The following is a 57,671-nucleotide window of genomic DNA, read 5'->3' on the forward strand; positions in this document are numbered from 1 at the left end:
GCGCCGCTGGTGGACGCCGACGCCGCGGAACTGGCCGAGCTGACCGGCGCCGCGCACCGGCTCGCCACCGAAGGGCTGCGCGTGCTGGCGGTGGCCTCCGCGGTGGTCGACACCCTGCCCGACCCGGCCCGGCCGACCGGCCTGCGCCCCCTGGGCCTGGTCGCGGTCGGCGACCCGCTGCGCGCCGCGGCCCCCGGCATCGCCGCGGGCTTCGAGGAGGCCGGCATCCGGCTTGTCCTCATCACCGGCGACCACCCCGCGACCGCCGCCGCCATCGGCGGACGGCTCGGGCTCTGGCGCGACGGCGACCCGCTCGCCAACGGCGACGACGGCGACCCGGGCCGCGCCCACCCCGAGACCCGGGTGTACGCGCGGACCCAGCCGGAACAGAAGCTCGACATCATCGCCGGCCTCCAGAACCGGGGGCACGTGGTGGCGATGACCGGCGACGGCGTCAACGACGCCCCGGCGCTGCGCCGCGCGGACATCGGCGTGGCCATGGGCGGCGGCACCGAGGTGGCCCGGCAGGCCTCCGACCTGGTGCTCGTCGACGACGACCTGACCACCGTGGCGACCGCCATCGGCGAGGGCCGCCGGATCTACGACAACATCCGCCGGTTCCTGCGCTACGCGCTCGCCGGTGGCGTCGCCGAGATCGCGGTGATGCTGCTCGGCCCGCTGTTCGGCCTGCCGGTGCCGCTGCTGCCGGCGCAGATCCTCTGGATCAACCTGCTCACCCACGGCGTACCCGGGGTGGCGCTCGGCGCGGAACCGGCCGAGCCGGGCACGCTGCGCCGGCCGCCCCGCTCGCCGCAGGAGTCGGTGCTCGGCGCCGGCCTGGGCCGGGACGTGCTGGTCACCGGCGGGCTGATCGCCGCGGCGACGCTCGGCGCCGGGGTGTGGGCCGCGGCGGCCGACCGGCCGTGGCAGTCGGTGGTGTTCGTGGTCCTCGGCCTCGCCCAGCTCGGCGTGGCGCTGGCGGTCCGCGCGATCCGTACCCCGGGTTCGCGCGAGCGCAACCTCGCGCTGCCGGTGGCGGTAGCGATCTCCGCTGTGCTCCAGGTGGCGGGCGTGCTGCTGCCGCCCCTGCGCGAGCTGCTCGGCACCTCGCCGCTCAGCGCGCTCGACCTGCTCGCCTGCGCCGCGATCGGCGTGCTGCCCGGGCTGGTGCTGCGGCTGACCCGCCGCTTCCGCGGGACCAACGGCCCCCACGCCGGGCCCGCCGGCCCTGCCGGGCCGGCCGCCTGACCGGCAGGCTGAGGACGAGTGAAGGAGGACGACATGACGATCCACTCGCAGGCCCCCGTCGTGGTGGGCGTGGACGGCTCCGCCGCCTCGCTGGACGCGGTCCGGGTGGCCGCCCGCGAGGCCGCCGACCGGAACCGGCCGCTGCAGGTGGTGCACGCCTTCATCTGGCCGCTGACCCGCGCGCCGCTCACCCCGGCCCCGGGCGCGCCCGCCGGCGCCGGCCTGCGCAACCAGGCCGAACGGGTCGTCGCCGAGGCGGTCGCCGAGGCCGGCAAGGTCGCCCCGGACGTGCCTGTCACCGGCGTGGTGGTCGACGGCGCGCCGGCGGCGGTGCTGGTCGCCGAGTCCCGCGAGGCGGCGCTGATCGTGCTCGGCCACCGCGGTCTGGGCGGGTTCGCCGGCCTGCTGATCGGCTCGGTCACGCTCCAGGTGTCGGCCCGCGCGCACTGCCCGGTGCTGGTGACGCGCGGCGAGGCGCGCGCCGACGGCCCGGTCGTGGTCGGCGTGGACGGCTCCGAGCTGTCCACCGCGGCGGTCGGGTACGCGTACGAGGAGGCCGACCGCCGGGGCGCGTCGCTGATCGTGGTGCACGCCTGGCTGTACCCCACCCCGATCGGCCCCGGCGACATCCTGCCCCTGGTGTACGACCCGGAGGCGCTCGCCGAGGAGTCCCGGCGCGTCCTCGCCGAGTCGATCGCGGGCTGGGCCGAGCGTTACCCCGACGTGCCGGTACGGCAGCGGTCGCTGCGCGGCGCCCCGGCCCGGGTGCTTGTGGAGGAGTCGAAGGACGCCCAGCTCGTGGTGGTCGGCGCGCACGGACGTGGCGCGCTGGGCGGGCTGCTGCTCGGCTCGGTCAGCCACGCGGTGCTGCACCACGCCCACTCGCCGCTGGTGATCGTGCGCAACGGAACCTGACCCCGCGACCGCGCCCGACCCGCGACAGCGCCTGACGCCCCGACGGCGTCAGGCGCTGCGGACCGTGGTGAGGTCGGCCAGCCCGGAGATGGTCAGCAACGGCTCCAGCAGCGGGCCGGCGATCAGCGCGATCCGGTCGGCGTGCGGGAACAGCGCGGCCAGCCCGGCGCTGTCCAGGTACTCCACCTTGGTGAGGTCCACGACCAGGGGTTCGCCGTCGGGGCGTACGGCCTCGGCCAGCGCGTCGGCGAAGGCGGACGCGTTGCTCATGTCGATCTCACCGACGGCGGCCAGCACGCGGACGCCGTCGGGGCTGTCGCTCGTGGTCAGGGTCAGGGACGTGCTCATGGCGTGATCCTCGCCTGCATGTCGACGGTGGTGCCGGTGGCCCCCGGAGTGACGCTGATGTTGTCCATCAGCGCGCGCATGAGCACGAGTCCCCGGCCGCGGTGCGGGTCGGGAGGCTGGTCCCGGTCGCGCCAGTGTCCGCTGTCGGTGACGCTCAGGCGCAGGGCGCCGGCGGTGGCGGCGGCGCGCAGCCGGATCCGGCCGCCCGGGTTGTCGCGGTGCCCGTGCTCGATCGCGTTGGCGCACGCCTCCCCGGCCGCCACCAGGATGTTGTACGCGTGGGCCGGGGCCAGCCCGCAGCGGTCCAGCCATCCCCGCAGCGCGGTGCGGACCTCGGCCAGGCGCGTCGACTCGGCCGGGAACTCCAGTTCCAGCGGCCCGGGGTGACGGTAGAGCAGCAGGGCCACGTCGTCGTGGTAGCCGCCGTCCGGGGTGAGCCGGTCCATGATCTCGGTCGCCAGCACCTCGACCGGCGCGTGGTGGCCCTGCTGGATGGCGTCGGTGGCGCGGGCGATGCCGGCGGTGATCGGCTGGCGGCGGCGTTCCACCAGGCCGTCGGTGTAGAGCATCAGGGTGGCGCGCGGCGGGACCGTCGCCTCCGCCTCGGGACGTTCCTGCCCGGGGCGTACGGCCAGCGGCCGGGACCGGCCGTGCTGCAGCAGTTCGGGAGTGCCGTCGGCGCGGACCACGATGGCCGGTGGGTGACCGGCGCTGGAGTAGCGCATCAGGCCGGTGGCCGGGTCGAGGACGCCACAGAAGACGGTGGCGCAGGACGCCCCCGGCAGCAGCGCGGCGAACCGGTCCAGCGCCACGAGCGTCCGGGCCGGGCTCGGGTCCTGCAACAGCAGGGCACGGCAGGCGCTGCGCAGCTGCCCCATCACCGTCGCGGCCTGAAGGCCGTGTCCCACGCAGTCGCCGACCACGATGCCGATGCGCCCGTCCGGCAGCTCGACGGTGTCGTACCAGTCGCCGCCGACCTTGAGCGGCATCGCGGCGGGGGAGTACCGCACCGCGAAGCCGGCGGGGAGCTGCGCCGGGCCGAGGATCGCCCGTTGCAGGGCCAGCGCGGTCTCCCGCTGCTGGTCGATCTGGTGCACCCGGTGCAGCCCCTGCCCGATGTGGCCGGCCAGCAGCGCCAGCAGCGTCTGGTCCTGCTCGGTGAAGGGCCGCTTCTCGCCCAGGTCGATCCAGAGCGCCATGGTGCCGTGCGGATGTTCGACGGCGATGCCGGCGCCGTGCGTACGCGTCGCCACCGGGGTCAGCAGCGGGGTGTCCCGCAGCGCGAGCAACGCCTGCCGGCGCTGCGGCGGCAACGTCTCCCACCGGGCCGCCGGGTCGGTGGCGGTCACCTCGGGGGCGGGCAGGTCGCCGAAGACGGCGGTGAGCACGCCGGCGGCCCGCCACAGCTTGCGCAGCTCGTCCAGCACCCCGTGCAGCGCGTCGGTGAGGTCGTCGGCCTGCGACAGCCGCATGCTGAGCCCGGCCAGGGCGGTCTCCCGCTGCACCGCGTAGTGCTCGGCGGTGACGTCGCGGAACGTGCCGACGATCATCCGGCGGCCGCTGTCCGGGTCGTCGACCTGGTTGAACGCGGCCGAGATCCAGATCCGGTGCCCGTCGCGGTGGGTCACCGGCACGGTGTACGTGCCACGGGTCTGGCCCACGAGTCTCGAGAACGCCTCCGCCACCTGGCGGTGCGCCTCGGGCTCGGCCTCCCGGTCCGGCCACCACGGGTGCACCGCGGGGTAGGGCAGGTCCTCGGTTCCGTACCCGAGGATGCCGGTGAACGCCGCGTTGATCTCGACCACCGCGCCGTCCTCGTCGCAGACGAAGAACGCCTCCTGCAACGAGTCGACGAGCGCGGTACGCCAGCGGGCGTGGTGGTTGCGCAGCCGGGCCAGCTCCACGTTCGCGCGTACCCGGGCCAGCAGCTCGGCGGCCGGGAACGGCTTGACCAGGTAGTCGTCGGCGCCGGCCTCCAACCCCTCGATCGAGGCCTCCTGACCGGCGCGGGCGGACAGCAGCAGCACCGGAGTGCCGGCCGTACGCTGGTCGGCGCGCAGCGCGGCCACCAGTTGCAGGCCGTCGAGCCGGGGCATCATCACGTCGCTGACCACCAGGTCGGGGGTGTGCGCGCGGGCGGCGTCCAGCGCGGCCCGCCCGTCGGCGAAGGCCTGCACCTCGTGCCCGGCCGAGCGCAGCAGCCGGGTCAGGTACTCCCGCATGTCGGCGTTGTCGTCGGCCACCAGGACCCGGGCCGGCGCCCCACCGGGCAGCGGCTGGACCGGCCCCTCGGCCGGGTCGCCCTCGCCGACGGCGGCGCCCGGGTCGGCGGGCAGCCAGCGCAGCGCCTCCTGCACGAACGGCTCGGCCGACACCGGCGCCCGGCCGGTGCCCGCCGGGGCGAGCGCGTCGGCGGGCAGGTGGGCGGTGCCGAACGGCAGCCGGATCGTGAAGATGGTGCCCCGGCCCACCGCGCTGGACGCGTCGATGTCGCCGCCGTGCAGCGTGACCAGCTCCTGGACCAGGGCCAGGCCGATGCCGCTGCCCTCGTCGGAACGGGAGCGGGCGTTCTCGATGCGGTGGAACCGCTCGAACAGGCGCGGCATCTCGTCGGCGGGTACGCCGATGCCGGTGTCGGAGATCCGCAGCACCGCCGCGTCGCCCTCGGCGCGCAGCTCCACCCGGATCGTGCCGTCGAAGGTGAACTTCAGCGCGTTGCTGAGCAGGTTCAGCACCACCTTCTCCCACATGCCGCGGTCCAGGTGCACCGGCTCGGGCAGGGGCGGGCAGTCGACCTCGAAGGACAGACCGGCCCGTTCGATAGCCGACCGGAAGACGCTCGCCAGGTCGGCGGTCACCGCGGCCAGGTCCACCGGCTCGTAGCGGGCCTGCATCCGCCCGGCCTCGATGCGGGAGAAGTCGAGCAGGCTGTTGACCAGCTTGCCCAGGCGCAGCCCGTTGCGGCGGATGACGTCCAGCTCGGCGCGGACCTGCTCGTCGGCGCCCTGCAACCGGCCGCGCAACTCGTCCAGCGGTCCCATGATCAAGGTGAGCGGGGTGCGGAACTCGTGACTGATGTTGGAGAAGAACGCGGTCTTCGCGCGGTCCAGCTCGGCGAGTTCCTCGGCCCGCCGCTGCTGCGCCTGGTAGCTGCGGGCGCTGGCGATCCCGGTGGCCAGATGCCCGGCGGTCAGCTCGACGAAGCCGCGGTACCCGTCGTCCAGCGCCCGGTAGCGGTTCAGCCCGGCGACCAGGAACCCGTACGGCGCTCCGCCCTGCTGGCGCAGCGGCACCAGGAGCGCCTCGGCCGGCGCGGCGGGCCAGACACCGGCGGGCAGGTCCGTGAAGGCGGGGCCGTCGAGCGCGACCCGCACCGACTCGCCCTCGGTGAGGGCGCCGGCCGGCCACGGCGCGGCCGGGTCGCCGGGGGACAGCGTGGCGGGGGCCGCCGGATGGCCCGCCGCCAGCCCGGTCGCCTCCACCAGCCGGGCGCCGCCGTCGTCGTCGTACAGGTAGGTGAGCGTGAACGGCAGGTCCTGCGGGTTGCGGGCCAGCTGGCGGCTGACGAACGCGAGCGTCTCCTGTTCGGTGCGGATGACGCTCGGGTCCGAGCCGAGGTCGCGCAGCGTGGCCATCCGCCGCTCACCGATGACCCGCTCGGTGTCCTCGCTGACCACACAGAGCATCCCGACCAGGCTGCCGTCGTCGGCGCGCAGCGGGCTGTAGGAGAACGTGTGGTACGTCTCCTCCCGGTAGCCGGCGCGCTCCAGGAACAGCAGCAGGCCCTCGTCCCAGGTCGCCTCGCCGGTGCGCAGCACGGTGTCGACACGAGGGCCGATGTCGTCCCAGATCTCCGCCCATACCTCGTTCGCCGGCAGCCCCAGCGCCCACGGGTACTTGCGGCCGAGCGTGTCCCGCCGGTAGGCGGCGTTGCAGAAGAAACTGAGCTGCGGCCCCCAGGCCATCCACATCGGGAACCGGGAGGACAGCAGGATCCGCACCGCGGTCCGCAGGCTCTGCGGCCAGGTGTCCGGCGGGCCCAGGGGGTGCGCCGACCAGTCGATCCGCGCCAGGTCCGGCCCGATCTCCGCGTCCACGGCGAAGACGTCGGCACGCGTACGCGGGTCGGTGTCAGCGCCGCTCATCGCCCGAGTCTCCCCCACCCCGTCCGGTCCCGCTCGTCCGGGCCGCGTCGCGGCCTCGTGGTCGCTTCTTGCCCCGTCGCGCCCCCGGCACTCCACCCGGGGCGGGGAGATCTGACTCACGTGACGGCAGCGGGTCAGGGAAGGGGTTCGTGGTGCGGCAAAACGAAAGGCAAGGAGACAACTCTCCTCGCCACTATCAACGTATATCGCACCCCGGGTCTTGCCGCAAGGCCCCGGTGATGCCGCAGAATCAGCGGCCGATGCGGGTCGAGCTGCGAAAACGGGGGCACGGCATGACCGGACGGTACGTGTGGCAACTGCACGAGGTCGACGAGACGCGGATCGCCGCGGTCGGCGGCAAGGGCGCGCACCTGGGGGCGTTGACGCGGATCGACGGGGTGCGCGTACCCCCGGGTTTCTGCGTCACCACCGACGCCTTCCGGCTGGCCGTGGCGCGGACGCCGGCGCTGGCCGGCCCGCTGGACCGGCTCGCCCGCGCGGACGCGGACGACCCGGCGGCGCTCCGGACGGCCGCCGCCGAGGTGCGTCGCGTCGTCGAGCGGACCGCGCTACCGGGCGACGTCGCGGCGGCGGTCACCGCCGCGCTGGCCGGGCTCGGCGCGGACGCCGCGTACGCCGTGCGGTCGAGCGCGACCGCCGAGGACCTGCCGACCGCCTCGTTCGCGGGCCAGCAGGACACCTACCTGAACGTGGTCGGCACGGCCGAGGTGCTGCGGCACGTGAGCCGCTGCTGGGCCTCGCTGTTCACCGACCGGGCGGTGACCTACCGGCGGCGCCACGGCATCGACGACCGTGCCGTGGACATGGCCGTGGTGGTGCAGCTGATGGTCGTCCCGGACGCGGCCGGGATCATGTTCACCGCCGACCCGGTGACCGGGAACCGGACGGTGGTGTCCGTGGAGGCCGGCTTCGGTCTCGGCGAGGCCCTGGTCTCCGGCCTGGTGAACCCGGACGTCTTCACGGTGCGCGACGGCGCGGTGGCCGGCCGGACGATCGGCGCGAAGGCGCGGGCGGTGCACGCGGTGCCCGGCGGCGGCACCCGGGAGACGCCAGTCGACCCGGCGCGGCAGGCCCAGCCCGCGCTGACCGACGCGCAGGCGGTACGCCTCGCCGCGCTGGGACGGCGGATCGAGGCGCGCTTCGGGTGCCCGCAGGACATCGAGTGGGCCCTGACCGGCGACGACATCCACATCCTCCAGAGCCGGCCGATCACCACGCTGTTCCCGGTGCCGGCGGCCGCCGACGGGCGGTTCCACGTCTACCTGTCGGTCGGCCACCAACAGATGATGACCGACGCGATGAAGCCGCTGGGCCTGTCGATGTGGCGGCTGACCGCCATGGCGCCGATGCACGAGGCGGGTGGGCGGCTGTTCGTCGACGCCACGCCGCACCTGTCCACGGCGGCGGGTCGTACCGCGTTCCTGGGCATGATCGGCCGGGCCGACCCGCTCACCCGGGACGCGCTGGACACGGTCCTCGCCCGGGACGTCGTACCGGCCGCGCCGGACCCGGCCCCGGCCGGCCCGCCCGTGGGCGGCCCGCCGCCCTCGATCGACACCGACCCGGCGATCGTCACCACGCTCGTCGAACGCAGCCGGGAGTCTCTCGCCGCCCTGCGCCGCGACGTCCGCGGCCGCTCCGGACCCGAGCTGTTCGACTTCCTGGTCGAGGCGTTCGCCGAGCACAAGCGGGTGCTCACCGATCCGGTGAGCGCCCAGGTGATCATGGCGGGAATGCAGGCCACCTGGTGGCTCAACGACAAGCTGGGGGAGTGGCTCGGCGAACGCGACGCCGCCGACACGCTCACGCTCTCCGCGCCCGGCAACGTCACCGCCGAGATGGGCCTGGCGCTGCTCGACGTGGCGGACGTGGTCCGCGCGTACCCAGAGGTGGTGGCGTTCCTGCGGGACGCCGCCGGCGACGGGTTCCTGGACGAGCTGCCGAAGCTGCCCGGCGGCGTCGAGGCGCGCGACGCCATCGCCGGCTACCTCGACCGGTACGGCATGCGCTGCGTCGGCGAGATCGACATCACCCGGCCACGGTGGAGCGAGCACCCGGCCACGCTCGTCCCGCTGATCCTGGACAACGTCCGCACCTTCGCCCCGGGCGCCGCTGCGCGCCGCTTCGCCCAGGGCCGGGAGCGGGCCGAGGCGAAGGCCCGGGAGGTGCTGGACCGCCTGCGCGCGCTCCCCGACGGCGAGCGCAGGGCCGCCGAGACGCAGGCCGTGATCGAGCGGGTACGGACGTTCGCCGGCTACCGGGAGTACCCGAAGTACGACATCGTGAGCCGTTACGCCGTCTACAAGCAGGCGCTGATGGGCGAGGCCCGCCGGCTGGTGCGCGCCGGTGTGCTCGCCGGTCCGGAGGACGTCTTCTACCTCACCTTCGACGAGTTCCGCGAGGTCGCGGCCACCGGCTCTGTGGACGCCGCGCTGATCCGCAGCCGCCGGGAGGAGTTCCGGGCGCACCGGGCGCTCACCCCGCCCCGGGTGCTCACCTCCGACGGCGAGGCGCTGAACGGCTCGTACCGGCGCGACGACGTGCCACCGGGCGCCCTGGCCGGGCTGGCGGTCTCGGCCGGCGTCGTCGAGGGGCGGGCGCGGGTCGTGGCGGACCTGGCCGGCGCCGACCTGGAGCCGGGCGACATCCTCGTCACCGCACACACCGACCCGAGCTGGACGCCGCTGTTCGTGGCCGTCGCGGGCCTGGTGACGGAGGTCGGCGGGCTGATGACGCACGGCGCGGTGATCGCCCGTGAGTACGGCCTGCCCGCAGTGGTGGCGGTGCCGGACGCGACCCGGCTGATCCCGGACGGTGGGCGGATCCGCGTGCACGGCACCGACGGGTACGTCGAGCTGCTGTCCTGACCGGCGCGGCATGCTCGATGATGGAGGTCCGGCGAGCGGGGAGGCGCGATGCGGATCGGGGAGCTGTCGGCGCGGACCGGGGTGAGCGCCCGGTCCATCCGGTACTACGAGCAGCAGGGGCTGCTCGCCGCCGTGCGCACCGCGAGCGGGCAGCGGGTCTTCGCCGAGTCGGCCGTGGACCGGGTCCGGCTCATCCAGCGGCTGTTCGACGCCGGGCTGAGCAGCCGCCGGATGGCCGAGCTGCTGCCCTGCGTGACCGATCCGGAGGTCCGCACCTCGTGGCTCACCGACCGGCTGCGCGAGGAGCGGACCCGGATGACAGCCGAGATGGCACGGCTCGCGCACGCCGTCGCGGTGCTCGACGACGTGGTGTCCGACATGACAGTGACCGAGGACACCCGGGATCCGGCCGCCTGAGCGCTTGCCCTTGACACCGGTGTCAACTCCTAGCGTCGGGTCATGAACGCGACCCTGGACACCGGATCGCCGGTGACGCCGCTGCTGGAACCCGTCACCGTCGCCGGGCTGCCGTTGCCGTCCCGCTTCGTGATGGCGCCGATGACCCGTAACCGCGCGCCGGGCGGCGTGCCGACGCCGGAGATGGCCGACTACTACCGGCGCCGCGCCGCGGCCGGCATCGGCCTGATCGTCACCGAGGGTGTGCTGGTCGACCATCCCAGCGCGGGGCACGAGGACACCGTGCCCCGGATGACCGCCGGCGCGGCCGAGGCCGGCTGGCGGGGAGTGGTCGAGGCCGTGCACGCCGCCGGCGGCCGGATCGCCGCGCAGCTGTGGCACCTGGGCAGCCTGCGCGAACCGGTCGACGGCCGTCCGGCGTGGACCCCCTCGGGGGTACGCGAGCCGGGCCGTCCCGCGCCGTACGCGATGACCGCGGCCGACGTGGACACCCTGCTCGCGGCGTACGCGAATGCAGCAGGGGTCGCGGTGCGGGCCGGGTTCGACGCGATCGAGATCCACGCGGCGCACGGTTACCTGCTCGACGAGTTCCTGTGGCCGTACACGAACCGCCGGACCGACGCGTTCGGCGGCTCGCCGGAGCGGCGGGCGGCGTTCCCGGCGGCGGTGGTGCGCGCGGTCCGCGCGCAGGTCCCGGCGCGTCACCCGGTGATCGTGCGGTTCTCCCAGTTCAAGGAGCGGGCGTTCGACGCGCGGATCGCCGAGACCCCGGCCGAGCTGGCGCAGATCCTCGGCGCGTTCGCCGAGGCCGGCGCGGACGTGCTGCACGCCTCGCAGCGCCGCTTCTGGCAGCCGGCGTTCCCCGGCTCGCCGCTGAACCTGGCCGGCTGGGCGAAGCGTCTCACCGGCCTGCCGTCGATCACCGTCGGCTCGGTCGGGCTGCGGCGGGACTTCCTGCGCCCGGACGGCCCGGAGTCGGTGGCGGGCCTGGCCGCGCGGCTGGCGGACGGGGAGTTCGACCTGGTCGCGCTGGGCCGCGCGCTGCTGGGCAACCCGGCCTGGGTGACGCACGCCGCCGCCGGACGGCTGGGCGAGATCGTCGACTACCGCAAGGCACACGAGGACGTGTACCCGTAGGACCGGGATGAGCCGAAGGGGTTGACGCCGGGGGATGTTATCGCTCACAGTCGATGGCAGGGCATGAGCGCCGCAAGGCTCACCGGGCGAGCCGCGCTGGTCGTACCTCGACACCATCCGCCACCGGACGCGGGGTCGGGGAGTCGCACCACCACCATCGCGCAACCCCCCGGAAGAGGAATCCGCATGAGACGAAAGAGAGCCTTGCTGACCACCGGCATCCTGGCCGGCGCGCTCGCCGCCGGGATGGCGGTGGCCCTGGCGCCGGCCGCGAGCGCCGGCACCACGCTGCGCGCGGCGGCGGCCGAGAAGGGCCGCTACTTCGGCGCCGCCGTCGCCACCGGCAAGCTGTCCGACAACACGTACGCCACGGTGCTGAACCGCGAGTTCAACTCCGTGGTGGCCGAGAACGAGATGAAGTGGGACGCCACCGAGCCGCAGCAGGGGCGGTTCAGCTACACCGGCGGCGACCGGTTGGTCAGCCACGCCCGCGCGAACGGCATGTCGGTACGCGGGCACACGCTGCTCTGGCACGCCCAGCAGCCGTCGTGGGCACAGGGCCTGTCCGGCAGCGCGCTGCGCAACGCCGCGATCAACCACGTCACCCAGGTGGCCACCCACTTCCGGGGGCAGATCTACGCCTGGGACGTGGTGAACGAGGCGTTCGCCGACGGCGGCAGCGGCGGGCGCCGCGACTCGAACCTGCAGCGCACCGGCAACGACTGGATCGAGGCGGCGTTCCGGGCGGCCCGCGCCGCGGATCCGGGCGCGAAGCTCTGCTACAACGACTACAACACCGACGGCATCAACGCGAAGTCGACGGGCATCTACAACATGGTCCGCGACTTCAAGTCGCGCGGCGTGCCGATCGACTGCGTCGGCTTCCAGTCGCACCTGGGCACCACGATCCCCGGCGACTACCAGGCCAACCTCCAGCGCTTCGCCGACCTGGGCGTCGAGGTGCAGATCACCGAGCTGGACGTGATGACCGGCGGCAACCAGGCGAACATCTACGCCGCCGTGACCCGCGCCTGCCTGGCGGTGTCGCGCTGCACCGGCATCACGGTCTGGGGCGTGCGGGACTGCGACTCGTGGCGCGGCTCGGACAACGCGCTGCTGTTCGACTGCGCGGGCAACAAGAAGGCGGCGTACAACGCGGTGCTCGACGCGCTGAACGCCGGCGGCAACAACCCGCCGCCGACCACGACCCCGCCGCCGAACAACCCGACCACCCCGCCGCCGGGTCAGGGCGGGTGTTCGGCCTCGGTGTCGCTGAACTCCTGGACCGGTGGGTTCGTGGCGACGGTGAAGGTGACCGCGGGCTCGTCGGGCACCCGGGGATGGACCGTCACCATGACGTTGCCGGGCGGCGCGAGCATCACCAACACCTGGAGCGCCACCGCGAGCGGGAGCAGCGGCACGGTGCGGTTCGCGAACGTGAGCTACAACGGCCAGCTCGGCGCCGGTCAGAGCACCGAGTTCGGGTTCCAGGGCAACGGCAGCGGATCGGGCATGACGCCCACCTGCTCCGCGACCTGAGCCGGGCCACCGCGGGGGCGGCGCGCCGTCGCCTCCGCGGTGTTCCGCTACGTCGTCCCGTCCGACCTGGACTGTCGTCTCTGTTACGAGAAAGAGACATGCGCATTTCGCGCGATTGGTTGACGGGGCAACTTGTGAGCGTTAACACTCCCCGTGAGGGTTACCTGTGTCACAGGGACCGCCACGACAGGGAGGACGCTCGTGCGCAGACGACTTCTGGCCGCACTCAGCGGTGCCGCGCTCGCGATCAGCCTGGCCGCCTGCAGCGGCGAGGGCGCGGGAGGCGGCGGAGACACCAGCTCGGCCAAGCCCGGCGACCTGACGATCGGCGTCTCGATGCCGACGCAGACCTCGGAACGGTGGATCGCCGACGGCAACTCGGTGAAGGAGAAGCTCCAGGCCAAGGGCTACAAGGTCGACCTCCAGTACGCCGGGGACGACATCCCGACCCAGTCGCAGCAGATCGACCAGATGATCACGCAGGGCGCGGACGTGCTGGTCATCGCCCCGATCGACGGCACCGCGCTCAGCGGCCAGCTCCAGGCCGCCGCGGCGGCGAAGATCCCGGTCATCTCCTACGACCGGCTCATCCGCAACAGCCCGAACGTCAGCTTCTACGTCAGCTTCGACAACTACAAGGTCGGCGTGGCGCAGGCCAACGCGCTCCTGGTCGGGCTCGGCCTGCTCACCAAGGACGGCGCCAAGGGCACCGCCACCGGCCCGTTCAACGTGGAGCTGTTCGCCGGCTCGCTCGACGACAACAACGCCGGGTTCTTCTTCAACGGCGCGATGGACACGCTGAAGCCGTACTTCGACGCCGGGACGCTGAAGGTCAAGTCCGGGCAGACCAAGATCGAGCAGGCCGCCATCCTGCGCTGGCAGCAGGAGACCGCGCAGAAGCGGATGGAGGACCTGCTCACCTCCAGCTACAACGACGGCAGCAAGGTCGACGGCGTGCTGTCGCCGTTCGACGGCCTGTCCCGCGGCATCATCACCGCGCTCCAGAACGCCGGCTACCGCGGCGGCGCCAAGAAGATGCCGGTGGTGACCGGCCAGGACGCCGAGGTCGCCTCGGTCAAGCTGATCAACGACGGCGTGCAGAGCTCGACCGTCTTCAAGGACACCCGGCTGCTGGCCGAGCAGGCGGTGATCGCCGCCGAGGCGTTCCTGCGCAAGGAGGAGCCGAAGGCCAACGAGACCAAGGCGTACGACAACGGCGTCAAGGTCGTGCCGGCGTTCCTGCTGCCGGTGCAGACCGTCTACAAGGAGGACATCAAGTCCGTCCTGATCGACTCCGGCTACCTGACCGAGCAGGAGGTCGCCGCGGGCCGGGCCGGCTGACCCGCGGCGACGGGCCCGGCGGCCGCGGCCGCCCGCGCCACCGGGCCCGTCCGCTCCGGACACCACGACCACGAGCAGGACGGATATCCATGAGCGATCACATCCTCGAGATGCGTGGCATCACGAAGACCTTCCCGGGCGTGACCGCGCTCCAGGACGTCTCGCTCGCCGTACGGCGTGGCGAGATCCACGCGATCTGCGGTGAGAACGGCGCCGGGAAGTCGACCCTGATGAAGGTGCTGTCCGGCGTCTACCCGGCGGGCAGCTACGACGGCCAGATCGTCTTCGACGGCGAGCCGGTCGGGTTCCGGGGGATCCAGGACAGCGAGGCCCGCGGCATCGTCATCATCCACCAGGAACTCGCGCTGGTGCCCTACCTGTCGATCGCCGAGAACATCTTCCTCGGCAACGAGCGCCGCGGCCGCGGCGGGCTCATCGACTGGCACCGGACCAACGCGGAGGCCGCGGCGCTGCTGCGGTCGGTCGGGCTGCACGAGAACCCGGTCACCCCGGTCATCCAGCTCGGCGTCGGCAAGCAGCAGCTCGTGGAGATCGCCAAGGCGCTGTCCAAGAAGGTACGGCTGCTGATCCTCGACGAGCCCACAGCGGCACTCAACGACGTCGACTCCGCGCACCTGCTGGACCTGATGCGCCGGCTGCGCGACCAGGGGATCACCTGCATCATGATCTCGCACAAGCTCGGCGAGATCACCGCCGTCGCCGACTCGACCACAGTCATCCGCGACGGCCGTACCGTCGAGACGCTGGACATGTCCGACGGCGCCGTCACCCAGGACCGGATCATCCGCGGCATGGTCGGCCGCGACCTGGCCGCCTTCTACCCGACCCGCAGCGTGACCCCCGGCGACGAGGTGCTGCGCATCGAGGACTGGTCGGTGCGCCACCCGACGCAGGACCGCCTGGTCGTCGACCGGGCCTCGCTGCACGTGCGGGCCGGGGAGGTCGTCGGCATCGCCGGCCTGATGGGCGCCGGGCGCACCGAGCTGGCGATGAGCGTGTTCGGCCGGGCGTACGGCCGGGACATCAGGGGCCGGCTGTTCGTCAAGGGCCGCGAGGTACGGGCGCGCACTGTCGCCGAGGCCATCGCCAACGGCATCGCGTACGCCACCGAGGACCGCAAGCACTACGGCCTCAACCTGATCGACGACGTGCGGGGCAACGTCTCGGCCGCCGCGCTCGACAAGCTGGCCCGGCACGGCTGGATCGACGGCAACCGCGAGATCCAGGTCGCCGAGCGGGGCCGGCGCGACATGAACATCAAGGCGCCGACCGTGATGTCGGTGGTGGGCAAGCTCTCCGGCGGCAACCAGCAGAAGGTCGTGCTGGCGAAGTGGCTGTTCACCGACCCGGACGTGCTGATCCTCGACGAACCGACCCGGGGCATCGACGTCGGCGCGAAGTTCGAGATCTACACGATCGTCAACCGGCTGGTGGCCGACGGCAAGGCCGTCGTGCTCATCTCCTCCGAACTGCCCGAGCTGCTCGGCATGTGCGACCGCATCTACACCCTGGCGGCCGGCCGCATCACCGGGGAGATGCCGGTGGCCGAGGCCACCCAGGAGAACCTGATGGAACTCATGACCAAGGACAGGGATCTCGTCCGATGACCAGCACGAAGCCTCCCCCCGCCACGAAGATCGCCGCGCCGGACACCGGCGCGGCGGCGACCCTGCACACCGGCACCAGCGATCCGCGCGCGCTGATCCTGGGCAACCTGCGGCAGAGCGGCATCTACATCGCCCTGGTGGTGATCGTGGCGCTGTTCGCGGTCCTCACCGACGGCGTCTCGCTGAGCCCCGGCAACCTGACGAACATCGTCCTCCAGTACTCCTACATCCTGGTGCTCGCGATCGGCATGGTCATCGTGATCATCGGCGGCCACATCGACCTGTCCGTGGGATCGGTGGTGGCGCTCACCGGAGCGGTCTCTGCGGTGCTCGTCATCCGCGAGGGCATGCCCTGGTGGGCCGGCGTCCTGGCCGCGCTCGCGGTGGGCGTCGCGGTCGGTGCGTGGCACGGGCTCTGGGTCGCGTACGCCGGCATCCCGGCGTTCATCGTCACCCTGGCCGGCATGCTCCTGTTCCGAGGTCTGACGCTGCGCGTGCTGGACAACATCTCGCTGTCGCCGTTCCCGGAGGAGTACCAGCGGGTCGCCGCCGGGTTCCTCAACGGTCTGCTGGGCGGCCAGGGCTACGACGCCTTCACGCTGTTCATCGGCGCGTTCGCCGTGGTCGGGTACGCGGTGAGCGTGTTCCGGACCCGGGTCGCCCGGGTGCGCCACGAGCAGCCCGTGGAGTCGTTCCCGCTGTTCGTGCTGCGGATCGTGGTGGTCGGCGCCGTGGTCATGTGGTTCGCCTGGCAGCTCGCCCACGCCCGGGGCCTGCCGATCGTGCTGATCGTGCTCGCCGTGCTCGTGCTCGTCTACGGCCTGCTCACCCGCCGTACGGTGTTCGGCCGCCAGGTGTACGCCATCGGCGGCAACCTGCCCGCGGCGATGCTGTCCGGCGTACGGGTGAAGCGGGTCAACTTCTGGATCTTCGTCAACATGGGCTTCCTGTCCGCCGTGGCGGGCGTGATCTACTCGTCCCGGTCCAACGGGGCCCAGCCGGCGGCGGGCAACATGTTCGAGCTGGACGCGATCGCGGCGGCGTTCATCGGCGGCGCGGCCGTCACCGGTGGCGTCGGCACCGTGGTCGGCGCCATGGTGGGTGGCCTGATCATGGCGGTGATGAGCAACGGGATGCAGCTCATGGGCGTCGACCAGTCCGTCCAGTCGGTGGTGAAGGGCCTGGTGCTGCTCGTCGCGGTGGCGTTCGACATCTGGAACAAGCGCCGGGCCGCCGGCGCCCGGTGACGGCCGGCCGGACGCTCGCCCCTTCGTCCGGCCGACCGCCGTTCACCGGCCGTAGCCGCTCACGCCCGGCTCCACCGTTGGTTGGCGTTGCCGTGGCAGGTCCAGACGATCACCCGGGTGCCGTTGGCGGTGCCCGCGTTGTCGACGTCCAGGCACAGCGACGGGAAGCGCCCGTTACTCACCGTGCCGTTGCCGTTGATGGTCCACTGCTGGTTGGTGCCGCCGTTGCAGTCCCAGATCTGCACCCGGGTGCCGGCCGTCGCGTTCGTCGGCACGTCCAGGCACTTGCCGAGCACCTGCAACGCCTGTCCGTTGGCGGTGAACTGCTGGTTGGCGTTGTTGTGGCAGTCCCAGATCAGCGTCCCGGTGCCGTTCGCGGTGCCGGCGTTGTCCACGTCGAGGCACCGGCCGGACGACTCGCTGCGCAGCCGGAACGTGGTCGGGACCGGCGGCGGCGTGGTGGTGCCGCCCCCGCTGACCCGGTAGACCACGGTGCCGTGCGCGGGCACGCTGGCGGAGATCGTGCCGGTGCTGGTGGAGGTGGCGTCGGTCCACGCGTCGCGCAGCGTGAACGAGTTGCCGCTCTTGCCCACCGCCGCCGCGGTGGTGGAGACGGTGGTGGTCGAGCTGCCCTGGTTGAACAGGGCGACCGCCACGTCGCCGTTGGCCAGCGGCTTGGCCAGCACCCGCCGGGTGCCGTCGAAGGAGACCTGGGCCGCCTGACGGCCGAGCGTGTCCTGGTTGATCGCGACCAGGTTCGCGTTGCGCAGGATCGCCAGCGTGGCCGCGTTCGCCGACCGCACGTCGTTGCCCATCATCAGTGGCGCGGCGAGGACCGCCCAGAGCGCGAAGTGGCTGCGCATCTCGGTGTCGTTCATGCCCCCTCGGCCGACCTCGAGCATGTCCGGGTCGTTGAACCCGCCGGGCGCGGCGTACCCGGCCAGGGGCACCGTGACGTCGACGATGTTCTGGATGCCCATCGGGTAGCCGTTGGTCTGGCCGGTGTTCCACGCGTTGGTGATGTCCTCGGTGGTCCGCCAGAGGTTCGCCACGTCGCTCCAGTTGCGCTGTGGCCCGGTCTTGGCGTGGTAGCTGTTGGGGTTGATGCTGTAGACGATCGGCCGGCCGGTGGAGGCCAGCGCGTCGCGCATGATGCCGAACCGCGCCACCTGGTCGTTGATCGTGCCGGTGGACGAGCACCAGTCGTACTTCAGGTAGTCCACGCCCCAGGCGGCGAACTGCCGCGCGTCCTGGTACTCGTGGTTGAGGCTGCCGGTGGCGCCGGGGAACGCGCCGCCGACCTGGGCGCAGGTCTTGTCCAGCGGCACCTGGTAGATGCCGAACAGCAGGCCCCGGGCGTGCAGGTAGTCACCGAGCGACTTCATCCCGCTGGGGAACCGCTGCGGGTGGGCCTGGAGGTTGCCCTGCGAGTCCCGGTTCGGGTCGAACCAGCAGTCGTCCACGACGACGTACTTGTACCCGAGGTCGCGCAGGCCGTTGCTGACGATCGCGTCGGCGGTCTGGCGGATGAGGGTCTCGTTGATGTTGCAGCCGAATGTGTTCCAGGTGTTCCACCCCATCGGCGGGGTACGGGCGACGCCGTTGTCCAGCGCCCGGGCGGGACGCGGGGCCACGGCCTGGTCGGTGACTGTCGCGGCGAGCGCCACCGCCGCGACGCCCAGGACGGCGAGCGTCCGTCGGGTCCATCTGCGCACTGATCCTCCTCGGTCGCCGGGCGCCGGCCGTGCCGGCGTCCGGTTGGGAGCGGCCCGCCGATCGCGCGGCGTCGCCCGGGGTGCGCGGGGACGTACGCGGCACGGCAGTGGAGAGGGGCCGGCCGGTCACCGGCGGGCGCTCGTGGGTGGTGGGTCCGGCGGTCGACGGGGTCGCCGTCCGCGTCGCCGCCCGGCTGCGGCGCCGGGGTTTCCCGGACGGCGGCGCCACGAAGCAGGGATGGCGAGAATGTTATCGCTGACATCAAAGCATGTAAATAGCGAGACGGTCCGCCCGGCCCGTGTCGGCGACCGTTCGCGCGGGTGTCGGGACCGGGAAAAGTGCCGCTGAGGGGCGCTCTGTGACCCCGGGAGGCCCTCTCCGCGGGCCGCAGCCCGCAGCGCCGATCGCGGCGGTTCGACGATCCACTAAGGCATCGATTGTTGTCGCTAACAAGGTGCTCGCCGGGACTCGGCGGCCGGACCGGGAGCGCGTCCGTGTGGATCTCCTCCGGGCGCGGCCCCGCCGGTCCGTGCCGCCCGGCCGCGGTGGTCCGGCGAGGGCGGTTCCTCGTTACGTAGCTGTTGCCCGGAGGTGTCTTGACGGATGTATATGTGAGCGCTAACACTAACTCCGTGACACGGCGGAGGTGCAAATGAGCGAAGTGGACGCGTCCGACCGGTACGTGATCGGTGTCGATTTCGGCACGCTGTCCGGGCGGGCGCTCGTGGTCCGCGTCCGGGACGGCGCCGAACTCGGTACGGCGGTGCACGAGTACCGGCGCGGGGTCATCGAGACCGCGCTTCCCGACGGCGGCCCGGCGCTGCCCCCGGACTGGGCCCTCCAGGACCCGGACGACTACCGCGACGTGCTGCGCCACGCGGTGCCGGCCGCGCTCGCCGAAGCCGGCGTGGACCCGTCCCGGGTGGTGGGCATCGGCACCGACTTCACCGCCTGCACCGTGCTCCCGACGCTCGCCGACGGCACACCGCTGTGCGAGGTCCCGCAACTGCGCGACCGCCCGCACGCCTGGGTGAAGCTCTGGAAGCACCACGCCGCGCAGCCGCACGCCGACCGGATCAACGCGCTGGCGGAAGAACGCGGCGAACCGTGGCTCGGCCGCTACGGCGGCAAGATCTCCGCGGAGTGGCAGTTCGCCAAGGGCCTGCAGATCCTGGAGGAGGACCCGGAGGTCTACCGCCGGGCCGAGCGCTTCATCGAGGCCGCCGACTGGATCGTGTGGCAGCTGTGCGGCGCCGAGACCCGCAACGTCTGCACGGCCGGCTACAAGGGCATCCGGCAGGACGGCCGCTACCCGTCGCCGGACTACCTGGCCGCGCTCGACCCCGGATTCGCCGACTTCGTGGCCAAGCTGGACGGTCCGCTGCTGCCGCTGGGCGCGCGGGCCGGCACGCTCAGCGCCCGCGCCGCGGCCTGGACCGGACTGCCCGAGGGCATCGCGGTCGCGGCGGGCAACGTCGACGCCCACGTCACCGCCGCGTCGGCCCAGGCGCTGCGGCCCGGCCGGCTGGTCGCCATCATGGGCACCTCCACCTGCCACGTCCTCAACGGCACCCACCCGGCCGAGGTGCCGGGCATGTGCGGCGTGGTCGACGGCGGCATCAGCCCCGGCGCCTGGGGCTTCGAGGCCGGGCAGAGCGGGGTGGGGGACATCTTCGGCTGGTTCGTCCGCCACGCCGCCCCGGCGGGGTTCGACTCGCACGAGCGGCTCACCGAGGCCGCCGCCGCCCAGCCGGTCGGCGCGCACGGGCTGGTGGCGCTGGACTGGTGGAACGGCAACCGGTCCCTGCTGGTCAACCACGACCTCAGCGGGATGATCGTCGGGCTGACGCTGGCCACCCGGCCGTCGGACGTCTACCGCGCGCTGCTGGAGGCGACCGCGTACGGCACCCGGATGATCGTCGAGGCGTTCGGGCAGGCCGGGGTGCCGGTCGACGACCTGGTGGTGGCCGGTGGTCTCACCTCCAACCGGCTGCTCATGCAGATCTACGCCGACGTCACGAACCGGCCGCTGAGCATCATCGGCTCCGCCCAGGGCCCGGCGCTCGGCTCCGCCATCCACGCGGCTGTCGCCGCCGGGGCGTACCCGACGATCCACGAGGCGTCCGCCGCGATGGGGCGCATCGACGAGGCCGTCTACCGGCCCGTACCGGAGAACGTGCGGGCCTACGACGCCCTGTACGCCGAGTACCGCGCGTTGCACGACCACTTCGGCCGCGGCGCGAACGACGTCATGCTCCGCCTGCGGGCGATCCGCAACGCGGCGGTCGACGCCGCCGCGGACCGCGCCGCCGCGACCCTGGAGGTGGTCGGATGAACAGCCAGGTCGACGCGCTGCGCGAGACAGTGGCCCGTCTGCACCGCGAACTGACCCGCTACGACCTGGTGGCCTGGACCGCCGGGAACGTGTCGGCCCGCGTACCCGGTCAGGACCTGATGGTCATCAAGCCCAGCGGCGTCGACTACGACGACCTGACCGCCGGGGCCATGGTGGTCTGCGACCTCAACGGCGCGGTGGTCGACGGCGACGGCGCCCCGTCCAGCGACACCGCCGCGCACGCCTACGTCTACCGCGCGATGCCCGAGGTCGGCGGCGTCGTGCACACGCACAGCGGGTACGCCACCGCCTGGGCGGCCCGCGGCGAGGCGATCCCGTGCTGGCTGACCGCGCAGGCCGACGAGTTCGGCGGGGAGATCCCGATCGGGCCGTTTGCGCTGATCGGCGGCGACGACATCGGCAAGGGCATCGTCAGCACGCTGTCCGGGCACCGCTCACCCGCGGTGCTCATGCGCAACCACGGCGTCTTCACCATCGGCCGCGACGCCCGGGCGGCGGTCAAGGCCGCGGTGATGTGCGAGGACGTGGCCCGCACCGCACACCTGGCCCGCGCGCTCGGCCGGCCGGTGCCGATCGCGCCGGCCGACATCGACTCGCTCTACGACCGCTACCAGAACGTGTACGGCCAACGCCCGTCGGCGCACTGACCCCGGACCGCGCCGCGCACCCCCCACCACCACATCCGGGCCGCTCCGGTTTCCGCCGGTCGCGCGCCCGGAACATCCAACCCCCGGAGGAGAATCGATGAGAAGCAGGAGCACGGCACGCACTGTCATCGCGGCGTTCGCCGGCGTGCTGCTCGCCGCCAGCATGGCCGCGTGCGGCAACAGCGACACCGGCGGCGGTTCCGGCGACGGCAACGACAAGATCGTCCTGGGCTTCTCCCAGGTGGGCGCCGAGAGTGGCTGGCGCACCGCCAACACCACCTCGATCAAGGAGGCGGCGGCCGAGGCGGGCATCGAGCTGAAGTTCGACGACGCCCAGCAGAAGCAGGAGAACCAGATCAAGGCGATCCGCAACTTCATCCAGCAGAAGGTCGACGTGATCGCCTTCTCGCCGGTGGTGGAGTCCGGCTGGGACACCGTGCTCAAGGAGGCCAAGGACGCCAAGATCCCGGTGATCCTGACCGACCGCGCCGTCGACTCGGCCGACAAGTCGCTCTACAAGACGTTCCTCGGCTCGGACTTCGTCAAGGAGGGCCGCCTCGCCGGCGAGTGGCTGGTGGAGCAGAAGAAGGCGGCGTCCGGCCCGGTCAACATCGTGGAGCTGCAGGGCACGACCGGCTCGGCGCCGGCCAACGACCGGAAGAAGGGCTTCGCCGAGGCGATCGCCGCCAACCCGAACCTGAAGATCGTCGCCTCGCAGACCGGTGACTTCACCCGCGCCGGCGGCAAGCAGGTGATGGAGCAGTTCCTCAAGGCCAACCCGAAGATCGACGTGCTCTTCGCGCACAACGACGACATGGGCCTGGGCGCGCTCGAGGCGATCACCGCGGCGGGCAAGGAGCCCGGCAAGGACATCACCATCATCACCGTCGACGCGGTGAAGGACGGCATGCAGGCCCTCGCGGACGGCAAGTTCAACTTCATCGCCGAGTGCAGCCCGCTGCTCGGCCCGCAGCTGATGGACCTGGTCAAGAAGGTCAAGGCCGGCGAGGAGGTGCCCGCCCGGATCGAGACCGAGGAGACCACGTTCACCCAGGAGCAGGCCAAGGAGGCACTGCCCAACCGCAAGTACTGAGTCACCCGGGGGTCGCCGTCGCAACCGACGGCGGCCCCCGTACCACCACCGTCGAAGAAGAGGTCCGATGGGATGACGGGTAACCGTCCGGTCCTGACCATGACCGGCATCAGCAAGACCTTCCCCGGGGTCCGCGCGCTGCACGACGTCGACTTCCGGCTGTTCCCGGGCGAGGTCCACGCCCTGATGGGCGAGAACGGCGCCGGCAAGTCCACCCTGATCAAGGTGTTGACCGGCGTCTACGGGACCGACGCGGGCGTCGTCACGCTCGACGGCGAGCAGGTCTCGTTCACCGGTCCGATGCAGGCCGCCGCGGCCGGTGTCAGCACCGTCTACCAGGAGGTCAACCTCTGCACCAACCTGTCGGTGGCGGAGAACGTCTTCATCGGCCGGGAGCCCCGCCGGCTCGGCGCGGTGCGCTGGGGCGAGATGCGCCGCCGGGCCCGCGACCTGCTGGCCCGGCTCGATCTCGACCTCGACGTCTCCGCGCCGCTCGGCTCGTACTCGCTCGCGGTGCAGCAGATGGTCGCCATCGCCCGCGCGATCGACGTGCAGGCCCGGGTGCTGATCCTGGACGAGCCGACCTCCAGTCTGGACGCCGGCGAGGTGGCGCAGCTGTTCCGGATCATGCGGCAGCTGCGTGACGAGGGGATCGCCATCCTGTTCGTCACCCACTTCCTCGACCAGGTCTACGGCATCGCCGACCGGATCACGGTGCTGCGCAACGGCACGCTCGTGGGGGAGTACCGCACCGAGGAGCTGCCGCAGTTCAGCCTGGTCGAGAAGATGATCGGCCAGGAGCTGGACGTGCTGGAGCGGCTCGACGAGCAGCAGAAGCGCGCCACAGTCGACGCCGGTGGCGAGGTCCCGCTCGTGGACGCCGCCGAACTGGGCCGGCGTGGCGCTGTCGCCCCGTTCAGCCTCCGCATCCACGCCGGTGAGGTGGTCGGCCTGGCCGGCCTGCTCGGCTCCGGCCGGACCGAGGTGGCGCGGCTGATCTTCGGCGCCGACCGGGCCGACCACGGCCAGGTACGGCTCGACGGCGGCCGGGCGCCCGTGCGCAACCCGATGCAGGCCATCGGCCAGGGCGTCGGGTTCTGCTCGGAGAACCGCCGGGCCGAGGGCATCGTCCCGGAGCTGACGGTACGGGAGAACATGATCCTGGCGATGCAGGCCGCGCGCGGCTGGCTGCGTCCGATCCCGCGCCGCCGCCAGGACGAACTGGTCCGCAGGTACGTGGAGGCGCTGAGCATCCGCCCGGCCAACCCGGAACTGCCGGTTCGCAACCTGTCCGGCGGCAACCAGCAGAAGGTGCTGCTGGCCCGCTGGCTGATCACCGAGCCGCGCCTGCTGATCCTGGACGAGCCGACCCGCGGCATCGACGTCGGCGCCAAGGCCGAGATCCAGAAGCTGGTGGTGCAGCTCTCCGACGGCGGCATGGCGGTGCTGTTCATCTCCGCCGAGCTGGAGGAGGTGCTGCGCCTGAGCCACCGGGTCGCGGTCATGCGCGACCGGGAGATGGTCGCCCAGCTCGACAACGACGACACGCTCGACGCCGACCGCGTCATGCGCACCATCGCCAGTGGAACGCCCCGGGAGGAGGTGACCCCATGACCGCCGTCGCCGACCGCCTCCGCCCGCTGACCGGCCACCGCCTGTTCTGGCCGGCGCTCGTGCTCGTGGTCATGATCGCCGCGAACACCGTCTACCGTCCCGGCTTCCTCGCTGTCGAGGTCAAGAACGGCCACCTGTACGGCACGCCGATCGACATCCTCCGGCTGAGCGCGCCGCTGATCCTGGTCGCGCTCGGGATGACGCTCGTCATCGCCACCGGCGGCATCGACCTGTCGGTCGGTTCGCTCTGCGCGATCAGCGGCGCGATCGCCTGCCTGCACATCAGCGGGGCGGCCGACCAGAACAGCCCGGCCACGGTGGCCACCGCGCTGGCCCTGGCCTTCGGCGCCGCGCTCGTGCTCGGCGCCTGGAACGGGATACTCGTGGCGGTCATCGGCATCCAGCCGATCATCGCCACGCTGATCCTCATGGTGGCCGGGCGGGGCATCGCCCAGCTGGTCACCGAGGGCCAGATCATCACGATCAACTCTGGTCCGTACCGGGCGATCGGGCTCGGGCACTTCCTGACGCTGCCGCTGGCCATCCTGATCGCGCTCGCCGCCGCGCTGCTCGTGGCCGCGTTCACCCGCCGCACGGCGCTCGGGCTGATCGTCGAGTCGGTCGGCGGCAACGCCGAGGCCAGCCGGCTCGCCGGCATCCGGTCGCGGCGCATCGTCTTCCTCGTCTACGTGATCAGCGCCGTCTGCGCCGCGCTCGCCGGTTTCATGGTCACCGCGAACGTCTCCAGCGCCGACGGCAACGCCGCCGGCCTGTGGATCGAACTCGACGCGATCCTGGCGGTCGTCATCGGCGGCACCTCACTGGCCGGCGGCCGGTTCTCCCTCGGCGGCACCGTCCTCGGCGCGCTGATCATCCAGACCCTGACCACCACCGTGTACGCCATGAACATCTCGCCGCAGACGTCGCTGCTGTTCAAGGCGGTCGTCGTCATCGCCGTCTGCCTCGTCCAGGCCCCGGCGTTCCGGGCCCGGCTGCGCCGGCGACGGCGCGGGACCGAACCCGGCCCGGCGGCACCGCAGCGGGAGAAGGAGCAGGTGCCGGCATGAGCAGCACGTCGTTGACCACCGGCCGGTCCTGGCGGCCCAGCCTGCCCCGCCGGCACGTCCCGGTGCTGGCCACGCTCGCCCTGCTGCTGGTCATGTACGGCATCGGCGTGTCCCAGTACCGCGCCTTCTCCAACGTCCAGGTCGTCTTCAACGTCTTCATCGACAACGGCTTCCTGCTCGTCGTCGCGGTCGGCATGACGTTCGTGATCCTCACCGGCGGCATCGACCTGTCCGTCGGCTCGGTGGTGGCGATGACCGCGATGGTGTCGGCCGCGCTGCTGCGCGACGGCCTGCCCGCGGCCCTGGTGCTGGTGATCGCGCTGCTGATCGGCCCGACGCTCGGTTTCCTGATGGGCTGCGCGATCCACTTCTTCGAGATCCAGCCGTTCATCGTGACACTCGCCGGGATGTTCTTCGCCCGGGGCATGTGCACGTTCATCAGCGACGCCTCCATCTCCATCACCGACGGTTTCTGGACCTCGATGTCGCAGCAGCGCATCGGCGACCCGGCCGGAAACTTCGTGTCGATCAGCGTGCTGATCGCGTTCGCGGTGGTGCTGATCGCGGCGTACGTGCTGGCGTACACCCGGTTCGGCCGCAACGTGTACGCGGTCGGCGGCAACGCGCAGTCGGCGCTGCTGATGGGCCTGCCGGTGGCGCGGACCCGGATCGCCGTCTACACGATCAGCGGGCTCTGCTCGGCGATCGGCGGCATCCTGCTGTCGTTCTACACGCTGTCCGGCGCGCCGCTGATCGCCGTCGGGATGGAGCTGGACGTGATCGCCGCCGTGGTGATCGGCGGCACCGTGCTCACCGGCGGTTCCGGGTACGTCTTCGGCACCGTGCTCGGCGTGCTGGTGCTGGGCGTGATCCAGACGCTGATCACGTTCGACGGCAGCCTCAACTCCTGGTGGACCAAGATCGTGATCGGTGGCCTGCTGTTCGCGTTCATCCTCCTCCAGCGCCTCATCGGCATCCGGTTCAAGTGACGGTTCCTAGCGCGGAAGGCAACAACATGGCAACTCACCCCCAGCCCGAGGTCTGGTTCCTCACCGGCAGCCAGGGCCTCTACGGCGAGGACACCCTGCGGCAGGTCGCCGAGCAGTCCCGGCAGATCGCCGCGCGCCTGGACGAGTCGCCGGACATCCCCGTACGCGTGGTCTGGAAGCCGGTCCTCACCTCCAGCGCGGACATCCTCGCCGCCTGCCGGGACGCGGCCGCGCAGGGCGCGGTCGGGGTGATCGCCTGGATGCACACGTTCTCCCCGGCCAAGATGTGGATCTCCGGGCTGGACGCGCTGCGTACGCCGCTGCTGCACCTGCACACGCAGGCCAACGTGGCGCTGCCGTGGGACGACATCGACATGGACTTCATGAACCTCAACCAGGCCGCGCACGGCGACCGGGAGTTCGGGTTCATCCAGACCCGGCTCGGGGTGGCGCGCAAGACCGTCGCCGGGCACGTCACCGACCCCCGGGTCGTCGGGCGGGTCGCGGCCTGGGCCCGCGCCGCGATCGGCTGGTCGGCGGTGCGGACGCTGCGGCTGGCCCGCTTCGGCGACAACATGCGCGACGTCGCGGTCACCGAGGGGGACAAGGTCGAGGCGGAGCTGCGCTTCGGCGTCTCGGTGAACACCTACGGCGTCAACGACCTGGTCGGCGCCGTCGACCAGGTGCCCGACGCGCAGGTCGACGACCTGGTCAAGGAGTACGACGACACCTTCCGCGTCGCGTCCGAGCTGCGGCCCGGCGGGGACCGGCACGACTCGCTGCGGTACGCGGCGCGCCAGGAGCTGGGCCTGCGTGCCTTCCTCGACGCCGGCGGTTTCCGGGCGTTCACCACGAACTTCGAGGACCTCGGCGGACTGCGCCAGCTCCCCGGGATCGCGGTGCAGCGCCTGATGGCCGACGGCTACGGCTTCGGCGGCGAGGGGGACTGGAAGACCTCGGTGCTGGTGCACACGCTCAAGGCGATGGCCGTCGGCGTGCCGGGCGGCACCTCGTTCATGGAGGACTACACCTACGACCTGACGTTCGGTCAGGAGCTGATCCTGGGCGCGCACATGCTGGAGGTGTGCCCGAGCATCGCCGCCGACGTACCCAGCGCGGAGGTGCACCCGCTGAGCATCGGCGGGCGGGAGGACCCGGTACGCCTGGTCTTCGACGCCGCGCCCGGCCCGGCGGTCGTGCTGGGCATGGTGGACATGGGGGAGCGGTTCCGGCTGGTCGCCAACGCGGTGGACGTGGTGCCGCCGCCGCACCCGCTGCGCCGGCTGCCGGTGGCGCGCGCGGTGTGGCGTCCGCAGCCCGACCTGGCCGGCTCGGCGGAGGCGTGGATCACCGCGGGCGGGCCGCACCACACCGTCCTCTCCCAGGCCGTCGGCATGGATGAGCTGCGCGACCTGGCCGCGATGGCCCGGACCGAGCTGGTGGTCATCGACGCCGAGACGCGCCCCCACCGCTTCGCGGACGAGCTGCGCTGGAACCAGGCGTACTACCGGCTCGCCCGGGGTTTCTGAGCCGCCACGGGCCGCCTCGGGCCGCCCGTGCGGCGGGGTCCGTGTTACGCCTTGACGAACGGCATGTTATCGCTCACAGTCGATGGATAGGGTCACCGGCACCGCTCGCGGGCCGTTCCGGGCGCGATCTGCGCCGCAGTTGCCAGGGATCCGACTCCCGCCTGGGTGGGCATCGCTGTTAGCGATAACGCTGCCGTCGTCGGCGCGTACTGCCGTGCCCGGGCTCCGGTCGACGAAGGAGGATCGTGGTGACGGCTCGACTGTCCCGTGGACGTGGACGCCTGTCCCGGTTGCTGGCCGGGGTGGTGGCACTGCTTGTCGGCGGCGTGGTGGTGGGCGCCGTGCCCGCGCCGGTATCGGCTGCCACAGTGGACACCAGCGCCTACTACGTGCTGGTGAACCGCAACAGCGGCAAGGCGCTGGACCTGTACAACCAGGCGACGAACGACGGGGCGCGGATCACCCAGTGGACGCGCAACGACGGCGCCTGGCAGCAGTGGCAGTTCGTGGACTCCGGCGGTGGCTACTACCGGCTGCGGTCCCGGCACTCCGGCAAGGTGCTGGACGTGACCGGCGCGTCCACAGCCAACGGCGCGGCGGTGGTGCAGTGGACGGACCACGGCGGCACCAACCAGCAGTTCCGGCTGGCCGACTCCGACAGCGGGTACGTCCGGCTGATCAACCGGAACTCGAACAAGGTGATGGAGGTGCAGAACGCCTCCACCGCCGACGGCGGCAACATCGTCCAGTACGACGACTGGAACGGCGCGAACCAGCAGTGGCAGCTCGTCCGCGTCGGCGACAACCCCGGCAACCCGGGCAACCCGGGCGGCAGCTTCACCAACCCGGCCGTCTGGCAGGACTTCGCCGACGTCGACATCATCCGGGTGGGCGACGTCTACTACATGTCCGCCTCCACCATGCACTACTCGCCCGGCGCGCCGGTGCTGCGTTCCTGGGACCTGGTGAACTGGGAGTTCGCCGGGCACTCGGTGCCACGGCTGGAGTTCGGCACCAAGTACGACCTGAGCGCCAGCGAGCAGGCGTACGTGGACGGCATCTGGGCGTCGACGCTGAACTACCGGCCGAGCAACCGCACGTTCTACTGGGCCGGGTGCATCGACTTCGCGCAGACCCACATCTACACCGCCACCGCCGTGGACGGCGCGTGGAACCGCCTGACCACCATCCCCAACTGCTACTACGACGCCGGCATGCTGATCGACGACAACGACACCATGTACGTCGCCTACGGCAACGGCACGATCAGCGTGGCCCAGCTCTCCGCCGACGGGCGCAGCCAGGTCCGGGCCCAGCAGGTCTACCAGACGCCGTCGAGCATCGGCACGCTGGAGGGCGCGCGCTTCTACAAGCGCAACGGCGCGTACTACATCTGGCTGACCCGGCCGGCCAACGGCCAGTACGTGCTGAAGTCCACGAACGGCCCGTTCGGCCCGTACGAGCAGCGGCAGGTGCTGCTCAACCTGCCCGGCCCGATCTCCGGTGGCGGTGTGCCGCACCAGGGCGGGCTGGTGCAGACGCAGACGGGCGCCTGGTACTACATGGCGTTCACCGACGCCTATCCGGGCGGCCGGATGCCGACGCTGGCGCCGATCACCTGGACCTCCGACGGCTGGCCGCAGGTGCAGACCGTCAACGGCGCCTGGGGCGCGAGCTACCCCAACCCGCTGCCGACCCGCCCGGTCAAGCCGCTCACCGGCACCGACACGTTCTCCGGCACCACGCTCGGCGTGCAGTACGAGTGGAACCACAACCCGGACAACAGCAGATGGTCGGTGAACAACGGCCTGCGGTTGCAGACCGCCACCGTCACGAACGACCTGTACCGGGCCCGCAACACGCTCACCCACCGCATCCAGGGTCCGACCTCGACCGGCACGATCGAGCTGGACTACTCGACCATGCGCGACGGTGACCGGGCCGGCCTGGCGATGCTGCGGGACAGCTCGGCCTGGATCGGCGTACGGCGGGACAACGGCGCCACCCGCGTGGTGATGACGAACGGCCTGACCATGGGCTCGAACTGGAACACCACGAGCACCGGGACGGAGATCGCCAGTGCGGCGGTGTCCGGCGGGCGGATCTGGCTGCGGGCGAACGCCGACATCCGGCCCGGCTCGGGCCGGCAGGCGCGGTTCTCCTACAGCACCGACGGGGTGAACTTCGTGTCGCTCGGTAACGCGCTGACGCTCAACAACGCGTGGCAGTTCTTCATGGGCTACCGGTTCGGCTTCTTCAACTACGCCACCCAATCCCTCGGCGGCGCGGTGACGGTGCGGCAGTTCTCCCTGACGACACCGTGACAACGGTCACCATTCGCGGCCGTTGACACATCTTCGACAACCCGGGGTGCGGCTCCGGCAATCGCCGGAAATGCCGCACCCCGGGCGCAATTCCACCCGCTCCGAGCTGCCTGTTCGTGCCACTGCGTAACGGAAGGGAATGAGCCGCCTGTCGATTCCCCGATATCGTCGCGCCACGGCGGGAACGGGCGATCAACGGTGCCGATACCGATGGGACCGCTGGCGTAGACTGTCGCCACCCGGGACGGTCCGGTCGAGATCGACCGGGTGTGGCCGCGGGCAGTGGCGAAAGTGAGGTGGCCGTGCGCGGTCCTGCGATGACGGACGTGGCCCGCCTCGCCGGGGTGTCGCACCAGACGGTCTCCCGGGTTCTCAACGGGCATCCCAACGTGCGTGAGCAGACCCGGTTACGGGTGCAGGCCGCCATCACCGAACTCGGCTACCGGCCCAACCGCGCGGCCCGCGCGCTGGTGACCGGCCGGTCCCAGGTGATCGGCGTGGTCGCGCAGAACACCACGCTCTACGGCCCGGCGTCGCTGCTCGCGGCGCTGGAGCAGACCGCCGCCGAGGCCGGCTTCGCGGTGAGCGTCGGCAGCGTCCGCGACCTCGACCACCGCTCCATCTCGGCCGCCGTGGAACGGCACCTGGCACACCGGGTCGCCGGCATCGTGGTGATCGCGCCGGTCGAGTCCGCCGGGGAGGCGCTGGAACGGCTGCCCCAGGACGTACCGCTGGTGACTGTCGACGGCGACCCGCGGCGACCGATCCCGCTGGTCACAGTCGACCAGGTCGCCGGCGCCCGGGCCGCCACCGAGCACCTCCTCGCCGCCGGGCATCGCACGGTGTGGCACGTGTCCGGCCCGTCGGACTGGTTCGACAGCGCCGGCCGGATCGAGGGGTGGCGCGAGGCGCTGCGGCAGGCGGGAGCCGAGATCCCGCCGCTGGTCCCGGCCGACTGGTCGGCGGCGGCGGGCTACCGGTGTGGGCAGATGCTGGCCCGGATGCCGGAGGTCACCGCCGTCTTCACCGCCAACGACCATCTGGCGCTGGGCGTGCTGCGGGCGCTGCACGAGCACGGCCGCCGGGTTCCCGACGACATCAGCGTGGTCGGGTTCGACGACGTGCCCGAGGCGGCGTACTTCATCCCGCCGCTGACCACCGTCCGGCCGGACTTCGGCGCTGTCGCCGCGGCGAGTCTGGACCTGCTCCTGGCCCAGATCGAGTCGCAGACCGTCGGGCCGCTGCGGCAGACGATCGCGCCGACGCTGGTGCCGCGCCGCAGCGTCGGCCCGCCGCCCGCCCGCTGAGGCGGTACCGGCCCCTCACCCGTGGCCCGACCCCCGCCGTGCGAGGTCCGGTCGTCAGTGGTCCGTTCGGCGAGCGCGCGCCCGGCGTGCGACCAGCAGCACGATTCCGGTGATCACGAGCAGCCCGGCGACCGCCCCACCCGCCAGCAGCGCGACCGGCGGGCCGTCGTCGCCGGACCGCGCGCCCGAGGCATCCGGGTCGTCCGCGCCGTCCACGCCGGCCGACGCGGCAACCGCCGTCGGCGTGGGAGCCGCCGACGCGGGAGCCGACGGTGCGGGCGCCGCCGGGTCGGCCACTGTGAAGCGGTACGAACCCTGGACCGGGTGGCCGTCGCGGGAGACCACGCGGTACGCGACGGTGTAGGTGCCGTTGCCCAGCGGCTCGTCGATCGTCACCGTGCCGGTGGCGCCGTCCACCGCCGGTGCGGAGGTGGGCACCGTGCGCTGGGCCGCGTCGCTGACCGTGATGGTGGTGAAGGAGGGGTTCAGCCCCTGCAGGAACCGCAGCGTGACCTGCGTGGGCGCGGCGGTGAGCCGGGCGTCGCGCGCCGGGGTGGCCTCCTGGAGCGAGTTGTGGGCCGCCGCGGGCGTGGCCGGTACCAGCAGCAGCGCGGTGAGGGCCGCGGCGAGCAGCGCGGTGACGGAACGGGTACGCATGACGCGCCTTCCTGTGGTGGTCAGCCGAGCAGTTGCGAGCCGATCCAGCCGCCCTCGGGGCAGCCGGGCGGTACGGCGAACACGGCGGAGCCGATCGGGGTGGTCCACTCGTTGAGCAGGTCGCGCTCGGCGAGCCGGCGCTGGACGGGCAGGAACTGCCGGGCGATGTCGGCCTGGTACGAGGCGAAGACGAGCCCGCTGTCCGCGGTCCCCTCCGGGGTCGGCACGCCGTCGTAGTTGTACGGCCGGCGCAGGATCTTCTGCCGGTCGTCGGTGACGCGGGCGCGGGTCAGGTGCGAGAAGTCGGGGATCACGGTGAGCCCGTCCGGGCCGAGCGCGGCGAAGTCCGGCTCGTCGTGTTCGGCCCGGCCGGTCAGCGGCGCGCCGGTGTCGAGGCGCCGCCCCACGGCGAGTTCCCGGTCGGCGCGGCCCAGCAGGTCCCAGGTCTCCAGGTTCATGCTGATCCGCCGCACCACGAGCGTGGTCGAGTCCCGCAGCCAGTCCGGTCCGTCGGTCACCCACACCGCGGTGTCCGCGGGCGTGCCGGGCTTGGGGTTGGCGGTGCCGTCGAGCTGCCCGAACAGGTTGCGCTGGGTACGCCCCGGCTCGGCGCCGGCCGCCCGGCGGAAGCCCTGCTGCACCCAGCGGACGGCGGCGAACGGACGGCTGTCCTTGACCAGGACCCGCTGGGCGTGGGCGACGGTGAGCGGGTCGTCGGCGCAGATCTGGAGCAGCAGGTCCCCGCCGGACCAGCGGGGTTGCAGGCGGTCGATGCCGAACGCGGGTAGCTCGGCCACCGAGGCGGGCCGCCGGTCGTCGAGCCCGGCGGCGGCGTAGAGCCCGGGGCCGAAGCCGAACGTGACGGTCAGCCGGGCCGGCAGGAGGCTCAGTTCCGGCTCGGTGTCGGCCAGCGCGGGGCGGCCCTGGGTGAGCCGGGCCGCGTCGTCGGAGAGCAGCCGCAGCATCCGCCCGAGCGCCGCCCGGTCGGTGCCGGGACGCAGCGTGAACGCGACGAACGCCGCGTGCGCCTGCGGGTCGGTGGTGACCCCGGACTGCCGGACGCCGTGGAACGGCTCGACCGCGCTGCCGACCTGGGCCACCGGGACGGCGTCGCCGGGGCGTACCCCGGGAGTGCCGGAACGGACGGCGGTGAGGGCGCCGGCGCCGGCCAGCGCGCCCCCGGCGGCCATCGCGCCTCCGGTGAGCAGGCCGCGCCGGCTCACCCGCCTGCCGGTCATGACGCCGGGCTCGGGCCGTGGCCGGGCGCGTAGCTCTCCTGGGCGCCGGTGAACGGCTTCGCCACGGCGGTGAACGTCTGGGTCCGGCCGTCGGCGAAGGTGAGCGTGATGTCGAGCTGGTCGCCGGGGCGCACCGGGCGGGTCAGGTCCATCAGCATCAGGTGGTCGCCGCCGGGTTCCAGGGCGGCCTGGGAGCGGGCGGCGACCACGACGCCGCCCTGCTTCTGCCGCATCGCCATCTTCCCGTCGGTCATGGCCATCTCGTGGATCTCGGCCCGGGACACGTCGGTGGTCACGCCGGTGATCGTGACGTCGGTGTCGCCGTCGTTGGCGAGCGTGGCGAACGCGGCGGTCATGCCCTTGTCGGCGGCCTTCACCCACGGGTCGCGGACGGTGAGCACGCCCGCCGCCGCGCCCGCCGCCGCGCTCGCCGACGCCGAGGCGGACGCCGACGTGGCGGCGGACGGCGTGCCGGAGGATCCGCAGGCGGTGACCGACGCGGCGAGCACGGCGGCGCCGATCAGGGCCGCCGCGCGCAGGAACCGGCGGCTGGTGGTGCTGGGCATGACGTCGTCCCCTCGAAGATCCGGTGTTCGTACCGTTTGTCGGCGCGGTACGCCGGATAGTTCCGGCCGGGGCGGTCGGGCATGTCACACCGCGGGCGGCGGGCCGTCACGGACCCGGGATCGGCGGTGCGCCCGGAAGGCATAATGGTTCCGGGTGTCACGTGGCGCGCCGGGCGCGGCCGCGGCCGGACGAGGGTGCCGGGCGGGCGCCCGGACGAGGGAGGCGACGGTGACCCAGGCGACGACCGGGGCGACCCGCAACACCCGTCAGCGCGCCGAGGTGCTGGCGCTGCTGCGGGAGTTGGACGGCTTCCACAGCGCGCAGCAGCTGCACCAGATGCTCGTCCAGCGGCAGGCGAAGGTCGGCCTCACCACGGTGTACCGGACGCTCCAGATGCTCGTCGACAACGGCGAGATCGACTCGGCCCGGCTGCCCGGCGGCGAGCACCTCTACCGGCGGTGCAGCCAGAGCCGCCATCACCACCACCTGGTCTGCCGCCGCTGCGGCCGGGCCGTGGAGGTGGCCGGCCCGGCCGTGGAGCGGTGGGCCGACCAGGTCGCCGCGCAGCACGGCTTCACCGACGTCGGGCACACCCTGGAGATCTTCGGCACCTGCGACCGCTGCGCCGCCTGAGCCGCCGCGGGCGGTGACCCGCCCGCGGCGCGTCGCCGTCAGCAGTTGCGCAGTGCCGGTGACTGGTTCAGCAACTGGCCGCGGCTGGAGGTGAACCGGCGGTACGCCTCGGAGCCGGCCGCGCCGGGGCGGAACGCCGCCACCCGGTGGCAGTTCTGGAACGCCAGCGTCACCCCGAAGTGCCGTTCCAGGCCGGCGCGGATCGCGTCGCTGGCCATCGCGCGCAGCAGTTGCCCGCGCTCGGCGTCGCCCGGCGGCGGCACCACGTTGTCGGCGAACTCGGCGTCGGACGCGGCCAGGTCGGCGGCCACCCGGCTGACCGTCTCCCAGGCGTACGGCAGGGAGTCGCGGACGCAGGCGACGAACGCCTCCTCGTCCACGGGGCCGGTCTCGGCGGCGTGCAGCAGGGCGGGCGGAACGGTGAGCGACATGGGTCCTCCGTCATCGCTAACGAACACGGTTTCCATTACCGATTGAGCACACCATGCGGCGGCAGGCCCGTCAAGGACCGGCGCACGCGAAACGGCGGGCGGACCCGAAGGCCCGCCCGCCGCCCGGCGGTGCAACGTGTCAGCGCAGGCGCGCCTCGATCGCCTCGATGACGCGGGGACGCAGCTCGGCGGCGCGGATCACCGCGTCGACCGAACCGACCTCGACCGCCCGCTGGATGCTGTGCACCCGGTCGAACTCGGCGGCCACCTCGCCCAGCTTCTCCGCCCGCACCGACGAGCGCAGCTCGTCCAGCTCGGCGGTGAGCGCCGCCCGCTCGGTGCCGGCCGCGGCGGTGACCTTCGCCTCCAGGTCGCGTACCCGGGGATCGGCGGCCGTACGGGCGGCGACCTCGCCGGCGAACACCACGGCGGCGGCGGGCGCGCCACCGAGCACCGAGGCGAACGACCCCTCGATCGCCAGCACCGTCATGTCCGGGTTGAGTGCCTTGGAGAACACCACGAACGCGCCGCCGTGGTAGCGCGAGATCACGCAGAACACGATCGGGCCGCGGAAGTTGACGATCGCCCGGCCGATCTCCGCGCCGTACTCCAGTTGCAGCTTGCGCATCGACTCGGGCGAACCGTCGAAGCCGGAGAGGTTGGCGAGCACGACCAGCGGCCGGTTGCCGCTGGCCGCGTTGATCGCCCGCGCGGCCTTCTTCGACGAGCGCGGGAACAGCGTGCCCGCGGTGTACGTGTCCGGGCCGTCGGTGGGCGGGAAGCCGTGCCGGGGCACCGAGCGGGACTCGATGCCGAGCAGGCACACCGGGATGCCGCCGAGGTGCACGTCCTGCACCACAGCCGTCTCCGCGTCGGCCATGCCGGCCCACCGCTCCAGCACCGGGTGGTCCTGGTCGGCGAGCGCCCGCATCACGGTACGGATGTCGAACGGCTTCTTCCGGTCCGGGTTCGCGGTGGCGGAGAAGATCTCGCCCACCGTGGCGAAGTCGCTGCCGGCCACCGCGTGCGGGTAGCCGCAGATGTCCCGGTCCACCGGGTCCATCGTGACGGCCCGGCGCGGCGCGTCCTCGCCCGGCGCGACGTACGTGTGGTCGTAGTGCGCCATCAGCACGTCCCGCGCGGCCGGCAGGTTGGGCGCCCAGTACTGCGCCTGCCCGTTCGGGCCCATCACCCGGTCGTAGCCGCCGATGCCGAAGTTGTCCTCGGCCGAGACGCCGCCGGAGAAGTCGAGCGACTGCTTGCCGGTGAGCACCATCGCCGAGTCCGGCGTCATGACCAGCACGCCCTTGGTGTGCATGAGCATCGTCGCCTCGGCGTTCCAGTACGGCTGGGCGCCGACGTTGATGCCCGCCACCACGATGTTGATCTCACCGCCGTCCTGGGTGAACTCGACGATGCGCTTGAGCGCCGCGGCCACCCAGTCCATGTTCTCGGTGCCGGAGGTCATCGAGATGCGGGCGCCGGCGCTCAACGCGTACCACTCCAGCGGCACGCCCATCCGCTGCGCGAGGTCCAGCGCGGCGATCACCCGCCGGCACTCCGGCTCGGACAGCGCGCCGAGGGACTTGGTCGGGTCGCCGAGCAGCACCACCCGGGTCACGCCCTGCGGATGCCGCGGTGTCGGCGTGGTCACCACACCGGCCACGATCGCCGCGGTGTTGCGGCCCTTCGGCCGGTCCACCGGCACCAGCGCGTGACCGGCGTCCAGGTCGTGCTCGACGAAGTCGCCCAGCAGGCCGGTCAGCTCGTACGGGTACACCGTGTTGCGGCCGGCCGCCCGCAGCACCTTCAACCGGTAGTCGTCAAGCGGCTCGACCGGCTCGGCCGGCGGCTCGCCCACCGTCAGCTGCGCGTGCCCTGTGACGTCGAACGTGATCCGCACGCCGACCTTCGTCAGCTCGCCGGTACGGCGGTCGCGCTGCCGCGCGATGAACAGGATCTCCTCCAGCTCGGCGCCCACGGTGGTCGGGCGTACCCGCCCGGCGATCAGCTCCATCTCCTCGCGGGTCAGCTCGCTCGGCGGCCACACGTAGACGACGATCCGGTTGGTCGGGAACCGCGACTTCGACGGCCGCCGCGACTGCGCCCGGCGGATCGAGTCGATGCAGGCCGCCACCGTGTCCTCGGTGGTCGGCAGCGCCACCAGGCGGCCGTCCTGATCCCGCAGCTCGGTCAGGTCACGTACCTGCGCGAACGCGACCAGCCGCTGGTCGGACGGGTTCTGCCGGGCGACCGCCTGGAACAGGTAGACCTCCTCGTCCAGCGAGGGCAGCCGGGTCAGGTCGAACTCGCGCAGCCGTTCCAGTTGCATCCGCTGCGCGATGTACGGGTGCAGGCCGCGGATCAGCCGCTCCTCGGCCATCCCGCCGCCCTCGGCCGGACGGAACGTGACGTGGTGGTGCATCACCGCGCCGCCGCGCCCGGCGACGGTGGTGGTGAGGCGGCGTACCTGCTGCGGCAGCGGGTGTGCGTTCACCACGTCCAGCAGCGCGGCGGCGGCGGCGTCCAGGTCCTCGGGCTGGTTCTCCCAGGCCAGGTAGACGTCCGCGTCGACGGCCTCGCAGTCCCGGGCCACCTCGGCCAGGCCGCGCAGCGCGTCGCCGAGCGCGTCGAAGCGGACGGCGGCCGAGACGACACTCGACCCGTCCCGCCCGGCCACCACGAACGTGCAGCCACCGGCGGTGCGGGTGCGGACCTCCGTGAGCGCCTTGTTGCCGTAGTACCGGCGGGTCAGCACCTCCAGCATGGCCGCGTTGTCCAGGTCGTTGCGGACCAGGCGCTGACCGAGCAGCCGGACCAGCGGCTCGGTGCTGCGCACCATCTCGGCGATCCGCTCGGCGCGGTCCGGCGCGTCCGGCTGCGCGTCGAGGTGCCGCAGGTGGGTGCGGACCTGGGCGTAGACGCGGGCCCGGTTGCGGCGCAGCAGCGGCTGGGCGAACCAGGCGAACACCACGCCCCGGGCCAGGTCGGCGACCACCGGGAAGCGGACCTGGGTGGCCGCGACGAGGCGTTCCAGCGTGAGACCGGCCGGCTCGCGCAGCGCCTCGTCCGGCGGCGGCTCGCGCAGCCAGGAGCGCAGCAGCGCGGCGATCACCGCGGCGTCCGCGGCGGCCCGCTGCTGGGCCAGGAAGATCCGGAAGACCGCGGCCTCCAGCTCGGGCGAGCGGTCCAGTTCGGTGACGCCGTAGTGGGCGAGCGCCTTGGCCAGGCGGGCCCGGAACGACTCCGGGGAACCGGCCCGCTCGACGTCGAGGCTCTGCAGGTAGGTGTGGAAGTACTCGCGGGCGCTGTGCACGTGCCCGCCCGGCCCGTCGTCGCCGCCGGGCCGGTTACGGCTCAGCTCGGCCAGGTCGGCGAAGACGTTCACCAGTTCCAGTTCCTCGGCCAGCGGCCGGTGCCCGGCCTCGGTGGCCGCCCGCCGCGCGTCCAGGTAGTCGTCGAGCACCCGGCGCTCGTCGTGCGGGTCCACGTCGTAGCCGAGCAGCAGCGAGCAGAGGTCCTCCTGGCCGCGTTCGGCGCGGGACCGCGCGGGCAGGTCGGCGGGCGCGGTGGGCAGGTCCAGCTCGACAGCCGGTCCGGCCGGCCCGGCGGCCGCCTCGGCGTCGTCCTCCGCGACCGGCTCCAGGCGCAGCAGCGGCGCCCCGGCCTCCACCTGGGTGCCCACCGCGACCGACGACTCCTTGAGGCGGGCCCGGAACGGCGCCCGCAGCACCGTCTCCATCTTCATCGCCTCCAGCACCAGCACCGGCGCGCCGGCCTCGACCTCCGCGCCGACCTGAAGCGGCGTGGCGACCACCAGCGCCGGCATGGGGGAGCGCAGCACGCCGCCCTCGTCGCGGCTGACCCGGTGCGTCACGCCGTCCACCTCGACCAGGTGCACCGGGCCGTGGGTGTCGGTGAGCAGGCGGAACCGGGCGCCGTTGACGGCGATCTGACCGGTGTGCCGGTCGAAGCGGTCCAGCTCGACGTCGGCGGTGCGCACGTCGCCACCGGCCTCGACACCGACCCGGAAGCGGTGCGCGCCGACCCGGGCCACCCGCATCCGGTAGGTCACGCCGCGCAGCTTCAGGTCCAGCGGCCGGCCGCTGCGGTGCTGCACCTGCGGGCGTCCACCGGCCGCGGTGGACAGCAGCCGCTGCCGTTCGGCGGTCTCGTCCTCCTCGTACGCCTCGATCGCGGCTGCCGCCAGCGCGACGGCGGAGTGCCGGTGCGCGACCAGGCGGCCCTCGCCGCGCACCCGGTCGATCCAGCCGGTGTCCGCGCTGGCGTCGATCACCTCGGGCTGGTCGAGCAGGTCGAGCACGAAGCTCTTGTTCGTCGCGCCGCCGGCGATGACCACAATGGTGTTCGCCATCGCCCGGCGCAGGCGGCCCAGCGCCTCGTCCCGGTCCCGGCCGTACGCGATGATCTTCGCGATCATGGAGTCGAAGTCGGCCGGGATGGTGTCGCCCTCGCTGACCCCGGTGTCGACCCGGATACCCGGCCCGGCGGGCAGGTCGAGCCGGGTGATCCGGCCGGGGGAGGGCGCGAAGTCGCGGTCCGGGTCCTCGGCGTTGAGCCGGGCCTCGATCGCGTGGCCGCGCTCGACCGGCGGCTCGCCGGTGAGCCGGCCGCCGCCGGCCACGTGCAGCTGCGCCTTGACCAGGTCGAACCCGGTGGTGGATTCGGTGATCGGGTGCTCGACCTGCAGGCGCGTGTTGACCTCCAGGAACGCGAACAGCCGGTCGCCGGGGTGGTAGAGGAACTCGACTGTGGCCGCGCCCCGGTAGCCGACGGCGACCGCCAGCCGCTCCGCCGACGCCTTCAGCTCCGCGGTCTGCTCCGGGCTCAGCACCGGCGACGCGGACTCCTCGATCACCTTCTGGTTGCGCCGCTGCACCGAGCAGTCCCGTACGCCGAGCGCCCACGCGGTGCCCTGGCCGTCGGCGATCACCTGGACCTCGACGTGCCGGGCGCCGGTGACCAGGCGCTCCAGGAACACCACGCCGCTGCCGAACGCGCGAGCCGCCTCCTGGCTGGTGCGCTCGTAGGCGTCGGCCAGCTCGGCGTCGCTGCGGATCACCCGGATGCCGCGCCCGCCGCCACCGGCGGTCGCCTTGAGCATCAGCGGGTAGCCGATCGAGGCCGCCGCGCGCAGCGCGTCGTCCAGGCTCTCCACCGCGCCGCGGCTCCACGGCGCGACCGGCACGCCGACCTCCTCGGCGATCAGCTTCGCGCCGATCTTGTCGCCGAGCTTGCGCATGGCGTCGGGGCTCGGTCCGACGAACGTCACGCCGATCTTCTCGCACAGTTCGGCGAACGCCGGATCCTCGGCCACGAAACCCCAGCCCACCCACGCGGCGTCCGCGCCGGTCTCGACCAGCGCGCGCTCCAGGGCCTTGAGGTCGAGGTACGGGCGGGCCGACGCGGGGCCCAGGTCGTAGGCGACGTCCGCCTCGCGGACGAAGGTGGCGGTACGGTCGACGTCGGTGTACAGCGCGACGGTCTCGATCCGGCTGCCGGTCTCCGCGGCCAGTTCCCGGACCGCGTGGATGAGCCGCATCGCGGCCTCACCACGGTTGACGATGGCGACACGGGTGAACACGTGACCGTCCCCTTCGGTTGACCCACGGTGGCGCGCCGGGCGCGGCGATGCCCCCGGCTCGCCTCACCTTTCCGCCTATGCGCGGGCGGCGCCATGTCGTAACGGCCGAAGCCTGAGCGGGGACCGTTGTAGGAACCGAACAAAAGTTTTTAGCCAGCCACTCACTACCCGCCGGTACGCGATACGGCGCCGGACCCGCTCGGGTCCGGCGCCGTATATCGCCTGCGCTGCGTGCTCAGCCCGGGATCTCCCGGGGGTCGCGGCTGCGGGGGTACGTGTTCTTCTCGCCGATCGTGCCGTCCTGCTTCTTGATCACGTGCTCGGCGCCGCGATCGGCCGCCATCTCCCGGCCGGCCGCCTCGGCCTCCGCCTTGGTGTCGTGGCGGCTGGTCGCGCGCTCGTTGCCCTCCGGGCGGTTCTTCCACTGCCCGTCCTGCTGGTAGGTGTCGATGTCGCCCTTCGCCATGCCGTCAGCTCCCTCGTTCGCGTGTCCGATGACAAATGTCTGCCCATGCGAGGGGAGTGCTAATCCTGGCGGCGCGATCGGACGGTCCGGGCCGGGCGGGGGAGGTGGCCCCAACCCGGGCCGGACCGGTGGGTCACGCGGCGGCGTGCAGGCCCTGCCAGGCGCCGTAGCCGCCGAGCAGGTCGGACACGTCGGCGTGACCGGCGTTGCGCAGCAGGCTGGCGGCCACCGAGGAGCGGTAGCCGCCGGCGCAGTGCACGACGACGGGGCGGTCGGTGGGCACCTCGCCGAGGCGGTGGGTCAGCTCGGCCAGCGGGATGTGCCGGGAGCCGTCCACCGCGCCCTGCTCCCGCTCGCCGGCGTTGCGGACGTCCAGCACCACCGGCGCGTCCGGACCGTCGAGGGCCGCGCGCAGCTCGGTGGCGGTGACCCGGCTGGCCCGGGTCATCTCGGCGACCATCTCCAGGAAGGCGCCCTCGGGTTCGCGCAGGTAGCCGATCACCCGGTCGAAGCCGATCCGGGCGAGGCGGACGACGATCTCCTCCTCCCGGTCCTGCGGGGCCACCACGAGCACCGGCCGGTCGGGCGCCACGACACTGCCGGCGGTCTCGGCGAACCGGCCGTCGGCCGGGACGTTGAGCGCGCCGCGCAGGTGCCCGGTGGCGTACTCCTGCGGGTCGCGGGCGTCGACCACGACGGCGCCGTCGGCCCGGGCGGCCAGGAACTCGGCCGGGGTGAGTGGGCGGGCCGGCCGGGCGTGGTCGAACAGCTCACGCGCCTTGCGGTTGAGCACCGCGTCGAAGGCGAAGTAACCCGGCGCGGCCGGCTGCCCGCCGGTGACCAGGGCGAGGAAGCGCTCCTCGCTCATCGGCGCGCAGGCGTAGTTGGTGCGGCGCTGCTCGCCGATGGTGGACTGCCGCTCGGTGGACAGGTTCTTGCCGCAGGCCGAGCCGGCGCCGTGGGCGGGGAAGACGCGCACCTCGTCGGGCAGGCCCATCAGCTTGTGCTGCACGCTGTCGTAGAGCATGCGGCCGAGTTCCTCGGCGGTCACGCCGAACGAGGCGAGCAGGTCGGGCCGGCCCACGTCGCCGATGAACAGCGCGTCGCCGGTCAGCACGCCGTACGGGACCGGGTCGTCGGCGCGCTCGTAGACCAGGATGCTGATCGACTCGGGCGTGTGGCCCGGGGTCTCCATGATCTCCAGCGTCACGTCGCCGAGGCTGATCCGTTCGCCGTCGGCGAGCTTGCGGCTCGGGTACTCGGTCTCGGCCCGGCTCCCGTAGCCGATCCACGCGCCGGTCGCGGCGGCCACCTCCAGGTGCCCGGCGAGGAAGTCGGCGTGGAAGTGGGTGTTGACGACCCCCTCGATCGTCAGGCCGTGCGCCTTGGCGTCGGTGAGGTACTCGTCGATGTCCCGGCGCGGGTCGACGAGCACGGCCCGGCCGGTGCGGTCGTCGGCGATCAGGTACGAGGCCTGGGACAGGCAGTCGAGGTAGTACTGGGTGAACAACATCGGCCGTGCTCCTTCTCCTGGTGATGGACGGGCGTCTGCTCAGGCCACGTGGCCCGGCCTGCCGCCCTTGGCTCGTACCGCCAGCCCGGCGTTCGTCCACGCCCGCATGCCGCCGGTCAGGTCGTGCACCTCGTGGCCTGCCGCGGCGAGCAGCTTGGCTGCCCGTCGCGACCGCGCGCCGGAGCGGCAGACGGTCACCACGGGCCGGTCCGCCGGCACCTCGGACAGCCGGCCCGCGAGCTGGCCGAGCGGGATGTGCCGGGCGCCGGGGGCGTGTCCGGCCCGCCACTCGGCCGGCTCGCGGACGTCGAGCAGCAGCGCGCCCGCGCCGGACAGCGCCGCCGCCTCCGCCGGGGTGACCCGGGCGACGCGAGGGCCGAGCAGGCGGCGGAGGAGGCCGGTGCGCGGAGCGGCTGCCGTCTCCGGCCGGCCGGTCACGGCCGGCTGCCAGCGGTGACCGGGCGGCCCGAGCGCACCCAGGCGGAGGTGCCGCCGGCCACCGACAGGGCGGTGATGCCGGCGCGTTCCAGCAGCTCGGCGCCGACCCGGCTCCGCCCGCCGGCCTCGCAGATCACGTAGACGGGGCCGGTGCGCGGCACCTGCGCCATCTGGGTGGCCAGGTGGCCCAGCGGCACACAACGGGCACCCGGGACGTGTCCGCCGAGGTACTCGGCGGTCTCCCGGACGTCGATGACAGTCGCCCCGTCGGCGTGGGCGGTGGCGAACGTGGTCACGTCGACCTCGTGCATGGGCGTTCTCCTTCCGGATCCATATACCCCCGGGGGTATCTGCTCTCGACGGTAGCGCAGCGTCCGGCCGCCCGCCACCCCCCCCCGCTCGTCCGGTGTGCTCGTTTGCCGGAACGGCAAGGTTCCTTGCTGTCCGGTCGGCGGCGGCGCACGATGGCGTGACCGGACGGGAGACGGCCGGCGGCGAGGAGGCAGACATGACGGGGCACCACCACGAGCAGCCGGCGGCGGACACCGACCCGGCCCGGTTCTGGGACGAGCGGTACGGCCAGCGGGACCGGATCTGGAGCGGCCGGGTGAACCCGGTCCTCGCCGAGGTCGCCGGCGCGCTGCCGCCCGGCACCGTGCTCGACCTGGGCTCCGGTGAGGGCGGCGACGCGGTGTGGCTCGCGTCGAAGGGATGGCGGGTCACCGCCGTGGACATCTCGTCCGTCGCGCTGGACCGGCTCACCGTCGAGGCCGAGCGGGCCGGGGTGGCGGACCGGATCACCACCGTCCGGCACGACCTGACCCAGGGCTTCCCGCCCGGCCGGTACGACCTGGTGTCCGCGCAGTTCTTCCAGTCGCCGCTGGTCCTGCCCCGGGAGAAGGTGCTGCCCCCGGCGGCCGAGGCGGTCGCGCCCGGCGGCCGGCTGCTCGTCGTCGAGCACGGCGCGCCGCCGCCCTGGGCCGGGCCCGACACCGGCCACCACCGGTTCGCCAGCCCGGAGGAGATCCTGGCCGCGATGAACCTCGACCCGGACGGCTGGGACACCGAGCGGCTGGGCGCGGCGCGCCGTACCGCCACCGGCCCGGACGGCCGGACCGGCGAGCTGATCGACCACGTGGTGCTGGTGCGGCGCCGCTGACCGCCGGGCCGGTCAGGCCCGCGCGTGCGGCCGGGTCAGCAGCAGCACCAGCAGCCCGGCCGCGCACAGCGCGGTGCTCATTCCGTACGCCCACCGGTAGCCGACCTGCGCGGAGAGCCCGAGCAACGGACCGGCGAGCATGGCGCCGATCGGGAACGTGTTGGTGAACAGCGTGGTGGCCCGGCCCGGCTCGCCCGGCAGCAGATCCTGCACGTAGGCGATGCCGACGCCGGACACCGCGGCGATGAACAGCGCGTTCACCGGCTGCGCGAGCAACAGGACCGCCACGCCCGGCGCCGTCGCGGCGGTCGCGTAGTAGGCGACCCCGCAGGCGCCGCCGACCAGGATCAGCGGCCGCAGCCGGACCCGCGCGGTCAGTGCGCCCAGCCCGAGCATCAGCGGGATCTCCAGCGCCGCGCACAGGCCCAGCACCAGCCCGGCGCGGGAGGGGTCGTCGTTCAGTTCGGCGTCGATGAACAGCGGCAGCGCCTGCACGGCGAGCGTCAGCGGGCACTGGAGCAGGACGAACGCGAGCGCCGTCAGCGCCAGCCGCAGCCGGGACGCGCCGGGCGGGGCGGGCACCGCGCCGTCCGGATCGCCGGGGACCGGCCGCGCCGGCAGCGGCAGCTCCTCCAGCCGGAACGCGGCCACCAGCGCGGCCAGCGCGTACATGACGGCGGCCATGCCGTAGACCAGGCGGAAGCCGCCGACGTCGAGCAGCACCGCGGCCAGCGCCGGCCCGGCCACCCAGGCCAGCGAGAACACGGTACGCATGAGGCTGACGCCGAACGCGGCCCGCCCCGGATCGTCCCTGTCGAACAGCGCCCGGGTGTACGCGAACGACTGCGGGAACAGCGAGTTCGCCAGCGCGGTGGCCGTCGCGGTCAGCCCCAGCAGGATCCAGTAGTCCCGGACGTACGCGGTCGTCCCCGCGCCCACCACACCGGCCAGCGCGGCGCCGACCAGCAGCGCGCGCCGGATCGGCAGGCGGTCCGACAGCCGGCCGATCAGCGCGGAGGCGACCACCCCGGACAGCGGGGCGACGACCAGGAACACGGTCACCCGTAACGGACTGGCGTGGACCTCGCGGTCGAGGAACAGCGACAGGAACGGCAGCACCACGGCGGTGGACAGACCGACGGTCAGGAAGACCACGCCCAGCGGGAGCAGCCGGAATCGGCCGGCGCGCACCGCCGGCCTCGTGTCCACAGCCATGCGGCGGACTGTACGCCGCGGCGGTGCGGCAGCCGACCGGGTTTCCGCAGCCCGGACGGTCCCGGTGCTCAGCCGGCCGGCCGGGGCGGTACGCCGGCCCGGTCGCAGGCCTCCCGGTACATGCGCACCACCTCCCGGCGGATCTGCGCCCGTTCGGTGAGCCGGTGGGCGAACGGGACGCGCACCGGGACCTCCGTGCCGCCGACTGTGACGGCGAAGTCGATGCCGTCGGCGTCCAGGCCGGTGGTGCGGGCCGCGGTGGCGTCCGGCCGGCCGCCGAGCGTACGGCAGATCAGCAGCGCGTCCCCGGCGTGGTCGTCGTTCATGTGCCGGCTGACGGCGGCGACCACCTCCGGCGGGAAACCGGCGCTCACGCGGCGCCCTGCCGGCCGCTCGCCGCCACCAGGCGACCCAGGTCGGTGAAGACCGCGATGTTGTGCTCGTACGCCACCAGCACCTCGTCGCGCAGCGCGGCCCGGCCGGCCTCGTCCAGCGCGAGCGCGTCCAGCCTCGCCCGGTAGGCGTCCTTGTACGACTTCGGGTCGCTGATCCCCGGGAACGTGTAGAACGACGCCCCGGCCTCCTCGGTCACCCCGTAGTACCGGGCCACGCAGCGCCCGATGTGCCGCCCGCCGGACAGGTCGCCGAGATAGCGGATGTAGTGGTGCGCGATGAACCGCTCGGGCGATCCGGCGCAGGCCGAGGCGATCCGCGCGGCGTACGCGACAGCGGCCGGAACAGGCTCCATCACCTCGCGCCAGCGCGGGCCGAGCAGGAACCGCAGGTCGGCGGCGAGCGCGGGCAGCCGGGTCAGCGCGTCGTCGACGAACGGGCCGGCCAGCGGGTCGTCGCGCATCGTGTCCGCCACGCCCTCCAGCGCCGCGTAGATGCCGTGGTGCGCGACGACGAGCGCGGTGTAGCCGGCGACGTCGAGTTCACCGGCGGTGAGCGCGGAGACGTACCGCTGGGACTCGGCGCTCCGGTGCGCGTCGCGTGTCTCGGCGCGCAGCCGGGCCGCGAACGTCTGTGTATCCATCTGCTGTCTCTCCTCGTCGGCTGACGGTCCTGCGGGCCGGCCGCGTCGGGGCACGATCAGCGGCAGCTCGTCACGGGGGTGGGGGACGACGTCGATGTCGTACCGGTAGACCTCGCTGAGCAGCGGGGCGGTGAGCACCTCGCGCGGTGTCCCGGCGGCGCGGACGCGTCCGTCGCCGAGCAGGGTCACGGTGTCCGCGTACGCCCCGGTCAGCGTCAGGTCGTGCAGCACCACGACCACGGCGTCCCCGGCGCGGGCCCGCTCCCGGGCGATGCGCATGACCAGTTCCTGGTGCCGCAGGTCGAGCGCGGCGGTCGGCTCGTCGAGCAGCAGCGTGGTGGCCCGCTGCGCCAGGACCCGGGCCAGCGCGGCGCGGGCCTGCTCGCCACCGGACAGCGCGGGGTACGGCCGGGCCGCGAAACGGGCGACGTCGCAGCGTTCGAGCACGTCGGCGACGACGGCGTCGTCCTGTTCCCGCTCCGGCCGCCCCGCCCACGGCGCCCGGCCCATCCGCACCACCTCCCCGACCGTGAACGGGAAGCTCAGCGTGTTGCGCTGGGCGAGGACGGCGCGGCGCCAGGCCAGCTCCACCGGGCTCCACGACTCGCGGGGCAGCCCGTCGACCTCGATCCGGCCGGCGGCGGCCGGCACGTCACCGCTGATCGCGCCGAGCAGCGTCGACTTCCCGGCGCCGTTCGGCCCGACCAGGGCGTGCACCTCGCCGGCGCGTACCTGAAGGTCGATCCCGTCGAGCACGGTCCGGCCGGCGCGCTCGACGCGCAGCCCGGCCACCCGGATCCGGAGGTGCCCGGCGGGCGCCGGGCGCGGCGGCCGGGCGGCGGCGAACCGGCGCGGCGTACGTGGGAGGCTCATCCCCAGCCTCCGGCCCGGTCGCGGGTGCGGCGCAGCAGCCAGAAGAACGCCGGGCCGCCGATGACCGCGGTGAGCACGCCGAGGGGCAGCTCCTGGTGCTCGACGAGGGTACGCGCCGCGAGGTCGGCGCCGATCACCACGACGGCCCCGCCGAGCGCGCTGGCGATCAGCAGCACCCGGTGGCCCGGTCCGGCGACCATCCGGATCAGGTGCGGCACGACCAGTCCGACGAAGCTGATGATGCCGGTGAACGCGACAGCGGCGGCGCCGAGAAGCGCGGTGACGACGATCAGCCGCAGCCGCAGGCGTTCGACGTTCACGCCGAGGTGCCGGGCGGCGGGTTCGCCGAGGGCGAGCAGGTCGAGGCGGCGCGCGTCGGCGCAGGCGACGGCGAGCCCGGCGAGCAGGCACGGCGCGGCGAGACCCACGGCCGTCCAGCCGGCCTGGGCGAGGCTGCCGAGGTTCCAGAACGCGATGGCCTGCACGCCGGACTGGTCGGTGACGAACATGAGCAGCCCGATCACCGAGCCGGCGACCGCGTTGACGGCGACGCCGGTCAGGACCAGCGTCACCACCTCGGTCCGGCCCCCGGAGCGGGCCAGCACGTACACCAGGTAGGTGGTGACGAGGCCGCCGGCGAAGGCGGCGAGCGGCACGGTCCATCCGCCCAGGACGGTGACGCCGGTGACGATGGCCAGGGCGGCGCCGACAGCCGCGCCGGCCGACACCCCGATGACGCCGGGCTCGGCGAGCGGGTTGCCGAAGACGCCCTGCATGACCGCGCCCGCGCAGCCGAGGGCGGCGCCGACGACGGCCGCCAGCAGCACCCGGGGGAAGCGGACGATCCAGAGCGCGTTCTCGCCCTGCGCCGCCGACGGCAGCGGACCGAGGTCCAGCCCGAGGCGGTGCAGCACGGAGCCGAGCACCTCGGCGGGGGAGATCGCCACCTGGCCGCGCCCGGCGGCCAGCAGGGCGACGAGCACGAGGGCGACGCCGAGCCCGGCCACCAGCACGGTGCCCCGCCGGCCGGGGGACCGGGGCGCGCCGGTGACTGCCGCCGGGGCGGCGGCGGGCGCGGGCCGCTGCCGTAGCGTGGTCACGACGGGTCCTCGCAGGAGTAGACGGCGCGGGCCAGCGCCTGGACGACCCGGCCGGAGCGGACGCCGAAGGTGAGCAGCGTGCCGTCGGCCATGTCGACGACGCGCCGGTTCGCCCCGGCCGGCGTCTGCGCCACGCCGGGCAGCTTCACCAGGGCGTCGACGCCGCCGACGGAGGCGAGCCCGGCGCTCATCACCAGGATCACGTCGGGCGCGGCGTTGATGAGGCCCTCGCTGGTCAGCGGACGGAACCTGGACAGCCCGGCAGCGCTGCCGGCGTCGACGCCGCCGATCGCCTCGATCATCGCGTCGGACCCGGCGCCCCGGCCGCCGATCAGGTACACCCCGGCGGTGCCGCGCAGGTAGAGGAACGCGATCCGTGGCGCCCGGCCCGCCGGGGCGGTACGCCGGGCCTCGGCGGTCTCGCTCTGCACGCGGGTCACCAGCCGCTCCCCGGCCCCGGGTACGCCGAGCGCCGCCGCGACCGCGCGGATGTGGGCCGGTACGCCGTCGAGGGTCGGCTCGGCGCGTACCTGGACGACCGGGACACCGGCGGCGCGGAGCTGGCGCAGCACCTCGGGCGGTCCGACGCCGTCGTCGACGAGCACGACGCTCGGGTCGAGGTCGAGCACCGCCTCGGCGGAGAGGTCGTGCCCGCCCGGGGTGACCACCGGCAGGTGCGCGGCGGCGGGGAACGTGGTCGAGGTGTCCCGCCCGATGACGTTGCCGCCCAGCCCGAGGCCGAAGACGATCTCGGCGATCGAGCCGTGCAGGTTCACCGGGAGGATGCGGCTGACGTCGTCCACAGTCACCGTCGTGCCGTCGCCGGAGCGTACGGTGGCCGGCAGCGCTGGTGTGGGCGCCGGGCGGACCGGGTCGACGTCGGCGTCGTCCACCGTGGCGGTGACCGGCCCGCAGCCGGCGGCGGACGGCGTACCCGATCGGCCCGGCGCGGCGCAGCCGGTCGCCGCCATGGTCACCGCGAGCAGCGCGACGAGCGGTCCCCGGCCTGGTCGCCGGTGCGGGCGGCTCACCGGCCGGCACCGCGACGGCGCCGCCACCGGCCGAGGCCGAGCAGGACGGCCAGGGCCAGTGCGGCGGCCACCACCCCGGCGGTCCATCCGCGTCCGGCCCCGGAGGTGTCGCTGACCCGGGTGACGTGGAGGTCGCCGGCCGCGGCCTGCGACGGCGCCCCGGCCCCGGTCGCGGCGCCCGTCACCCCTGCCGCCCCCGCTGCGGCCGGCGCGCTGCCGGAGGCGGCCGGGGCCGGTGCGTCCTGCGCGGTGGCGGTCCGGGGCGCGGCGGCGGGCGTGGTCGCCTTCGGCGCCGGACCGGCCTTCGGCGGGGCGCTCGTGGCGCCGGCGGCGAACGTGACCGGCACCCGTACGTCCTGAGACCGGTCGGAGGCCCGGGTGTGGTCGGCGCGGGTGACGACCGCGCAGCGCCGGACGGTGCAGTCGACGTCGCCGATGGTGGGGGTCACCTTGACCGTCACCGAGAAGGAGCCGCCCGGGCCGTACGGCTTCGGCAGGCCCTCGGCGTAGGCGGGCGGGTTCGACGAGATCCACTGCGAGGCGCCCAGGCTGCCGGTGGTGTCGGCGCCGCCGCCGCACGGGGTCGCCGCCACGCCCGGTCCGTTGTCGACGCAGTACGCGACGTAGATGCCCTTGTCGACGTCGTAGCCGCGCCCGGAGACGGACACGGTGGCGCCCGAGCGGCTCAGGCCGGTGCTCGGGGTGACGGTGAGCTTCTGACCGCCGCTGCCGGTGGTGGTGCCGGCGTGGGCCGGCGCGGGCGTGGCGACGACGGCGGCGGCGGTGAGCAGAACGGTGGTCAGGATGGTGCGGCGCCGTGCTCGCATCGGGCTCCTCACACGACAGGTCCGGCCGGGTGCACCGACCGGGCAACAACTTAGGTTTGGCTAACCTAAGCGGCAAGCGCGCAGGTGGCAAGGGGTCCGTTCGGTTGAAGATCTTGGGACGCTTCGTGGATCACCCGATCATATTAGGTTTGCCTAACCTAATGCTTTCGCTTCCCCTCCCGAGAGGAACAGCATGTTCAGATCCAGAGCCGGAGCCCTCCGGTCGATGCGCTGGGCGGCGGTGCTCGCCCTCGGCGTGTCGAGTGCGCTCGTGGGCGCCGGACCCGCCTCGGCGGGCGAGGCCGAGATCACCAGTGGCAGCCTGACCTGGGGTTTCAAGGCCAGCTTCCGCAACTACGTCAAGGCCGGCAACGGGGACCCGCCGATCGCTGTCAGCAACGGCGCCACTGTCAACGCCGACGGCACGTTCACGTTCCCGTCGACCGGTGGCACGCACGACGCCGCCGCCGGTACGACCAACGCCACGTACGGCGGCACAGTGGTCTTCTCGTACCCGGCGCACCTGCTGACCATCACGCTGGCCAACCCGACCGTCGCCGTCTCCGGCGGCACCGCCTCGCTGAAGGCGGACGTCGACCTGGCCACCACGATGACCGAGCCGGTCTCGGTGAAGCAGGCCACCGTCGCCACCCTCACCGGCAGTCCCGCCGCCAGCGGGAACACGGTGACCGGCAGCAACCTCGCCGCGGCGCTCACCAGCGTGGGAGCCGGCGCCTTCAACGGCTTCTACGCCGCCGGTGAGGCGCTGGACCCGGTGTCGTTCACGTTCACCACGGCAGGCGGCACCGCGCCCGCCACCCCGGCGGTGACCGTCGACCCGGCCCAGGGCCTCGACCCCGCCGGCGCGACTGTCACCGTACGCGGCACCGGCTTCGACCCGGACTTCAACAACGGGGCCGGCATCTACGTCTCGTTCGGACCGAAGGTCGACGAGCACTGGGCCAACGCCGGCGTCCTCCAGGTCACCAAGTGGGTCAACAAGACCAACGAGCCGACCGACGCCCGGGACCGGATGGCCGCCGACGGCAGCTTCACCACGACGTTGCCGATCAGCGCCGTCTACACCGACCGCAACGGCGACGAGGTGGACTGCACCGAGGTGCAGTGCTACGTCATCACGTTCGCCGCCCGCGGCTCGGCCGACCGCCGCCAGGACACGTTCACCCCGATCACGTTCACCCGGACCGGGGCGGGCGGGAACTCGGCCCAGCAGCGGATCACCAGCACCGTGACCGGCGGTCCGCTCAGCCTGAGCGTCGCCGGCGCGACAGTCGCCCTGCCGCCGGTCGGCAAGGGCGAGTACGCCCGGGCGCCGCTGAACACGGCCACGGTGGCCGACCTGCGCGGCGCCGGCACCGGCTGGAGCCTGGTCGGACAGGTCTCCGACTTCACCTCCGCCGCCGGTGGCGTCATCGCCGGGAACTACCTCGGCTGGGCGCCGACGGCGAGCGTGGTGGACGACCCGCTGGGCGGCACGACCGGTGCCGTCGCCCCGGGCGCGGTGGCCGCTCCCGGCGCCGGTCTCGGTGAGGCCCGTGCCCTGTGCACGGCCGGAGCCGGGACCAGCAACGGCGTCTTCGCCTGCGGCGCCGAGCTCAACCTCGGTGTGCCGGCGTCCGCCGCGGCGGGTGACTACGTCGCCACGCTCACCCTGACCCTCTCCTGATTCACCGACCGGGTCGGACCTGGTGGGGCGCGGGCACGTCGCCCGTGCCCCACCAGCCGCCTCCCGGCGACCACCTCGCAGCGGAGCACGGAATGCCCCTCCTCACGCCCTCCACCCGCACCCCGCGGCGGCGCACGCCCGGCCCGGCCGCGCGGTTCGGCGCCGCGCTCGCCGCCGCGCTGCTCGCGGTGCTGCTCGGGCCGCCGGCCGCCGGCGAGGCCGCCCCCCGGCCCGCACCGTCCGCCGACCCCGGTGCCGTCCGCTGGGCGGTCCAGCCGTCCGGGCCCGGCGGGCCGACCGGGCGCAACTACTTCACGTACGACCTGGCGCCCGGCGACAGCGTCACCGACCACGTCGGCGTCACGAATCTCGGTGACCGCCCGCTCACCTTCGCGGTGTACGGCACCGACGCGTACACCACCACCGACGGCGCCTTCGCGCTGCTGCCCTCCGACCGGGCCGCCACCGACGTCGGCGCCTGGATCGGCGTCGAGCGGCGAAGCTGGACCGTCCAGCCCGGCAGGCGCGCGGACATCCCGTTCCGCCTCACGGTGCCGCGCAACGCCACGCCGGGCGACCACACCGGCGGCGTGATCGCCGCGGTCGCCCAGGACGGCGTGACCGCCGACGGGCAGCGGGTCCGGCTCGACCAGCGGATCGCCGCCCGGGTCTACCTCCGTGTGGCCGGCGAGGTCCGCCCCGCCGTGACTGTCGAATCGGTACGCGTCGGCTACGACACCCCGCTCAACCCGATCGGCCGCGCCGACCTCACAGTCACCTACCGGATCCGCAACAGCGGCAACGTCCGCGTCGGCGGCACCGGCGCGGTGGTCGTCGACGGCCCCGGTGGCTGGACGCTGTCCCGGACCAGCCCGGTCGACCTGCCGGAGCTGCTGCCCGGCGCCGAGTTCACTGTCACCGAGCGGGTCACCGGGGTGCCGCCCGCGCTGCGGCTGACCGCGACAGTCGACCTCGCACCCACCACCGTCGACACCGCGCTGCCCCCGGTGCAGCGCACCGCGAGCGTGTGGGCGCCGCCCTGGCTGCTGATCGCCGCACTGGCGGCCGCCGGAGCCTGGCTCTACCTGCGTCGCCGTCGTCGCCGTCCCACCTCGGCCGCGCCCTCCACCACGCCCGGGCCGGCGCCGGTGTCCGAGCCCTCGGCCGCTCCCGCCGGGCCGGCGGATGCGGCCGGGGCCCCCGTCGCGGGGACGGCCGAACCCCCGGCGGGCGGCGCGGCGGCCGGTGCCCGGTGACCCCGGTCCTGCCGGCCGCCGCCGCGATCCTCGCGCTGGCCGCGCCGGCCCCGGCGCCGCCGTACACCCCGGACGGCACCGCCGTCGCCGCCCCGGCCGCGCCCTCGTCCACTGCGGCCTCCGCGGCGCCGCGGCCCGCTGTCGTCGTGCCGTCCGGCCCGCTGACTGTCGGGCAGCGGGTCACCGTCACGCTGCGCGGCTGGCCGGCCGGCCCGGTCCACCTCACGGTCTGCGGCAACGACGCCCGCCGGGGCGCGCTCGACTGCGCCAACGAGCAGGCCACCACCGTCCAGGTGCCGGCGGGCACGACGGCGGCGCCGATCGTGCTGGCGGCACCGCCCGTCGCCTGCCCCTGCGTACTGCGCGCGCATGCCCTGACCGGCACCGTCCAGGCCACCGCCGCGCTGCCGGTCAGCGGCGTGACCGCCGCCCCGGCGCCCGCGCCGGCCGCCACGCCGCGACTGCACCTCGACGAGCTGCGCGTCGCCGGCCGCCGCCCGCTGCGGGAATGGTTCGGGCTGCCCGAGACGCTCACCGTACGCGTCGCGCTGCGCAACCCCGGCCCGGCCGACGTGGTCGACCCGACGTTCACGCTGCTGTTCGGCCGGCCCGGACGGGCGCACACCATCGTCGCCGCCCCGCCCCTGGGCACCATCGGCCCAGGGCAGGTCCGGACGTACGAGATCCCGGTGCCGGTGGACGTCGCCGTGCTCGGGGCACACGAACTCCACGGCCGCGTCGACCTGCCGGAACGGCCGGTGGCGTTCGTGATCGAGACCAGCCGCCACCCCTGGGGACTGCTCGGTGCGGCGGCGGTCCTGGTGGTGGCGCCGGTCGTGCTCCGGCCGCGCCCGCCGCGCCGCCGGGGCCGGCACCGCACCGGCGGGGGAACCGGCTAGCCGACGGCGGTGGGGGAGGGCGGCGCGCTGCCGCCCTGCGGCGCCTCGGCCGTCATCAGCCGCACGATCTCCGCCCGGTCGGCTGCCGACGGCATCCCCCACTCCGGCCGGTAGCCGAACGCCCGGTCCAGCGGGATCGACGAGGTCCGGCCGTCGAGGATCTCCACCGCGTCGGTGCCGATCAGCCCGGGATGCTCGACGCCGCACGCCTCGGCCACCTTGACCAGGTCGCGGCGCAGCGTACGGATGTAGTTCGCGGCCCGCACCGACTTGCGGGCCGGGTCCAGACCCCGGGCCAGCCACGCGTTCTGGGTGGCGACGCCGGTCGGGCAGGTGTCGGTGTGGCACTTCTGCGCCTGGATGCAGCCGATCGCCAGCATCGCCTCCCGCCCGACGTTGACCATGTCGGCGCCGAGCGCGAACGCCACCACCGCGTTGTCCGGCAGGCCGAGCTTGCCGGCGCCGACGAACACCACGCTCTCGTGCAGGTCGCGTTCGGCGAAGGTGCGGTAGACCCGGGAGAAGCCCTGCTGGAACGGCAGCGAGACCGAGTCGCTGAAGATCAGCGGCGCGGCGCCGGTGCCGCCCTCGCCCCCGTCGACAGTCACGAAGTCCACGCCGCGCCCGGTGTCGCGCATCAGCGTGGCCAGCTCCTCCCAGAACCCGAGGTCACCGACGGCGGACTTGATGCCGACCGGCAGGCCGGTCTCGGCGGCGAGCAGCTCCACCCAGTCGAGCAGACTGTCGCAGTCGGAGAACTCGGCGTGCCGGGACGGGCTGACGCAGTCCCGCCCGGCCGGAATGCCCCGGGTGGCGGCGATCTCGGCGGAGACCTTCGCCGCCGGCAGCAGGCCGCCGAGGCTCGGCTTGGCGCCCTGACTGAGCTTGATCTCCAGCGCGCGTACCGGTGCCGACGCCACCAGGTCCTTGAGCCGTTCCAGGCTGAACCGGCCCTGCTCGTCGCGGCAGCCGAAGTACGCGGTGCCGAGCTGGAAGACCAGCTCACCGCCGTTGCGGTGGTACGGCGACAGCCCGCCCTCGCCGGTGTTGTGCAGGCAGCCGGCCAGTGCGGCGCCCCGGTTGAGCGCCTCCACCGCGTTGCCGGACAGCGAACCGAAGCTCATCCCGGAGATGTTCACCACCGACTCCGGCCGGAACGCCTGCGCCCGGCCGCGCGCCGCGCCGAGCACCTTGGCGCAGGGCAGCGTCACGTCGTGCCCGGCGGTCGGCGTCGACGGCGGGACCGCCCGGCCGAACGTACGGTGCTTGATGATCGGATAGCCGGAGGTGTGCTCGATGTCGTTGTCGGTGCCGAAACCGAAGTAGTTGTTCTCCTGCTTGGCCGAGGCGTACACCCAGCGCCGCTGGTCGCGGGTGAACGGCCGCTCCTCGTCGTTGCCGGCCACGATGTACTGCCGCAGCTCCGGGCCGATCGACTCGATCAGGTACCGCGCCCGGCCCAGCACGGGGAAGTTGCGGCGCAGCGCGTGGTCGCGTTGCAGCAGGTCCCGGGCCGCCAGCGCGGCGACGGCGGCGACGGCTGCGGGTACGGCTCTTCTCGCCCAGCTCATCCCGCCACTCTTTCCGGCCCGGCACCCGGTCAAACGCCTGATGGAACCCGGCCGCCCCGGGCGGTGTCATGAAAGCGGACCGACGGCGGAGGCTGCCCTGGACGACGACGACCTCGTCACCCGCGTACGCGCCGGCGACCGGGAGGCGTACGACGCCCTGGTCGCCCGGCACACCGCGTCCGCGTACCGGACGGCGGTGCTGCTCGGCGCCGGTCCGGACGCCGAGGACGTGGTCCAGGAGGCGTTCGTGAAGGCGTACCGGAAACTGTCCCGCTACCGGGCCGAGGCGTCGTTCCGGTCCTGGCTGCTCGCGATCGTCGCCAACGAGACCCGGAACCTGCACCGTGCCCGCACCCGGCGGGACGGGCTGACGCTGCGCGCGGCGGCGGCGGAGCCGGTCGCGGCGGTCACCGGCGACGACGGGCTCGACGCCGTGCTGGCGGCCGAACGCCGCGCCGCGCTGGTGGGTGCGCTGCGGCGGTTGCCCGTCCGCGACCGCGAGGTGATCGTCTGCCGCTACCTGCTCGACCTCGGCGAGGACGAGACGGTGACAGTGCTGGGGGTGGCCCGGGGCACCGTGAAGTCACGGACCCACCGGGCGCTGGCGAAGCTGCGGGCCCTGCTGGACCGGGAGGTGGCGCACCGTGGATGACCTGGAACGGGAGCTGCGGGAGCTGACCGGCTGGCTGGAGCCGGCGCGGACGCCGGATCTGACCGACCGGGTCCGGGCCCGGCTCGACGCGCCCGCGCCGCGCCGCCGGTGGCGGTACGTGCTGGCCGGCGCGCTCGCCGCCCTGCTGGTGGCGGCGCTGCCGCCGGGGCGGGCCGCGGTCGCCGGCGCGGTGACCGGGCTGCTGCGGTTCTCCGGGGTCGTCATCGACACCGCACCCGCGCCGCCGCCGGCCGGTACGCCGTCGCCGTTGCCCGCGCAGCACCAGGTCGCGCTCGCCGAGGCGCAGCGGCAGGTCCGCTTCCCGATCCGCGTCCCGGCCCGCCTCGGCGCGCCGGAACGGGTGCTGGTCGCCGATCCGGACGGTGCCGGCGCCCACCGGGTCGTCAGCCTGCTCTACCGGGGCGGGACGGTCCGGCTGGACGCGTTCGACGGCTCGCTCGACATCGTGTTCCACAAGCGGTCGGTCGGGGCGGACGTGACGCTCACCCAGGTCGGCGGCGAGTTCGCTATCTGGGTCGGTGGGCCGCACGCGCTCGCGTACGTGGACCGCTCGGGGACGGAACGGGTCGCCACCGCGCGGTTGTCCGCCGCCACGCTGATCTGGGAGCGGGCCGGGGTGAGCTACCGGCTGGAGGGCGATCTCACCCGCGAACAGGCGCTGGACGTCGCGTCCTCGTTGGAGTGAGGGCGCCGGGAACCCCGGGGCGCCGGGCGGTGTCCTGTTGACGAGAGTCGTCGACGGGGGAGGCCGGATGTCCGTTCCGAGAAGAGTCCTGCTGGTGTCGGTCCTGCTGCTGGCCGGGTGCACCGGCCCGGCCGGCGTGCCCGACACGGCCCCGGGCACCACGCCCGCCACCGGCCCGGCCGCGCCGTCGGCCTGTGCCGAGCGGCTGGAGACCGGCCGGCTGCCGGACTGGGCGGACGCCGGGTTCACCGGCGACACCCGGGTGCGGCACGTCTTCGGCACCGGGGGCGACATCGTGGCGATCCTGTTCGCGTACCCGCTGGTGCACGCGCGCGGGGACGGCGCGAACAACAAGATCCTCTGGGTGGCCCGCCCCGATCCCGGCCGGTCCGAACCGGCGCAACTCAGCCCCCTGGTGATCACCGCGACGCTCGACGGGACGGGTGCCCGGGCCGTCCGGGAGGTGCCCGGCGGACCCGGGCCGTCCATCGTCGACCTGCCGGCCGCCGGGTGCTGGCGGCTGCGGCTGGACTGGTCGGGCCGCACCGACACGATGGATCTGGTCTATCGGCCGGCGCTCGGCTGACCGGCATGGCCGCTCCCGGTCCGGGTAACG

General features: G+C 73.6%; 45 protein-coding genes (1 of these 45 running past the window's edge). 26 read left to right on the forward strand and 19 right to left on the reverse strand.

The features are described 5' to 3' along the window. Both FB455_RS12375 and FB455_RS12380 read left to right on the forward strand, forming a co-directional pair. Window positions 1-1,248, forward strand: partial view of a cation-translocating P-type ATPase gene (locus tag FB455_RS12375; RefSeq protein ID WP_013286841.1) — the 3' portion only. Its footprint begins 1,413 nt before the window's first position; only the last 1,248 of its 2,661 coding nucleotides appear in the window; its start codon lies off the left edge, out of view; its stop codon occupies window positions 1,246-1,248. A gap of 33 nt (window positions 1,249-1,281) precedes the next feature. Then, window positions 1,282-2,163 (forward strand): universal stress protein, encoded by an 882-nt coding sequence (locus tag FB455_RS12380; RefSeq protein ID WP_013286840.1) that lies wholly within the window; start codon window positions 1,282-1,284, stop codon window positions 2,161-2,163. Window positions 2,164-2,211: 48 nt separating this feature from the next. Here FB455_RS12380 and FB455_RS12385 read toward each other — a convergent pair whose 3' ends face one another. Together FB455_RS12385 and FB455_RS12390 are read right to left on the reverse strand one after the other, a co-directional pair. After that, entirely contained in the window at window positions 2,212-2,511 is a 300-nt protein-coding gene (locus FB455_RS12385) for an STAS domain-containing protein (protein WP_013286839.1), read from the reverse strand. Beyond that, window positions 2,508-6,656: a SpoIIE family protein phosphatase gene (locus FB455_RS12390; protein ID WP_145753435.1), complete on the reverse strand. Its 4,149-nt coding sequence runs from the start codon at window positions 6,654-6,656 to the stop codon at window positions 2,508-2,510. The genes FB455_RS12385 and FB455_RS12390 overlap by 4 nt, the downstream gene beginning before the upstream one ends. A gap of 293 nt (window positions 6,657-6,949) precedes the next feature. On the opposite strand from FB455_RS12390, the gene rph reads away from it, so the two are divergent. The 7 genes from rph to mmsB all read left to right on the forward strand — a co-directional run bounded on the left by rph (window position 6,950) and on the right by mmsB (window position 16,853). Next, window positions 6,950-9,544: a rifamycin-inactivating phosphotransferase gene (rph, locus tag FB455_RS12395; RefSeq protein WP_145753437.1), complete on the forward strand. Its 2,595-nt coding sequence runs from the start codon at window positions 6,950-6,952 to the stop codon at window positions 9,542-9,544. A 48-nt stretch (window positions 9,545-9,592) separates the two neighbouring features. After that, window positions 9,593-9,961, forward strand: a complete 369-nt coding sequence (locus FB455_RS12400; RefSeq protein WP_013286836.1) for a MerR family transcriptional regulator — start codon at window positions 9,593-9,595, stop codon at window positions 9,959-9,961. Window positions 9,962-10,003: 42 nt separating this feature from the next. After that, window positions 10,004-11,098: an oxidoreductase gene (locus FB455_RS12405; RefSeq protein WP_013286835.1), complete on the forward strand. Its 1,095-nt coding sequence runs from the start codon at window positions 10,004-10,006 to the stop codon at window positions 11,096-11,098. 186 nt (window positions 11,099-11,284) lie between these two features. After that, complete coding sequence (locus FB455_RS12410; protein ID WP_013286834.1) at window positions 11,285-12,637, forward strand: glycoside hydrolase family 10 protein; 1,353 nt, start codon at window positions 11,285-11,287, stop codon at window positions 12,635-12,637. 201 nt (window positions 12,638-12,838) lie between these two features. Next, the gene (chvE, locus tag FB455_RS12415; protein WP_013286833.1) at window positions 12,839-13,978 is read left to right on the forward strand and encodes a multiple monosaccharide ABC transporter substrate-binding protein; all 1,140 of its coding nucleotides are present in this window, start codon (window positions 12,839-12,841) and stop codon (window positions 13,976-13,978) included. Window positions 13,979-14,067: 89 nt separating this feature from the next. Continuing rightward, window positions 14,068-15,606 (forward strand): multiple monosaccharide ABC transporter ATP-binding protein, encoded by a 1,539-nt coding sequence (gene mmsA, locus FB455_RS12420; RefSeq protein ID WP_047890368.1) that lies wholly within the window; start codon window positions 14,068-14,070, stop codon window positions 15,604-15,606. Continuing rightward, window positions 15,603-16,853 (forward strand): multiple monosaccharide ABC transporter permease, encoded by a 1,251-nt coding sequence (gene mmsB, locus FB455_RS12425; RefSeq protein ID WP_013286831.1) that lies wholly within the window; start codon window positions 15,603-15,605, stop codon window positions 16,851-16,853. The genes mmsA and mmsB overlap by 4 nt, the downstream gene beginning before the upstream one ends. Window positions 16,854-16,912: 59 nt before the next feature. Here mmsB and FB455_RS12430 read toward each other — a convergent pair whose 3' ends face one another. After that, window positions 16,913-18,568, reverse strand: a complete 1,656-nt coding sequence (locus FB455_RS12430; protein ID WP_145753439.1) for a ricin-type beta-trefoil lectin domain protein — start codon at window positions 18,566-18,568, stop codon at window positions 16,913-16,915. A 653-nt stretch (window positions 18,569-19,221) separates the two neighbouring features. On the opposite strand from FB455_RS12430, the gene araB reads away from it, so the two are divergent. The 9 genes from araB (at window position 19,222) to FB455_RS12475 (ending at window position 31,495) form a co-directional block, all read left to right on the forward strand. Next, window positions 19,222-20,904 (forward strand): ribulokinase, encoded by a 1,683-nt coding sequence (araB, locus tag FB455_RS12435; RefSeq protein WP_145753441.1) that lies wholly within the window; start codon window positions 19,222-19,224, stop codon window positions 20,902-20,904. Further along, window positions 20,901-21,572: an L-ribulose-5-phosphate 4-epimerase gene (locus tag FB455_RS12440; RefSeq protein WP_145753443.1), complete on the forward strand. Its 672-nt coding sequence runs from the start codon at window positions 20,901-20,903 to the stop codon at window positions 21,570-21,572. The genes araB and FB455_RS12440 overlap by 4 nt, the downstream gene beginning before the upstream one ends. Window positions 21,573-21,669: 97 nt before the next feature. Then, the gene (locus FB455_RS12445; protein WP_013286827.1) at window positions 21,670-22,665 is read left to right on the forward strand and encodes an ABC transporter substrate-binding protein; all 996 of its coding nucleotides are present in this window, start codon (window positions 21,670-21,672) and stop codon (window positions 22,663-22,665) included. A gap of 72 nt (window positions 22,666-22,737) precedes the next feature. Then, complete coding sequence (locus FB455_RS12450) at window positions 22,738-24,279, forward strand: sugar ABC transporter ATP-binding protein (protein WP_145753445.1); 1,542 nt, start codon at window positions 22,738-22,740, stop codon at window positions 24,277-24,279. Next, entirely contained in the window at window positions 24,276-25,346 is a 1,071-nt protein-coding gene (locus FB455_RS12455) for an ABC transporter permease (RefSeq protein WP_013286825.1), read from the forward strand. Before FB455_RS12450 ends, FB455_RS12455 begins: the two co-directional genes overlap by 4 nt. Then, window positions 25,343-26,335 carry a galactofuranose ABC transporter, permease protein YjfF gene (gene yjfF / locus FB455_RS12460; RefSeq protein WP_013286824.1) on the forward strand — a complete coding sequence of 331 codons (993 nt, stop codon included), beginning with the start codon at window positions 25,343-25,345 and terminating at the stop codon, window positions 26,333-26,335. The genes FB455_RS12455 and yjfF overlap by 4 nt, the downstream gene beginning before the upstream one ends. 26 nt (window positions 26,336-26,361) lie before the next feature. Further along, entirely contained in the window at window positions 26,362-27,864 is a 1,503-nt protein-coding gene (araA, locus tag FB455_RS12465; protein ID WP_145753447.1) for an L-arabinose isomerase, read from the forward strand. A 248-nt stretch (window positions 27,865-28,112) separates the two neighbouring features. Then, window positions 28,113-30,188 carry an RICIN domain-containing protein gene (locus FB455_RS12470; protein WP_013476442.1) on the forward strand — a complete coding sequence of 692 codons (2,076 nt, stop codon included), beginning with the start codon at window positions 28,113-28,115 and terminating at the stop codon, window positions 30,186-30,188. A gap of 317 nt (window positions 30,189-30,505) precedes the next feature. After that, entirely contained in the window at window positions 30,506-31,495 is a 990-nt protein-coding gene (locus FB455_RS12475) for a LacI family DNA-binding transcriptional regulator (protein ID WP_030268480.1), read from the forward strand. 54 nt (window positions 31,496-31,549) lie between these two features. Here the strand turns inward: FB455_RS12475 and FB455_RS12480 are convergent, their stop codons facing one another. The 3 genes from FB455_RS12480 to FB455_RS12490 are packed head-to-tail and all read right to left on the reverse strand — an operon-like array spanning window position 31,550 to window position 33,956. After that, entirely contained in the window at window positions 31,550-32,152 is a 603-nt protein-coding gene (locus FB455_RS12480; protein ID WP_145753449.1) for a copper resistance CopC family protein, read from the reverse strand. Between the two features lie 20 nt (window positions 32,153-32,172). Next, complete coding sequence (locus FB455_RS12485) at window positions 32,173-33,390, reverse strand: Dyp-type peroxidase (protein ID WP_145753452.1); 1,218 nt, start codon at window positions 33,388-33,390, stop codon at window positions 32,173-32,175. Further along, window positions 33,387-33,956 (reverse strand): copper chaperone PCu(A)C, encoded by a 570-nt coding sequence (locus tag FB455_RS12490; RefSeq protein WP_145753454.1) that lies wholly within the window; start codon window positions 33,954-33,956, stop codon window positions 33,387-33,389. Before FB455_RS12490 ends, FB455_RS12485 begins: the two co-directional genes overlap by 4 nt. A 229-nt stretch (window positions 33,957-34,185) precedes the next feature. On the opposite strand from FB455_RS12490, the gene FB455_RS12495 reads away from it, so the two are divergent. Beyond that, a complete protein-coding gene (locus FB455_RS12495; protein ID WP_013286817.1) occupies window positions 34,186-34,590 on the forward strand; it encodes a Fur family transcriptional regulator in 405 nt (134 codons plus the stop codon). A gap of 38 nt (window positions 34,591-34,628) precedes the next feature. On the opposite strand, the gene FB455_RS12500 is transcribed toward FB455_RS12495, so the two are convergent. From FB455_RS12500 to FB455_RS12525, 6 genes are all read right to left on the reverse strand, one after another. After that, a complete protein-coding gene (locus FB455_RS12500; RefSeq protein ID WP_013286816.1) occupies window positions 34,629-35,021 on the reverse strand; it encodes an SCO5389 family protein in 393 nt (130 codons plus the stop codon). 139 nt (window positions 35,022-35,160) lie between these two features. After that, window positions 35,161-40,626 (reverse strand): ATP-binding protein, encoded by a 5,466-nt coding sequence (locus tag FB455_RS12505; RefSeq protein WP_145753456.1) that lies wholly within the window; start codon window positions 40,624-40,626, stop codon window positions 35,161-35,163. Window positions 40,627-40,861: 235 nt separating this feature from the next. After that, window positions 40,862-41,092, reverse strand: a complete 231-nt coding sequence (locus FB455_RS12510) for a DUF2188 domain-containing protein (protein ID WP_145753458.1) — start codon at window positions 41,090-41,092, stop codon at window positions 40,862-40,864. Between the two features lie 133 nt (window positions 41,093-41,225). Next, the gene (locus FB455_RS12515) at window positions 41,226-42,605 is read right to left on the reverse strand and encodes an MBL fold metallo-hydrolase (protein WP_013286813.1); all 1,380 of its coding nucleotides are present in this window, start codon (window positions 42,603-42,605) and stop codon (window positions 41,226-41,228) included. 39 nt (window positions 42,606-42,644) lie between these two features. After that, window positions 42,645-42,989, reverse strand: a complete 345-nt coding sequence (locus FB455_RS12520) for a rhodanese-like domain-containing protein (RefSeq protein WP_047890381.1) — start codon at window positions 42,987-42,989, stop codon at window positions 42,645-42,647. A 50-nt stretch (window positions 42,990-43,039) separates the two neighbouring features. Continuing rightward, complete coding sequence (locus FB455_RS12525; RefSeq protein WP_013286811.1) at window positions 43,040-43,354, reverse strand: rhodanese-like domain-containing protein; 315 nt, start codon at window positions 43,352-43,354, stop codon at window positions 43,040-43,042. A gap of 197 nt (window positions 43,355-43,551) precedes the next feature. Here FB455_RS12525 and FB455_RS12530 point away from each other — a divergent pair, with 197 nt between their 5' ends. Further along, window positions 43,552-44,202, forward strand: coding sequence for a class I SAM-dependent methyltransferase (locus tag FB455_RS12530; RefSeq protein ID WP_013476448.1), 651 nt, complete (start codon window positions 43,552-43,554; stop codon window positions 44,200-44,202). A 12-nt stretch (window positions 44,203-44,214) separates the two neighbouring features. Here the strand turns inward: FB455_RS12530 and FB455_RS12535 are convergent, their stop codons facing one another. From FB455_RS12535 to FB455_RS12560, 6 genes are all read right to left on the reverse strand, one after another. Continuing rightward, complete coding sequence (locus FB455_RS12535; RefSeq protein ID WP_221488058.1) at window positions 44,215-45,417, reverse strand: sugar efflux transporter; 1,203 nt, start codon at window positions 45,415-45,417, stop codon at window positions 44,215-44,217. A gap of 68 nt (window positions 45,418-45,485) precedes the next feature. Further along, window positions 45,486-45,791, reverse strand: a complete 306-nt coding sequence (locus FB455_RS12540; protein WP_013286808.1) for a DUF2470 domain-containing protein — start codon at window positions 45,789-45,791, stop codon at window positions 45,486-45,488. Beyond that, window positions 45,788-47,326 carry a heme ABC transporter ATP-binding protein gene (locus tag FB455_RS12545; RefSeq protein WP_145753460.1) on the reverse strand — a complete coding sequence of 513 codons (1,539 nt, stop codon included), beginning with the start codon at window positions 47,324-47,326 and terminating at the stop codon, window positions 45,788-45,790. Before FB455_RS12545 ends, FB455_RS12540 begins: the two co-directional genes overlap by 4 nt. Then, a complete protein-coding gene (locus FB455_RS12550; protein WP_145753462.1) occupies window positions 47,323-48,426 on the reverse strand; it encodes a FecCD family ABC transporter permease in 1,104 nt (367 codons plus the stop codon). Before FB455_RS12550 ends, FB455_RS12545 begins: the two co-directional genes overlap by 4 nt. Then, window positions 48,423-49,457 (reverse strand): heme/hemin ABC transporter substrate-binding protein, encoded by a 1,035-nt coding sequence (locus tag FB455_RS12555; protein WP_327651870.1) that lies wholly within the window; start codon window positions 49,455-49,457, stop codon window positions 48,423-48,425. Before FB455_RS12555 ends, FB455_RS12550 begins: the two co-directional genes overlap by 4 nt. Beyond that, a complete protein-coding gene (locus FB455_RS12560; protein ID WP_145753464.1) occupies window positions 49,454-50,284 on the reverse strand; it encodes a neocarzinostatin apoprotein domain-containing protein in 831 nt (276 codons plus the stop codon). The genes FB455_RS12555 and FB455_RS12560 overlap by 4 nt, the downstream gene beginning before the upstream one ends. Window positions 50,285-50,477: 193 nt before the next feature. Between FB455_RS12560 and FB455_RS12565 the strand changes: the two genes are divergently transcribed. From FB455_RS12565 to FB455_RS12575, 3 genes are all read left to right on the forward strand, one after another. After that, complete coding sequence (locus FB455_RS12565; RefSeq protein ID WP_145753466.1) at window positions 50,478-51,971, forward strand: HtaA domain-containing protein; 1,494 nt, start codon at window positions 50,478-50,480, stop codon at window positions 51,969-51,971. 92 nt (window positions 51,972-52,063) lie between these two features. Beyond that, window positions 52,064-53,227: a WxL protein peptidoglycan domain-containing protein gene (locus tag FB455_RS12570; RefSeq protein WP_145753469.1), complete on the forward strand. Its 1,164-nt coding sequence runs from the start codon at window positions 52,064-52,066 to the stop codon at window positions 53,225-53,227. Further along, complete coding sequence (locus FB455_RS12575; protein ID WP_145753470.1) at window positions 53,224-54,126, forward strand: hypothetical protein; 903 nt, start codon at window positions 53,224-53,226, stop codon at window positions 54,124-54,126. Before FB455_RS12570 ends, FB455_RS12575 begins: the two co-directional genes overlap by 4 nt. On the opposite strand, the gene FB455_RS12580 is transcribed toward FB455_RS12575, so the two are convergent. Next, window positions 54,123-55,697, reverse strand: coding sequence for an FMN-binding glutamate synthase family protein (locus tag FB455_RS12580; protein WP_013286800.1), 1,575 nt, complete (start codon window positions 55,695-55,697; stop codon window positions 54,123-54,125). The genes FB455_RS12575 and FB455_RS12580 overlap by 4 nt on opposite strands. 40 nt (window positions 55,698-55,737) lie before the next feature. Here FB455_RS12580 and FB455_RS12585 point away from each other — a divergent pair, with 40 nt between their 5' ends. The 3 genes from FB455_RS12585 (at window position 55,738) to FB455_RS12595 (ending at window position 57,641) form a co-directional block, all read left to right on the forward strand. Next, complete coding sequence (locus FB455_RS12585) at window positions 55,738-56,349, forward strand: RNA polymerase sigma factor (RefSeq protein WP_145753472.1); 612 nt, start codon at window positions 55,738-55,740, stop codon at window positions 56,347-56,349. Further along, on the forward strand, window positions 56,342-57,055 hold the full coding sequence (locus FB455_RS12590; RefSeq protein WP_047890391.1) for a hypothetical protein: 714 nt from the start codon (window positions 56,342-56,344) through the stop codon (window positions 57,053-57,055). Before FB455_RS12585 ends, FB455_RS12590 begins: the two co-directional genes overlap by 8 nt. A gap of 67 nt (window positions 57,056-57,122) precedes the next feature. Then, entirely contained in the window at window positions 57,123-57,641 is a 519-nt protein-coding gene (locus tag FB455_RS12595; RefSeq protein ID WP_145753474.1) for a hypothetical protein, read from the forward strand. The last annotated feature ends 30 nt before the right edge of the window (window positions 57,642-57,671 follow it).

It is taken from the genome of Micromonospora sp. CNZ296, assembly GCF_007827635.1.

Bases quoted from the DNA above. Each gene is read 5' to 3' on its own strand.
- FB455_RS12585 (WP_145753472.1), top strand. From the start codon at position 55,738: ATGGAACCCGGCCGCCCCGGGCGGTGTCATGAAAGCGGACCGACGGCG.
- yjfF (WP_013286824.1), top strand. From the start codon at position 25,343: ATGAGCAGCACGTCGTTGACCACCGGCCGGTCCTGGCGGCCCAGCCTG.
- FB455_RS12525 (WP_013286811.1), bottom strand. From the start codon at position 43,354: ATGCACGAGGTCGACGTGACCACGTTCGCCACCGCCCACGCCGACGGG.
- FB455_RS12530 (WP_013476448.1), top strand. From the start codon at position 43,552: ATGACGGGGCACCACCACGAGCAGCCGGCGGCGGACACCGACCCGGCC.
- FB455_RS12410 (WP_013286834.1), top strand. From the start codon at position 11,285: ATGAGACGAAAGAGAGCCTTGCTGACCACCGGCATCCTGGCCGGCGCG.
- FB455_RS12500 (WP_013286816.1), bottom strand. From the start codon at position 35,021: ATGTCGCTCACCGTTCCGCCCGCCCTGCTGCACGCCGCCGAGACCGGC.
- FB455_RS12485 (WP_145753452.1), bottom strand. From the start codon at position 33,390: ATGACCGGCAGGCGGGTGAGCCGGCGCGGCCTGCTCACCGGAGGCGCG.
- mmsB (WP_013286831.1), top strand. From the start codon at position 15,603: ATGACCAGCACGAAGCCTCCCCCCGCCACGAAGATCGCCGCGCCGGAC.
- FB455_RS12480 (WP_145753449.1), bottom strand. From the start codon at position 32,152: ATGCGTACCCGTTCCGTCACCGCGCTGCTCGCCGCGGCCCTCACCGCG.
- FB455_RS12490 (WP_145753454.1), bottom strand. From the start codon at position 33,956: ATGCCCAGCACCACCAGCCGCCGGTTCCTGCGCGCGGCGGCCCTGATC.
- FB455_RS12450 (WP_145753445.1), top strand. From the start codon at position 22,738: ATGACGGGTAACCGTCCGGTCCTGACCATGACCGGCATCAGCAAGACC.
- FB455_RS12565 (WP_145753466.1), top strand. From the start codon at position 50,478: ATGTTCAGATCCAGAGCCGGAGCCCTCCGGTCGATGCGCTGGGCGGCG.
- FB455_RS12560 (WP_145753464.1), bottom strand. From the start codon at position 50,284: ATGCGAGCACGGCGCCGCACCATCCTGACCACCGTTCTGCTCACCGCC.
- rph (WP_145753437.1), top strand. From the start codon at position 6,950: ATGACCGGACGGTACGTGTGGCAACTGCACGAGGTCGACGAGACGCGG.
- FB455_RS12445 (WP_013286827.1), top strand. From the start codon at position 21,670: ATGAGAAGCAGGAGCACGGCACGCACTGTCATCGCGGCGTTCGCCGGC.
- FB455_RS12515 (WP_013286813.1), bottom strand. From the start codon at position 42,605: ATGTTGTTCACCCAGTACTACCTCGACTGCCTGTCCCAGGCCTCGTAC.
- FB455_RS12595 (WP_145753474.1), top strand. From the start codon at position 57,123: ATGTCCGTTCCGAGAAGAGTCCTGCTGGTGTCGGTCCTGCTGCTGGCC.
- araA (WP_145753447.1), top strand. From the start codon at position 26,362: ATGGCAACTCACCCCCAGCCCGAGGTCTGGTTCCTCACCGGCAGCCAG.
- FB455_RS12390 (WP_145753435.1), bottom strand. From the start codon at position 6,656: ATGAGCGGCGCTGACACCGACCCGCGTACGCGTGCCGACGTCTTCGCC.
- FB455_RS12405 (WP_013286835.1), top strand. From the start codon at position 10,004: ATGAACGCGACCCTGGACACCGGATCGCCGGTGACGCCGCTGCTGGAA.
- FB455_RS12385 (WP_013286839.1), bottom strand. From the start codon at position 2,511: ATGAGCACGTCCCTGACCCTGACCACGAGCGACAGCCCCGACGGCGTC.
- araB (WP_145753441.1), top strand. From the start codon at position 19,222: ATGAGCGAAGTGGACGCGTCCGACCGGTACGTGATCGGTGTCGATTTC.
- FB455_RS12545 (WP_145753460.1), bottom strand. From the start codon at position 47,326: ATGAGCCTCCCACGTACGCCGCGCCGGTTCGCCGCCGCCCGGCCGCCG.
- FB455_RS12570 (WP_145753469.1), top strand. From the start codon at position 52,064: ATGCCCCTCCTCACGCCCTCCACCCGCACCCCGCGGCGGCGCACGCCC.
- FB455_RS12400 (WP_013286836.1), top strand. From the start codon at position 9,593: ATGCGGATCGGGGAGCTGTCGGCGCGGACCGGGGTGAGCGCCCGGTCC.
- FB455_RS12475 (WP_030268480.1), top strand. From the start codon at position 30,506: ATGACGGACGTGGCCCGCCTCGCCGGGGTGTCGCACCAGACGGTCTCC.
- FB455_RS12455 (WP_013286825.1), top strand. From the start codon at position 24,276: ATGACCGCCGTCGCCGACCGCCTCCGCCCGCTGACCGGCCACCGCCTG.
- FB455_RS12510 (WP_145753458.1), bottom strand. From the start codon at position 41,092: ATGGCGAAGGGCGACATCGACACCTACCAGCAGGACGGGCAGTGGAAG.
- FB455_RS12580 (WP_013286800.1), bottom strand. From the start codon at position 55,697: ATGAGCTGGGCGAGAAGAGCCGTACCCGCAGCCGTCGCCGCCGTCGCC.
- mmsA (WP_047890368.1), top strand. From the start codon at position 14,068: ATGAGCGATCACATCCTCGAGATGCGTGGCATCACGAAGACCTTCCCG.
- FB455_RS12440 (WP_145753443.1), top strand. From the start codon at position 20,901: ATGAACAGCCAGGTCGACGCGCTGCGCGAGACAGTGGCCCGTCTGCAC.
- FB455_RS12535 (WP_221488058.1), bottom strand. From the start codon at position 45,417: ATGGCTGTGGACACGAGGCCGGCGGTGCGCGCCGGCCGATTCCGGCTG.
- FB455_RS12380 (WP_013286840.1), top strand. From the start codon at position 1,282: ATGACGATCCACTCGCAGGCCCCCGTCGTGGTGGGCGTGGACGGCTCC.